This is a genomic window from Ferrimicrobium sp. (genome assembly GCF_027364955.1).
Taxonomy (GTDB): domain Bacteria; phylum Actinomycetota; class Acidimicrobiia; order Acidimicrobiales; family Acidimicrobiaceae; genus Ferrimicrobium.
The window spans coordinates 114,888-172,558 of sequence record NZ_DAHXOI010000003.1 but is presented as its reverse complement, the minus strand read 5'-3'; the positions used below and the strand labels follow the sequence as shown (position 1 = coordinate 172,558).

General features: G+C 58.4%; 55 protein-coding genes (2 of these 55 cut by a window edge). 25 read left to right on the top strand and 30 right to left on the bottom strand.

Going from position 1 to position 57,671, the window contains the following annotated elements:
- From M7Q83_RS03595 to M7Q83_RS03570, 6 genes are all read right to left on the bottom strand, one after another.
- Window positions 1-352, bottom strand: partial view of a hypothetical protein gene (locus M7Q83_RS03595; RefSeq protein ID WP_298335458.1) — the 5' portion only. It extends 308 nt beyond the left edge of the window; the window shows 352 of its 660 coding nt (coding positions 1-352); its start codon is at window positions 350-352; its stop codon lies off the left edge, out of view.
- Entirely contained in the window at window positions 352-2,301 is a 1,950-nt protein-coding gene (locus M7Q83_RS03590) for a cbb3-type cytochrome c oxidase subunit I (protein WP_298335456.1), read from the bottom strand. Before M7Q83_RS03590 ends, M7Q83_RS03595 begins: the two co-directional genes overlap by 1 nt.
- A 13-nt stretch (window positions 2,302-2,314) precedes the next feature.
- Complete coding sequence (locus M7Q83_RS03585; RefSeq protein WP_298335454.1) at window positions 2,315-3,232, bottom strand: cytochrome c oxidase subunit II; 918 nt, start codon at window positions 3,230-3,232, stop codon at window positions 2,315-2,317.
- Window positions 3,232-3,912 (bottom strand): hypothetical protein, encoded by a 681-nt coding sequence (locus M7Q83_RS03580; RefSeq protein WP_298335452.1) that lies wholly within the window; start codon window positions 3,910-3,912, stop codon window positions 3,232-3,234. Before M7Q83_RS03580 ends, M7Q83_RS03585 begins: the two co-directional genes overlap by 1 nt.
- Before the next feature lie 123 nt (window positions 3,913-4,035).
- Window positions 4,036-4,656 (bottom strand): TlpA disulfide reductase family protein, encoded by a 621-nt coding sequence (locus M7Q83_RS03575; RefSeq protein ID WP_298335450.1) that lies wholly within the window; start codon window positions 4,654-4,656, stop codon window positions 4,036-4,038.
- Window positions 4,656-5,561, bottom strand: a complete 906-nt coding sequence (locus M7Q83_RS03570; RefSeq protein WP_298335448.1) for a heme o synthase — start codon at window positions 5,559-5,561, stop codon at window positions 4,656-4,658. Before M7Q83_RS03570 ends, M7Q83_RS03575 begins: the two co-directional genes overlap by 1 nt.
- A gap of 141 nt (window positions 5,562-5,702) precedes the next feature.
- Between M7Q83_RS03570 and M7Q83_RS03565 the strand changes: the two genes are divergently transcribed.
- From M7Q83_RS03565 to nusB, 3 genes are all read left to right on the top strand, one after another.
- Window positions 5,703-6,872 carry a M24 family metallopeptidase gene (locus tag M7Q83_RS03565; RefSeq protein ID WP_298335446.1) on the top strand — a complete coding sequence of 390 codons (1,170 nt, stop codon included), beginning with the start codon at window positions 5,703-5,705 and terminating at the stop codon, window positions 6,870-6,872.
- 89 nt (window positions 6,873-6,961) lie between these two features.
- The gene (efp, locus tag M7Q83_RS03560) at window positions 6,962-7,528 is read left to right on the top strand and encodes an elongation factor P (RefSeq protein WP_298335444.1); all 567 of its coding nucleotides are present in this window, start codon (window positions 6,962-6,964) and stop codon (window positions 7,526-7,528) included.
- Window positions 7,529-7,531: 3 nt separating this feature from the next.
- On the top strand, window positions 7,532-7,969 hold the full coding sequence (gene nusB / locus M7Q83_RS03555) for a transcription antitermination factor NusB (protein ID WP_298335442.1): 438 nt from the start codon (window positions 7,532-7,534) through the stop codon (window positions 7,967-7,969).
- Between the two features lie 103 nt (window positions 7,970-8,072).
- On the opposite strand, the gene M7Q83_RS03550 is transcribed toward nusB, so the two are convergent.
- The 8 genes from M7Q83_RS03550 to M7Q83_RS03515 form a co-directional block, all read right to left on the bottom strand.
- A complete protein-coding gene (locus tag M7Q83_RS03550) occupies window positions 8,073-8,729 on the bottom strand; it encodes a hypothetical protein (RefSeq protein WP_298335440.1) in 657 nt (218 codons plus the stop codon).
- A gap of 172 nt (window positions 8,730-8,901) precedes the next feature.
- Window positions 8,902-9,396, bottom strand: coding sequence for a type II 3-dehydroquinate dehydratase (locus M7Q83_RS03545; protein ID WP_298335438.1), 495 nt, complete (start codon window positions 9,394-9,396; stop codon window positions 8,902-8,904).
- Window positions 9,383-10,492: a 3-dehydroquinate synthase family protein gene (locus tag M7Q83_RS03540; RefSeq protein ID WP_298335436.1), complete on the bottom strand. Its 1,110-nt coding sequence runs from the start codon at window positions 10,490-10,492 to the stop codon at window positions 9,383-9,385. Before M7Q83_RS03540 ends, M7Q83_RS03545 begins: the two co-directional genes overlap by 14 nt.
- Window positions 10,493-10,499: 7 nt before the next feature.
- Window positions 10,500-11,711 (bottom strand): chorismate synthase, encoded by a 1,212-nt coding sequence (gene aroC, locus M7Q83_RS03535; protein ID WP_298335434.1) that lies wholly within the window; start codon window positions 11,709-11,711, stop codon window positions 10,500-10,502.
- 43 nt (window positions 11,712-11,754) lie between these two features.
- Complete coding sequence (locus tag M7Q83_RS03530; protein WP_298335432.1) at window positions 11,755-12,123, bottom strand: hypothetical protein; 369 nt, start codon at window positions 12,121-12,123, stop codon at window positions 11,755-11,757.
- Window positions 12,124-12,135: 12 nt separating this feature from the next.
- Window positions 12,136-12,711 carry a type 4a pilus biogenesis protein PilO gene (gene pilO / locus M7Q83_RS03525; protein WP_298335430.1) on the bottom strand — a complete coding sequence of 192 codons (576 nt, stop codon included), beginning with the start codon at window positions 12,709-12,711 and terminating at the stop codon, window positions 12,136-12,138.
- Entirely contained in the window at window positions 12,708-14,411 is a 1,704-nt protein-coding gene (gene pilM, locus M7Q83_RS03520) for a pilus assembly protein PilM (RefSeq protein WP_298335428.1), read from the bottom strand. The genes pilO and pilM overlap by 4 nt, the downstream gene beginning before the upstream one ends.
- Window positions 14,412-14,483: 72 nt before the next feature.
- Complete coding sequence (locus tag M7Q83_RS03515) at window positions 14,484-15,230, bottom strand: A24 family peptidase (protein ID WP_298335426.1); 747 nt, start codon at window positions 15,228-15,230, stop codon at window positions 14,484-14,486.
- A gap of 187 nt (window positions 15,231-15,417) precedes the next feature.
- Between M7Q83_RS03515 and M7Q83_RS03510 the strand changes: the two genes are divergently transcribed.
- Window positions 15,418-15,954: a type II secretion system protein gene (locus M7Q83_RS03510; RefSeq protein WP_298335423.1), complete on the top strand. Its 537-nt coding sequence runs from the start codon at window positions 15,418-15,420 to the stop codon at window positions 15,952-15,954.
- Window positions 15,955-16,042: 88 nt separating this feature from the next.
- A complete protein-coding gene (locus M7Q83_RS03505) occupies window positions 16,043-16,792 on the top strand; it encodes a tyrosine-protein phosphatase (protein ID WP_298335422.1) in 750 nt (249 codons plus the stop codon).
- A gap of 256 nt (window positions 16,793-17,048) precedes the next feature.
- Here the strand turns inward: M7Q83_RS03505 and M7Q83_RS03500 are convergent, their stop codons facing one another.
- Window positions 17,049-17,537, bottom strand: coding sequence for a MarR family transcriptional regulator (locus M7Q83_RS03500; protein ID WP_298335523.1), 489 nt, complete (start codon window positions 17,535-17,537; stop codon window positions 17,049-17,051).
- Between the two features lie 61 nt (window positions 17,538-17,598).
- On the opposite strand from M7Q83_RS03500, the gene M7Q83_RS03495 reads away from it, so the two are divergent.
- Complete coding sequence (locus M7Q83_RS03495; RefSeq protein ID WP_298335420.1) at window positions 17,599-18,153, top strand: YceI family protein; 555 nt, start codon at window positions 17,599-17,601, stop codon at window positions 18,151-18,153.
- Between the two features lie 439 nt (window positions 18,154-18,592).
- Here M7Q83_RS03495 and M7Q83_RS03490 read toward each other — a convergent pair whose 3' ends face one another.
- On the bottom strand, window positions 18,593-19,210 hold the full coding sequence (locus tag M7Q83_RS03490; RefSeq protein WP_298335418.1) for a NifU family protein: 618 nt from the start codon (window positions 19,208-19,210) through the stop codon (window positions 18,593-18,595).
- A gap of 117 nt (window positions 19,211-19,327) precedes the next feature.
- Between M7Q83_RS03490 and M7Q83_RS03485 the strand changes: the two genes are divergently transcribed.
- From M7Q83_RS03485 to M7Q83_RS03475, 3 genes are read left to right on the top strand one after another with little or no spacing between them, the layout of a single operon-like run.
- Window positions 19,328-20,545: an ATP-grasp domain-containing protein gene (locus M7Q83_RS03485; RefSeq protein ID WP_298335416.1), complete on the top strand. Its 1,218-nt coding sequence runs from the start codon at window positions 19,328-19,330 to the stop codon at window positions 20,543-20,545.
- Window positions 20,546-20,582: 37 nt separating this feature from the next.
- Window positions 20,583-21,944, top strand: a complete 1,362-nt coding sequence (locus M7Q83_RS03480) for a radical SAM protein (RefSeq protein WP_298335414.1) — start codon at window positions 20,583-20,585, stop codon at window positions 21,942-21,944.
- 3 nt (window positions 21,945-21,947) lie between these two features.
- Window positions 21,948-23,798 carry a UvrD-helicase domain-containing protein gene (locus M7Q83_RS03475; protein WP_298335411.1) on the top strand — a complete coding sequence of 617 codons (1,851 nt, stop codon included), beginning with the start codon at window positions 21,948-21,950 and terminating at the stop codon, window positions 23,796-23,798.
- Here M7Q83_RS03475 and M7Q83_RS03470 read toward each other — a convergent pair.
- The 3 genes from M7Q83_RS03470 to M7Q83_RS03460 form a co-directional block, all read right to left on the bottom strand.
- Window positions 23,795-24,562, bottom strand: a complete 768-nt coding sequence (locus M7Q83_RS03470) for an exodeoxyribonuclease III (RefSeq protein WP_298335409.1) — start codon at window positions 24,560-24,562, stop codon at window positions 23,795-23,797. The genes M7Q83_RS03475 and M7Q83_RS03470 overlap by 4 nt on opposite strands.
- Before the next feature lies 1 nt (window position 24,563).
- Window positions 24,564-24,995 (bottom strand): 3-hydroxyacyl-ACP dehydratase FabZ, encoded by a 432-nt coding sequence (gene fabZ, locus M7Q83_RS03465; protein ID WP_298335407.1) that lies wholly within the window; start codon window positions 24,993-24,995, stop codon window positions 24,564-24,566.
- A gap of 292 nt (window positions 24,996-25,287) precedes the next feature.
- Entirely contained in the window at window positions 25,288-25,464 is a 177-nt protein-coding gene (locus tag M7Q83_RS03460; RefSeq protein WP_298335405.1) for a DUF1059 domain-containing protein, read from the bottom strand.
- Between the two features lie 498 nt (window positions 25,465-25,962).
- On the opposite strand from M7Q83_RS03460, the gene M7Q83_RS03455 reads away from it, so the two are divergent.
- Window positions 25,963-26,451, top strand: a complete 489-nt coding sequence (locus M7Q83_RS03455; RefSeq protein WP_298335403.1) for a shikimate kinase — start codon at window positions 25,963-25,965, stop codon at window positions 26,449-26,451.
- Between the two features lie 27 nt (window positions 26,452-26,478).
- Here M7Q83_RS03455 and M7Q83_RS03450 read toward each other — a convergent pair whose 3' ends face one another.
- Entirely contained in the window at window positions 26,479-27,807 is a 1,329-nt protein-coding gene (locus M7Q83_RS03450) for an EAL domain-containing protein (protein WP_298335401.1), read from the bottom strand.
- 102 nt (window positions 27,808-27,909) lie between these two features.
- Between M7Q83_RS03450 and M7Q83_RS03445 the strand changes: the two genes are divergently transcribed.
- Entirely contained in the window at window positions 27,910-31,806 is a 3,897-nt protein-coding gene (locus tag M7Q83_RS03445; protein ID WP_298335399.1) for a multifunctional oxoglutarate decarboxylase/oxoglutarate dehydrogenase thiamine pyrophosphate-binding subunit/dihydrolipoyllysine-residue succinyltransferase subunit, read from the top strand.
- 28 nt (window positions 31,807-31,834) lie between these two features.
- Here M7Q83_RS03445 and M7Q83_RS03440 read toward each other — a convergent pair whose 3' ends face one another.
- Window positions 31,835-32,608, bottom strand: coding sequence for an alpha/beta hydrolase (locus M7Q83_RS03440; RefSeq protein WP_298335397.1), 774 nt, complete (start codon window positions 32,606-32,608; stop codon window positions 31,835-31,837).
- A gap of 104 nt (window positions 32,609-32,712) precedes the next feature.
- On the opposite strand from M7Q83_RS03440, the gene M7Q83_RS03435 reads away from it, so the two are divergent.
- A complete protein-coding gene (locus M7Q83_RS03435; protein ID WP_298335395.1) occupies window positions 32,713-33,348 on the top strand; it encodes an FMN-binding negative transcriptional regulator in 636 nt (211 codons plus the stop codon).
- Here M7Q83_RS03435 and M7Q83_RS03430 read toward each other — a convergent pair.
- From M7Q83_RS03430 to M7Q83_RS03420, 3 genes are all read right to left on the bottom strand, one after another.
- Window positions 33,345-34,292 (bottom strand): TIGR01777 family oxidoreductase, encoded by a 948-nt coding sequence (locus M7Q83_RS03430; RefSeq protein WP_298335393.1) that lies wholly within the window; start codon window positions 34,290-34,292, stop codon window positions 33,345-33,347. The two genes, M7Q83_RS03435 and M7Q83_RS03430, sit on opposite strands and share 4 nt — an antisense overlap.
- Window positions 34,293-34,402: 110 nt before the next feature.
- Window positions 34,403-34,822, bottom strand: a complete 420-nt coding sequence (locus M7Q83_RS03425; RefSeq protein ID WP_298335391.1) for an Hsp20/alpha crystallin family protein — start codon at window positions 34,820-34,822, stop codon at window positions 34,403-34,405.
- A 160-nt stretch (window positions 34,823-34,982) separates the two neighbouring features.
- A complete protein-coding gene (locus M7Q83_RS03420) occupies window positions 34,983-36,329 on the bottom strand; it encodes an AarF/ABC1/UbiB kinase family protein (protein WP_298335389.1) in 1,347 nt (448 codons plus the stop codon).
- 85 nt (window positions 36,330-36,414) lie between these two features.
- Here M7Q83_RS03420 and M7Q83_RS03415 point away from each other — a divergent pair, with 85 nt between their 5' ends.
- The 4 genes from M7Q83_RS03415 (at window position 36,415) to M7Q83_RS03400 (ending at window position 40,361) form a co-directional block, all read left to right on the top strand.
- A complete protein-coding gene (locus tag M7Q83_RS03415; RefSeq protein ID WP_298335387.1) occupies window positions 36,415-37,788 on the top strand; it encodes a tryptophanase in 1,374 nt (457 codons plus the stop codon).
- 34 nt (window positions 37,789-37,822) lie between these two features.
- Window positions 37,823-38,530 (top strand): exonuclease domain-containing protein, encoded by a 708-nt coding sequence (locus M7Q83_RS03410; protein ID WP_298335385.1) that lies wholly within the window; start codon window positions 37,823-37,825, stop codon window positions 38,528-38,530.
- Window positions 38,527-39,516, top strand: a complete 990-nt coding sequence (locus M7Q83_RS03405) for a hypothetical protein (protein WP_298335383.1) — start codon at window positions 38,527-38,529, stop codon at window positions 39,514-39,516. Before M7Q83_RS03410 ends, M7Q83_RS03405 begins: the two co-directional genes overlap by 4 nt.
- 83 nt (window positions 39,517-39,599) lie before the next feature.
- Window positions 39,600-40,361: an SDR family NAD(P)-dependent oxidoreductase gene (locus M7Q83_RS03400; protein ID WP_298335381.1), complete on the top strand. Its 762-nt coding sequence runs from the start codon at window positions 39,600-39,602 to the stop codon at window positions 40,359-40,361.
- A 29-nt stretch (window positions 40,362-40,390) separates the two neighbouring features.
- Here the strand turns inward: M7Q83_RS03400 and M7Q83_RS03395 are convergent, their stop codons facing one another.
- Window positions 40,391-43,486, bottom strand: coding sequence for a SpoIID/LytB domain-containing protein (locus M7Q83_RS03395; RefSeq protein ID WP_298335379.1), 3,096 nt, complete (start codon window positions 43,484-43,486; stop codon window positions 40,391-40,393).
- A gap of 260 nt (window positions 43,487-43,746) precedes the next feature.
- Between M7Q83_RS03395 and M7Q83_RS03390 the strand changes: the two genes are divergently transcribed.
- Genes M7Q83_RS03390 through M7Q83_RS03375 form a run of 4 tightly spaced genes read left to right on the top strand, consistent with a single transcriptional unit; the run spans window position 43,747 to window position 47,949 of the window.
- The gene (locus M7Q83_RS03390; RefSeq protein WP_298335377.1) at window positions 43,747-44,679 is read left to right on the top strand and encodes a hypothetical protein; all 933 of its coding nucleotides are present in this window, start codon (window positions 43,747-43,749) and stop codon (window positions 44,677-44,679) included.
- A complete protein-coding gene (locus M7Q83_RS03385) occupies window positions 44,676-45,734 on the top strand; it encodes a glycosyltransferase (protein ID WP_298335375.1) in 1,059 nt (352 codons plus the stop codon). The genes M7Q83_RS03390 and M7Q83_RS03385 overlap by 4 nt, the downstream gene beginning before the upstream one ends.
- Window positions 45,731-46,816, top strand: a complete 1,086-nt coding sequence (locus M7Q83_RS03380) for a glycosyltransferase (protein WP_298335373.1) — start codon at window positions 45,731-45,733, stop codon at window positions 46,814-46,816. The genes M7Q83_RS03385 and M7Q83_RS03380 overlap by 4 nt, the downstream gene beginning before the upstream one ends.
- Window positions 46,816-47,949 carry a glycosyltransferase family 4 protein gene (locus M7Q83_RS03375; protein ID WP_298335371.1) on the top strand — a complete coding sequence of 378 codons (1,134 nt, stop codon included), beginning with the start codon at window positions 46,816-46,818 and terminating at the stop codon, window positions 47,947-47,949. The genes M7Q83_RS03380 and M7Q83_RS03375 overlap by 1 nt, the downstream gene beginning before the upstream one ends.
- A gap of 248 nt (window positions 47,950-48,197) precedes the next feature.
- Here M7Q83_RS03375 and M7Q83_RS03370 read toward each other — a convergent pair whose 3' ends face one another.
- From M7Q83_RS03370 to M7Q83_RS03355, 4 genes are all read right to left on the bottom strand, one after another.
- Entirely contained in the window at window positions 48,198-49,406 is a 1,209-nt protein-coding gene (locus tag M7Q83_RS03370; RefSeq protein WP_298335369.1) for an IS4 family transposase, read from the bottom strand.
- A 183-nt stretch (window positions 49,407-49,589) separates the two neighbouring features.
- Window positions 49,590-50,603 (bottom strand): TIGR00730 family Rossman fold protein, encoded by a 1,014-nt coding sequence (locus tag M7Q83_RS03365; protein ID WP_298335367.1) that lies wholly within the window; start codon window positions 50,601-50,603, stop codon window positions 49,590-49,592.
- Window positions 50,600-52,906, bottom strand: a complete 2,307-nt coding sequence (gene cofH / locus M7Q83_RS03360) for a 5-amino-6-(D-ribitylamino)uracil--L-tyrosine 4-hydroxyphenyl transferase CofH (RefSeq protein WP_298335365.1) — start codon at window positions 52,904-52,906, stop codon at window positions 50,600-50,602. Before cofH ends, M7Q83_RS03365 begins: the two co-directional genes overlap by 4 nt.
- A 149-nt stretch (window positions 52,907-53,055) precedes the next feature.
- Entirely contained in the window at window positions 53,056-53,790 is a 735-nt protein-coding gene (locus M7Q83_RS03355) for a 6-phosphogluconolactonase (protein ID WP_298335364.1), read from the bottom strand.
- Between the two features lie 175 nt (window positions 53,791-53,965).
- On the opposite strand from M7Q83_RS03355, the gene M7Q83_RS03350 reads away from it, so the two are divergent.
- From M7Q83_RS03350 to M7Q83_RS03335, 4 genes are read left to right on the top strand one after another with little or no spacing between them, the layout of a single operon-like run.
- On the top strand, window positions 53,966-54,262 hold the full coding sequence (locus tag M7Q83_RS03350; protein ID WP_298335362.1) for a phage holin family protein: 297 nt from the start codon (window positions 53,966-53,968) through the stop codon (window positions 54,260-54,262).
- Between the two features lie 2 nt (window positions 54,263-54,264).
- A complete protein-coding gene (locus M7Q83_RS03345) occupies window positions 54,265-54,468 on the top strand; it encodes a hypothetical protein (protein WP_298335360.1) in 204 nt (67 codons plus the stop codon).
- A gap of 10 nt (window positions 54,469-54,478) precedes the next feature.
- Entirely contained in the window at window positions 54,479-54,727 is a 249-nt protein-coding gene (locus M7Q83_RS03340) for a hypothetical protein (RefSeq protein WP_298335358.1), read from the top strand.
- Complete coding sequence (locus tag M7Q83_RS03335; protein ID WP_298335356.1) at window positions 54,724-55,596, top strand: tRNA (adenine-N1)-methyltransferase; 873 nt, start codon at window positions 54,724-54,726, stop codon at window positions 55,594-55,596. The genes M7Q83_RS03340 and M7Q83_RS03335 overlap by 4 nt, the downstream gene beginning before the upstream one ends.
- A 477-nt stretch (window positions 55,597-56,073) precedes the next feature.
- Here M7Q83_RS03335 and M7Q83_RS03330 read toward each other — a convergent pair whose 3' ends face one another.
- Window positions 56,074-56,310: a ferredoxin gene (locus tag M7Q83_RS03330; RefSeq protein ID WP_298335354.1), complete on the bottom strand. Its 237-nt coding sequence runs from the start codon at window positions 56,308-56,310 to the stop codon at window positions 56,074-56,076.
- Between the two features lie 156 nt (window positions 56,311-56,466).
- Between M7Q83_RS03330 and arc the strand changes: the two genes are divergently transcribed.
- On the top strand, window positions 56,467-57,671 hold the 5' portion of the coding sequence (arc, locus tag M7Q83_RS03325) for a proteasome ATPase (RefSeq protein WP_366526367.1). Its footprint extends 544 nt past the window's final position; the window shows 1,205 of its 1,749 coding nt (coding positions 1-1,205); it begins with the start codon at window positions 56,467-56,469; the stop codon falls past the right edge of the window.

The following is a 57,671-nucleotide window of genomic DNA, read 5'->3' as shown; positions in this document are numbered from 1 at the left end:
TGGCGATCACCAGGAACAACGCATTCGCAGCGGTACCGACGATGAAGTCCGTACTAAATCCTCTACGTAGCCGTCGTCCTGCCATCAACTGAAAGGCCGTCCCAACAAGGACCAACAACAGTATCGACAACCCGATGATCTTCGACGCCGTCTGCCCATGCGGATCCCACAACCCATTCGAGTTGAGCGACCGCAGGTAGAAATAGGCGAAGTAGATGCCACCAAAGGTCGCCGCTACCACCGGTATCAAGGTACGCGAAGCAGTCCAGAGCGCACCTAACTGGGCGTCATGGTAGTACTGCTCCTCATCGATGACCGGCTGCGCATCGGCTGATTGCACATCAGTAGCCACTACGCATCACCTCCTGTTACCACCGCAGCCTTGTCACCCACGGGATTCAAGTCAGCCACTGGCGTATCATCACCGGTTCCATAACCGTACGGATCACGGTGCACCACGGGAATCTTCACAAAGTTATCGCGCGGCACTGGGTAACCCACCTGCCACTCGAGACCTCGCGACTCCCACGGGTTAGGACCAGCAGGGGTCCTCGTGACCGCAAGCGACCAGATGAGGTTGAACACGTACAACAAGATACCAAAACCCAGGACATACGAGGAGACCGAGACCCACTGATTGAGGTGCTGCAGACGAATCGCATACTCAAAGACACGTCGCGGCTGACCCAACAGCCCGATCATGAACAACGGCAAGAAGGTGGAGTTAAAGGCCACAAAGATGATCCAGAAACTGACCTTTCCAAGCTTGTCGTTCAATCTGATACCAAAGATCAAGGGGACGTAGTAATAGACGCCCGCAAAGACCGCGAAGATGAGCTGCCCCATAATCGTGAAGTGGAAGTGGGCCATAACAAAGAAGCTTCCGTGGACCAAGGCGTCCACTGGAACGTCAGAGTTGTACACACCAGTTACACCACCCCAGAGGAAGTTCCAGAACACTGCCAAGAGGAAGAGCATTGGAACCTCGAAGCGGATCTTGCCACGCCAGACCGTACCCATCGCCACCAGGTACAAGAACCCAGTAGGAATGGAGATCAGCTCTGTCGTCAACATGAACAACGGACGCATATCCGGGTTCATGCCCGACATGAAGAGGTGGTGCTGCCACACGAAGAAGCTCAATACCGCCACTCCGATGAGACCCGCCGTCGAAGTCTTCAGCGCAAAGACCGGTTTGCGCGCAAAGACGGGAAGTAGCTCAACGGTGAGAGCGAAGCCCGGCAACGCCAGCAGGTAGACCTCGGGGTGTCCAAAGAACCAGAAGAGGTTCTCCCAAAGGAAGGAGCTCCCCCCATGGCCCGCATAGAGCATCGCAGTACGCACGCCTCGGTCAAGACTCATCACATAGAGCCCATCGAAGAGGACCGGTACCGAAAGCAGCATCGTGAAGGCCACCGTAATCATACCCCAGGCAAGGATCGGCATCCGCGACCAGCGCATACCCGGTGCTCGGTAGTTGATGATAGTAGCAGTCATATTGATCGACGCACAGATCATCGACAGGGCCATCAAGGCGAAGGCAACATCATAGTCGCTTTGACCTGGACCTCCTTGAATCGATAGTGGTGCATATCCCGTCCAACCAGACTGGAACCCGCCCTGCCACAGAGCAGAGAGCAGAATGAAGAATGACGGTACCGTGAACCAGAAGGACGAGGCCTCGAGTCGTGGAAACGCCATCTTCTTCGACCCAATCATGAGCGGAATCAGATAGTTACCGAACGGACCCATGATGATCGAGGTCATCATCATCATCATCATGGTGCCATGCTCACCTACGATCTCGATGTAGGTATCCGGTGCCCAGATATGGTTCACCGGTGAGAGCAACTCGGTACGAATACCCAGTGCTAACAACCCTGCAACGAGGAAGTAGAGCAACATGCCGAACAGATACTGCACACCGACGACCTTGTGATCCGTCGAGTAGGTGAAATGCTCCCAAAACGACCGCTTCTCACTCTTTGGAGGATCGATCGGCTCCAGTCCCAGGAGTTTCTGGACCGGATAATTCAGCGCACCAAGCCCTATGAACCACCCGAGACAGCCGATGATGAGCGAGAGGTAGATCGCTACCTCATTGCCAGCACCATCAGCTACAACGGAGTAGTTCGACGCAATGGCGTTACCAAGCCAGTGGCCAAAGGCATAGCCGATCGCCCCACCAATGAGGGCGGTCAGCATATTGCCAGTAAACCAAGGCTTGGCGGCTTTGAGGCCCCGAGCTTCGAGGTCGGTCGGAGAACCCACCCCGGCAGCTGGCGTCATGTCAATTGCCATTTACAAGCTCCTTCTAGTACGTCACCGCATGACCGTTGGGGTCATACGAAGGATAATAACCTCCACCTGCACCGGAGTACGAGGGAGTATACGTGGTCGCAAAAGGCGGCAACAACTTCGTCACCGAAGCGTTCTGTGCCTCCATATTCGACGCCCAGGTGTAGAACGCCGACTTCGATACCACGTGTCCATAGTTATACATTGCTCCATGCCAAATACCACAGAGCTCGTCACAGCGGACCGTGAAACGCCCCTGTTGGCTTGAGGTGGTCGTGTAAGCGACGTTATTGACATCCGGGTTCGCATCGGCCTTGACGCCGAGTTGATAGGCCCAGAAGTCGTGAATCACGTCGAGTGAGGTCACGTCAAACTGGATGGTCGTATTCGCTGGGAGATCGATCGAAGTGGTCTCCATCCCACCGAACTGCGGCCAACGGTACGTAAAGCGCCATTGCTGGGCGATGACCTGCACCACCAACATGTGCTTCGCCGTCGGCTTCCAGATTGGGGAAGGTCCCTCACCAGTACCAACACCGTTTCCGTTGATCAACTCATAGGTGCCGAATCCTGCAAGAAACAGCACCAAGACCGCCGAGCCGACGTACCAAATACCTTGAACCTTGCGGTTTCCACGTAGTGGAATACCGTCCCCACGATCCTCCTTGGTGGCATGGAAGTTGATCAACGACCAAGCTCCGTAGACCCAGACCATCAACAACACCGGAACGACCATCGCAGTTAACACCTTGAAGTCGAACTGCTGGCTGGCAGCCGAAGTCGTCATATCGCCCGGGGGCATATGTGGTCCCCACACGTAGAGCACCAGCGCTACACCGATCAACGACAGAACGAGCCAGATCGCAAAGATACGCCAACCGGCCTTCTTCGCATACTCCTTGCGCTCGTTCATGTCCTCTTGGGTTACCGCCATCAGGCCACCACCTTCCAGAAACCAGCCATATACCCAGTCTCAGCCATCGGACCACCATTCCCATTCAAGAAGCCAGCACCACAGGGAATGAAGCACTGCCAACGATAGTTATGAGGATGGTTGCCGGTGTAGAAGGTAAAGGTCTCGGTGTTGTGCGCGTTTGCCAACGTACACGGCCCCGACTGACAGAAGGTCTTCTCGGTACCGGACAGCCCCCACATGGGGACCGACAGATTCAACGCAGGAGCGACCATGGTATGCGCGACGCCATTGCCTGCCGCCGCATCAAGCACGCTCACCTCCTTGCCGTTGAGAACAGCATCGTTTCCAACCGTACCCGTGATCTTTCCCCAGTATGGATTGCGAAGCGGACCGCCCGAATCATACTCATAGACCGTCACGTGCACATAGGTCTTCTCTGGCACCTGGTAAAGAGTTGTGCGAACCCACTTACCCTGTGCATCCTTTGCATACCAGCCCACCCAGTTTGGGTGAGGCCCTGTTCCAACTGCTCCCTCAACCTGTAACGTCACATCAACCGTATGTGGTTGTGTAGGAGAAGGTGTAAACACAACCGTTGGCGGATAGGTTCGCAGATACCCAAAGATACCAAACAAAATCAATCCAACAGCGACTGCGGCAGAGACAAGAACAATCGAAATTCTTGCACCCTTATTCAACCTTCACCCCCTTTCATAATCCCAATATTCCCATATCCAACCCGACACCCCTCACAAGGGTTGCGACCAAGGACCTCAACGATCCCTTAGCCGGTTCCGGTGATGACTCACCGGAAACTTGCCTCATTCAATCCGCGAAAGCCAATGTGTTAAGACCTGGGAGGTCATCTGGCCCTGTACCACCGCTGCGACCTTGCCGCTCGCCGCCACAAAGACCGTCGTCGGCAACCCTATCAGGAGGTACTTGCCCTGAAGCGACGCGTGGTCGGTGACGACAGGATAGTCCACATGATCCTTGGCAATAAAGGCCTCGGCCTTGGCCGCAGTATCATTCTCATCGATACCAAGGAAGTCGACCTTCTGAGCGAACTCTTTAGCAACGGAAGCTACCATCGGTGTCTCTGCCTGGCACGCCGTACACCAGGAGGCGAAGAAGTTGATGACCAGAGGATGTCCCGCAAAATCCGCAGGAGATACTGAGCCCGAAGCTGGCTTGGCATCAGCCGTCAACTCCGGCAACGAGAAGCTCGGGACGGGTTTGCCGACGAGGGGCGACGTACCAGACCTGGTCTCGGGGAGCGACCCAAGCGAGGCCGAGGCGGTCGTTGAACTGCCCCCAGAGAGCGACGCGGCATAGACTGCATACGCTACCACCACGATCGCTGATACCACCAGCAAGAAGATCCAAACTCGAGGGCCAAAACGGGAGACCCGTGGCTGCTCAAGAGGCTCATGAACCGCCATCAGTGACCCCGAACCGCCACATCAACCGCCATCCCAACAAAGAGCAACGAAAGGTACGTGATCGAATACGAGAACATACGCATCGCAACCTTGGGAGTGAGATCTCGGTAGAGCTTGATCGCATAGCCAATAAAGCCAGCGTTGAGAGCGATCGCTGCAACGGCGTAGACCCATCCGAGATGAGCGACGAATCCGAGTGCGCCGGTGGTCGCGGCTAGCACAAAAGTGTAGATCAAGATATCACGTGCAGAACGCTTTCGTGTCGCCACCGACGGAAGCATCGGCACTCCCGCCGCGCTGTAATCATCGGAGTAACGGAAAGCCAAACCCCAGAAGTGGGGTGGAGTCCAGATGAAGATGACCAAGAACATGAGCCAGGCAGCGAGGGAGAGCGAATCGGTGACCGCAGCCCAACCGACAAGAACGGGGACCGCACCGGCAGCTCCGCCAATCACAATGTTTTGCGAGGTCGAGCGCTTGAGCCACATCGTATAGATAAAGACGTAGAAGAGCGCGGCAGAGAGGGCTAGTGAAGCGGAGAGTACGTTGTCGCCGACGGAGAGCATCGTAAAGGCGACGATCTCTAACGCGATCGCAAAGATCAGGGCTCCGGTCGGCGAAACAGCACCAGTGACGAGCGGTCGGTTCTTGGTTCGCTTCATGAGCGCATCGATATCGCGGTCGTACCACATGTTGACCGCGTTGGCTCCGCCAGCAGCAAGGGTACCGCCAGCCACCGTGATGACGATGGACCAGAGCGAGGGCAGCCCGTGTTTTGCCACCACCATCGCCGGCACCGTCGTAATCAAGAGCAATTCGATGATGCGTGGCTTGGTAAGGCCGACATAGCCTTTGACCGTCTTGGTCCAGTCCCAACTGCCCTCAGACAACGGCAAGGTTCTCATCTAGACCTCATCCTCTTCGCGTTTCAACACACATAGCCCCTGCACACACTTGAAACACTACTGACACACTCGAGGTACCCCATCAGCACGCAGTAGAGTCTCTACCAATAGAGATCAATCTAGCACAGAGGGAGAACCTAGATGACAATGCGATCAAATTATTTGCATACGCAAACCAGCAATTCCCGGGCAATTCACAGGAACCGCTCAGAAGACCTTGGAAACATTGCGGGCACCGCCCGTCTCGCTAAGATCACCCAGATTCTGGATGATTGCCGTGCAGACTTCCTGTTCAGCGACCATTTAGAGCTCATCCACTACCTGACCGGTTTTCGCGGATCCAACGGGACCCTCCTGCTACGACGCCATCCAGCGCCGACGACCTATCTGTGTACAGATGGACGGTACCTCGAACAAGCTGCCCTGCAGGCACAACGACATGGTGCTGATGTTCAGATCGACACCCGTCCGATCCTCGGTCCTGAAGGATTACTTATCACCATTGCAATAGCGGGCCAAATTGCGGTGGATTTGGGGTCTCTTCAACTGACCAACTATCTCGCGCTCGAAAAGTCTGGTCTGGGACTCACCGACATCTCTGCCTCACTCGCGATGATGCGGGCTAAGAAGGAGGATGGCGAGATCGCATCCATCACGCTGGCCGCCGAGGTTGCCGATCGCGCCATCACCAAAACGCTCGCTCACCTAGCCAGCGCCCCCACCGAACTCGAACTCGCCGGCTGGTTTGAGTACTACGTACGTGAATGCGGAGGTGAAGGAGTATCGTTCCCGACCATCGTGGCGTCTGGTCCGCGCACCTCACTCCCCCATGCACAGCCAACTCGCCAGCGGATCGAGGCCCCTACGCCAGTCGTGGTCGACTTCGGAGCGATGGTTGATGGCTATTGCTCGGACTCCACACGCTCCTTCTACCTCGGCGATCCCCCCGATCGTTATCGCCGCGCCTATGAGATCGTCTTAGCAGCTAAGGCCGCCGGTGTCGCCCAGTTGCGACCGGGCAACACCGTCAATGCCGTGGAGGTGGCGACCCGTAGGTATCTACAAGATCACGGAGTCGAAGAGCACCTCCTTCATGGGGTCGGGCATGGGGTTGGTCTTGAGATCCATGAATTTCCTTTCACCTCAACAGCGGTCGATATCGCCGTTGAACCGACGATGTGCATCACGGTCGAGCCTGGACTGTACTACGCCGAAGACTTCGGGATCAGACTTGAAGATCTGTATCTCACCACGTCAACCTCACCCATTGCACTCTCCCACTCCGCAGAGGTGGGGATCAGCCTCGGCTGAATCGGTCATCTGACAGGTAGAATGGGCAAACACGGCAATTCCTGCCGTCAGCCATACGCGTACCAGTCACCCAATACGAGGAGCAATCGATGTCGGTCTCAACCACCACCAACGACTTGAAGAATGGAATGACCCTGGAGATCTCTGACGGTCTGTTTACGGTGATCGAGTTCCAACACGTCAAGCCTGGCAAGGGGGGAGCCTTCGTCCGCACCAAGCTGAAGAATCTCCGCACCGGGGCCGTGATTGATCGCACCTACCGTGCCGACGAGAAGATCGAGCAGGCGATCATCGACAAGCGCGAGATGCAGTACCTTTACAACGATGGGGTCGACTACATCTTCATGGACTCCCAGACCTACGAACAACTCAGCGTTTCAGATGCCGCCCTCGGAACGACCAAGAACTTTCTGGTCGAAAACGCTACCGCAACGATCTCCACCTACGAGGGTGCCATCGTCGGCGTGGAGCTCCCTGCGGCCGTCGAACTCACGATAACAGCGACTGAACCCGGGCTCCAGGGAGACCGAGTCTCTGGCGCTCGCAAGCCAGCGACCTTAGAGACTGGGCACGTAGTGCAGGTTCCGCTCTTCGTAAACCAGGGAGACCGCATCAAAGTTGATACCAGAAGCGGTGAATATCTCACCCGTGCCTAGATCATGACCCAAAACCGCTCACACGCCGATGCCGTTGAGCATTCGCGTGTACTCAGAGAACAAGTGATCAGCATCCTCTATGAGTCCTTGCTCCGCCAGCTGTCCCCGATGGCCGTCCTAGGGGACAAGGCCCGCTCCTATCCCCCTTTTGTGACCGAGCGCATTGCGGCTATCGATCGCGAACAGGTCGTCATCGAAGCAACCATCACTGAGCACCTCTATGACTGGAGCCTCAGTCGACTGAACCCTGTCGACCGCTCGATCCTGACCCTTGGGGTCTGGGAATTACGCTTCAAACCCGAGATCCCGACCTCGGTGGTCATCGCAGAGGCGCTGAGACTCGGTGACCTCCTCTCGACTGAGGACTCACCCAAGTTCCTCAATGGCGTTCTTGGAGCGGTCGCTAGCCAGTACCGCCCTCATCCACCAGCATCACACTAACCCGCTGTCACGCGATACAACGATTGCTGATACTCGGGTCGCCAGTTTCAGCATCATGACCCTCACTCTTGCGGGTTATCGGGATACGAGCACCACCCAAATGCTACAGCTGGGCACGCACAAAGGATGGCATATCCGTCAAGGGATTCAAACTCACCGTCTGGGGCGTAAGGTGCAGCTGGGCCGAGACCTTGCTTAAGTCACTGTTGACGGAATTGAGCAGCATATCCATGTTGTGCACGCGAGTCCGGAGGTTCTGGATCGCCCTCTGATTGTCCGGTTGGGTTAGCAACGTCTCGGAGTCAGCCAGGATGCCAGCCGCACCGGGATAGGCCCAAGCGTAGAGGTTGTGGGCGACCGGGGTCAAGTTGAACTGATTCAGATCATTCGGAGGTGAAAGGGTTGCTAGATTGTACAGGTCCGAGTTCACGGCCAGCGTACAGTAGGCCTCATCCTGTTGAAGGATAGTGTTGGCCACACTCAATTGCTTGGTATCCCCAGCATGGATCCGTGCAAGGGCATGGTACCCATCCTGGAGGGCCACTTGGCAGCCGAGCACGTCGCTGCGCATCGAGACAACAAAACCCTTGAAGTCGGCCTGTTGTTGCACCTTGGTGATTTTGTTAGGGTAGACAATCAACAACTCAACGATGACGGCGACAGCCACTACCAGCACCACCCAGAGCAGACGCCGCTTCCTTCTCTTTGGGGTCTCCGTCGCAAGGGTGTAGTCAGCTCTGTTACGCGGTCTTGACGACACGGCTCTCCTTCTTTATGTCCCACTCATGTCGGCCCGCTATCCGCGTTTACCACCGATACCGCCATTTGGCAAGGATTCGGTGCGACCACGCCATGAGTTAGGGAATCCTTAGACGATACTAATGCCACCGTCGACCCTATCTGGATACAGAAGACCAAGACCCAGCGAATCTTCAGCCGTGACGGCTGTCGCCTCCTTGATCGAGCAGGGCTGCCGCCTGGACCGCCAAGACATAGCCGATCGAGCCAAATCCGGCAATCGATCCACTCGCGACCGCCGAGAGCACAGAGATAGTGCGAAAGTCCTCCCGAGCCGCCGGGTTAGAGATGTGCAGCTCGATGGTGGGAATACGCTTCGCAGCGATAGCATCCGCAATCGCCCAGGAGTAATGGGTGAAGGCGCCCGCATTGAGAACCAGTGCCGCGGTTTCAACACCAAGCCCATGGATCACATCAACGAGCTCTGCCTCGCTGTTGGTTTGATGACTGACAAACCCATAACCTAAGTCTGTGGCCGTCTGCGCTGCTAACTGCGTCAGCTCATCGAGTGTCGTGGTGCCGTAGATCTCGGGTTGTCGCTGACCAAGCAAGTTGAGGTTGGGTCCATGCACCAACACAATGACACGCATTGCGACGCCGCTTTGAGGGCGCGCTTCAGCGGACTGCATCCTTGGCCTCCATCCTTGGGTACTCCTCGAGCGTTCGGCGAATCTGGGACTCGTCGACGTCGTGAACCAGTTCAAGCCCCACTGGACCATCGAGAACGAAGCTGAACCCTCTGTGGTTCTTCTTGTCATGGCGCATATAGCGCAACAGCTCTTCGATTTCGAGTCCGAACGGAAGCCTTGATTCCAAACCGTATGCCGCGACGACACGCTGGTGTTGGAGCACGCGTTCCTCATCAATCCGGCCGAGACGCTCCGCCAGTCTCGCAGCGAAGACCAAACCGACGGCCACCGCCTCACCGTGGGAAATATCGCCATGTGATCCCTGAGCGAGCGAGGCGCCCTCAATGCCGTGCCCGAGCGTGTGCCCATAGTTGAGAAGGCTCCGACGTCCTGCCTCGCGCTCGTCGCCTGCAACGTAGGACTCCTTGAGACGCTGGGCAGCGTAGATCTGATCAGCCAACCCTAAACTTGCGATTGGCTCTGGCGTCAAGAAACTATATTTCGCTAACTCACCAGCTCCGCTCAGCCACTCACGCCTCGGTAGCGTGGTTAAGAAAGTCAGGTCACACAGCAGAGCACTCGGTTGCCAGAACGAACCGTAAAGATTCTTCCCTCCAGCCAGGTTGACCCCCGTCTTGCCGCCAATGGCCGCATCCACCATGCCCAGCAACGTTGTGGAGACGTTCAGGTACTCAATGCCTCTCATATAGGTTGAGGCAACAAAGCCCACGAGGTCGGTAACGACTCCACCGCCAACTGCGACCAGTCCTGACCGGCGATCCAACCCTAACTCCACGAGCCGCTGGGCTAGCTCCGCTGCCACGGATGGCTTCTTGGCCTCTTCGCCACCGGGGATGAACACCCACGTCACATCGGAGTCAAGTGCAAAGCTGCCAGGGATCGCACTCTGGGTGATGAGCACGACTCGAGACCAATGAGCGGGGATGAACTCCCCCAAGGAGTCCCAAGCATGGGCGCCGAGGAGCGCCGGGATCTCCGCACCACCGACGCTCAGGCCGTACGCTCGTGGTGGGCCATGGTCCCCGTCGAGATCAGCGACATTCACAAAGGTCCCCAATGGGCCGAGCTCACGCATCTATGAACTACTCATTCTCGGCCGGCTCTCCAGCGTTAGGCTGAGTCACCGCCGACGGTGCCGTCGTAAGATGATCACCAAACCCCTGCCAATTGCGTACAAACTCCGCCACCGAATCACCGCCAAACTTGCGCGTCGCCTCGTTTGCCAGCACCAGTGCCACCATCGCCTCTGCAACCACTCCCATCGCTGGCACGGCAACCACATCCGTGCGCTCCTTAAAAGACAATGCTGACTCCTTCGTCACGGTGTCAACGGTCTCAAGCACTGGGCGATTCAGTGTCGCTAATGGCTTCATCCACACCTCGGCAACGACAGGAGCCCCATTGGAAATGCCTCCCTCGATGCCGCCCGAAAGCCAGGTGGGGCGCAAATACTGCCCAGTGGCGGGATCGAACTGGATGGCGTCGTGTGCATCGGATCCATGACGTCTGGCAACTTCGATACCAGCACCGATGCTCACGGCCTTGACCGCCTGGATCGACATCAGGGCCCCGGCGAGCTGACTGTCGAGTTTGCGATCCCAATGCACGTGGCTACCGAGACCCACAGGCACCCCGTGAGCGACGACTTCGACCGATCCACCCAACGAGTCGCCAACCTTGGCAGCCGCTTTGATCTCGGCGATCATCCGTCCCTCGACTTCCTTGTCGAGACAGCGCACCTCTGAGTCATCGATGCGATTGAGGTCCGATGGCGACGGGATGCTACTCCTCTCGGACTTGACCTCTCCGATCTGAACCACATGCGAGAGGATCTGGATCCCGATCTGCGCAACCAACGCCTTCGCAAGCGCTCCGGCGACCACACGTGCCGCCGTCTCTCGTGCGGAAGCTCGCTCCAACACGTCCCTAGCATCGTCAAAACCATACTTGAGCATCCCGGCAAGGTCCGCGTGACCCGGGCGCGGCTTGGTCAACTTCTTGGTCGGATATCCCGGCGCAGGGGACATCTCTTCGGTCCATTTGCGCTCCCACTCCGAGTTCTTGATCTCAATCGCGACAGGAGAACCCAACGTGCGACCATGGCGTATCCCCGCCAGCAACACGAGTTCGTCCGCCTCAAAGCGCATTCTCGGGCCGCGGCCATAGCCGAGTCGCCGGCGAGCAAGTTCGGCGCCAACCTGTTCGACGGTGACCTCCAAACCGGCAGGGAGCCCTTCAACGATCACGACCAACGATTGGCCGTGTGATTCACCAGCCGTGAGATACCTAAGCATGGCTAGAGATTAGCAGCCCACCAGCATGATCACCCCGGCGGCATCAGCCACCAGGCAGGGTTGCGGATCCCGGACCAGTCTGGATCATCTTGGGCACAAATGGGTTCTTGACAGTGAAATATTCACTGCTCGGGACCGGTGCGCTGGCCGCGGCGTGGGCCACCACCGGCACTGGGACTGATCGCCCCGTCTCCGACGAGGGGACGCTCGGGCGTTGGGTATCAGCCACCGCGGTGTTAGGTGATGACGGGTGCCCCACCATCACAAAGTAAGCGCCGACACCAAGTCCCACAAAAAGGACGACCCCGACCACCACGAACAGAAGGCGTGGTCGCCGATGCCGTGTCTCCTCTTGCCCAACCTCTGGCACCTGGGGCTCTTCGAGAAGCGATGCGATCTCCATGCTGGTCATCTCTACACCCTCCTAATGGTGGTAATACACGGCGCCGGTAAACGAAAGGTTGATCTTGGGGTTGTTGCTCGCACCGCCAGAGAGCGACGATAATTGGATGGTCGAGATATTGACCAGTTCTCCGAGATGATCGAGACCATGCAAAAAATGCATCAACGCCACAAAAGTACCCGTCGCCTCCGCGCTGAAGGCAACCGAACTGACTCCTGGCACGGTCGCTGAGCTGCCCCCAGTACTCGGTGCAGCCCCTGGCTGCAATGGGGTGATCTGGAGCAATGGCACACCAGCCTTACTGGCCGTTGCATCAGCCTGACTGATGAAGGAGGCGAGAGAGAAGGTGGTGGGCAACGCCAAAGTGAGGGCTTTAAGCTGTGCGCGCAGAAGCGGTGCCTGCTGTTTGTCATCGATCAGGTGCGCAAGCTGCACTCGATCGTTGGCCAGTTGCGATTGATCCACGCCCACCTGGGTCTGCGCAGTGGCGATATGGGCAACCAGTGGCGCGTACAGACCAAAGTACCACCCCACTCCAATCACGATGGCCAGCGCACCAACCAGAATCGTCGTGATCGTCGATCGAGTGAATTTCATGAGGATACCCCCAACTGTCGCAGGTACGACGCACTTCGGTACTGAGCAAAGTTGTTCGAGACGATGGCCGACCCCTGATACGTTGTCATGCCAGCTTGCACCATCTCAGCAGACGGAACGCCGACGCCACAGGACGGAGTGGTATTCCCTGGTGGCGTAAGGGTCGACGAGGAGACCCAGAGGTTCTGAAGGAAGCTGAGTTTACTCATCGAGTCGAGCCAATGGGCGGGAGCAAGTTGCGAACAACCTTCGAGGCTAAAGCTGACACCCAGCCCTGAAGCACCCGCCGTCGAGGTCGTCGGTGCGCCAATACTGAGACTGGTCAGCCACGAGTCCGACGGCGTAGCTCCAGCGATCTGGGCCAGCAGCTGAGGAAAGTCGACCGACGACGCAAGCTGTTGGGTCACCGTCGATCGAGCGGAACGAACTCCTTGGGCAAGGGCACCGTACGTTGCGTACCGAGCCATCTGGCCGCTTAGGACGCCAAGCTGCGTCGTCAACGATGTTTGCGTCTCTTGGACCTGTTGGAGCTGTTGATAGCGCTGGAGGGTCAACAATGCGCCGGCGCCAATCAGCGCCACACCCGCCGCACCCACCAGTATGAGCTGTCGGCGATGCTGACGGCGTGCTCGGACACGCGCAGGTAGGAGATTGACAAACTTCACCCCCTTGTCGTGAGTGCGCGCGCGCATCACTGCGCCAGTCATCTCGACCCAGTTGCTCGATGAATCCTCGACAAGAGCATCGGCTTCGATGAGTCTGAGCACCTGTCGTGGTCCCGGTCGTTCCACCTTCAGGGCGAGTTTGTCACCCAGCTCCACGCCGAGCTGGGTGACCGCCGATGAGCCACCGACCAGCACCAGCCGGTCGATATCGGTGTACCCCCGTTGAATAGCGAAGTAATCGATCGAGGAGGCGACCTCTTGCACAATGGCACGCACACCGTCGGCAACGATACCATCCGCTGTGGCGAACCCATCGAGCTGATGAATCTCCTCAGGTCCTTGGATCGCTATCGCTCTCTTGAGACCCTCAGCAGCCTCGTACGCCACCTCGAGGCGTCGAGCGATCTCTTGGGTGATGAGCTCGCCACCCATCCTGATCGAACGAACGAGTTGTGGCTGATCCCCCACCACCACCTCGATGGTGGTGGTAGTAGCACCGACCACCACCAGGTAATAGCCCTCGCCCTCAGTTCTTGAGAGCTCGCTGACCGCACGCGCCGCCGCCAGCGGGCCAACGTCAACCCAATCGACACGCAAGCCACTGCGTTCGGCAACATCGATCGCTTTAGCGATGGTGGCCTTGGGGGCACCGGCCATGACGACGTTTGGGTTCGACGATCGTGCCTTGGTCGCCGTCTCGTAATCGACCACAAGTTCATCGAGGGGCAATGGCAGCACCTCGGTCATCGCGAACCCAAAGGTCATCTCCAACTCATGCTTATCGGAACTCGGAACATTGAGGCTTCTCACCACCAGATCCGGATCGGTGACGATCAGGCGAGTCGCCTTGGTTCGCGTACCTGCCTCACGAAGAAGGCCTCGAAGCGTCTCCACCACCCTCTCTGGATGCTCGTGAGCCCCATCGGGCAAGACGCGATGGGCAAGCCAAAGCGGCGGTCGCGGACGCCGAGACACCTCGATCTCGCACGCCTTGATGGAGAATGCTCCGATCTCTAAGAGTATGAGTTTTTCCATCCTTGAATCCTCGCTAAACTCCCAAGAGGGCATCGGCCAAAACGACGGCAAAGTTGATCAATTGACCCGCTATTAGTGAAAAATAACAGCACCAAGAGTGGTGAGTGCAAATCCGACGGTCAGAAATGGGCCAAAAGGGAGTTGCGCTCGAAGGTTAGTCCGCTTGGCGAGTATCAAGCCAACCCCCACCACTGATCCAGCAAAAAAACTTGCAAGGACCGCCAGAACGGATGCCCAGACACCAAGCGACGCGATGCCAAGGACCAAGACTGCCGCTAGCTTCGCATCGCCAAGACCCATGCCTCCGCGCGAAACAACGCGTAGGAGAACAAAGAACACGAGGATCGCCATGGCAAGGCCGATGGTGAGGATGAAGGTGCTCCACCGACCAGAGATCCATGCGTTCGCGATGCCAAGTAAGAGGAGAAGGAGTGCCGCTGGATAGGTTAACGCATTTGGAATCCGATAGGTTCTCTGGTCGATCAGAGCGGCCCCAAGCCCAACCAGGAGTGCCAGACCGCAACTCACCTTATCGAGCGTGTCGACGGGAGCGAGTGCCGCAACCACCCCGATCGCTCCCCCCGTAAGCTCCGTAAGGGGATAGCGCCATGGAATGGACACCGAACAGTCGCGGCACCGCCCCCGTAGCCACAGATAGGCAAACACGGGCACGTTATCGCGAGCTCGAATCGGGTGCGCACAGGATGGACACTTCGATCGGTCCATCATCAACGGAAGCCCCGCAGGAATCCGATAGGTCAGTGCCGTCATCGCCGATCCACCGATAAGGCCAAAGACAAGACCGATCACCACACCCATGGTTAGTGCCTTCGGACAGAATCACTGGCGAGTTGAATAGCGCACCACCCGCAGCCGCGCCTCTCACAACGCATAATTCTCACTTTCAGCGTTAATTTCATTCAAGTTTTCCCTTTCAGCACGCCGAAGCAGAGGAGGTACCGGAATTCCGGTGCACGGAGACGTGAAAGCCAGCAAGGAGAAAAGGATGTCTCAGATCTATCGGAAATTAACAAAAAGTGATGAGTCCGGGTTTACACTCATCGAGTTGATGGTGGTCATCCTGATCATGGGCATCCTCGCCGCGATCGCGATCCCCACCTTCCTCGGAGCTCGAACCTCGGCCCAGAATAAGGCTGCAGAGACCGACCTACGCAACCTCTTGACCTCGGAGTCGGTAGCCTTTACCAACAATCAAAGCTACGTGCCTAGTGCGGGGCTGATCCAACTGGATCCGGCTTACACGAAGGCACTGACTGACAACACGATTAGCGTCCTCCTTCCGAGTTCATCCGGCAGCACGTCAGGCTCGAGTTCAAGCACAACACCAGAGACCTCTGTCTGTCTGGCGGAAACAGCCGCATCCGGGACCAGCTTCGCGATCGAAGATGTCGCACTCGGGGCTGGAGCAGGCACCTACTACTACTCGGGAACGAGCCCAATAACATCCTGCGCAGCAACACCCACCATTAGCACCACCGCTGGCTCTGGCTGGCACAGCTCGGCTGCGAGCGCAGGTTGGTAGGCCGATAACACCTGTTGGCTCACCACTTCTGATGAAACCATCAGGCCGACCTCCTCGATCTGAGGGGGTCGGCCTCTAACATGGAACCATGACCACTGACCTACCCAGCCAGTTCCTCCCCTGGGACGGCCTCTATAACCTCCGAGAACTCGGTGGTTATCCAACGGTAGATGGACTCGTCACTCGTAGCGGTCTCCTCTTCAGATCGGAGGCGTTCTTTCGCCTCTCCGATGCGTCGAGAAACCAGTTGTTCGAAAACCTGGATCTCAAAACCGTGATCGATCTCCGATCGAACGAGGAACGCCAAGAACAGGGCTATCTTGAGTCGGCCAAGGGTCGGCGCCTCCTCCATTTACCCCTCATCGATGTCTCCGTCGAATCCGACCTCGACCGCCTAGACCCTGACTACCTTGCCCAGGTGTATCGAGCGATTCTGACAAGTCGACCGGACTCGCTCAGCGAAGCGATGGCGGTCATCTTGAACTCCGATAACTGGCCGCTTCTCTTTCATTGTGCTGCAGGGAAAGATAGGACCGGTATCGTGGCGATGTTAACGTTGTCCATGGCACAGGTTCCAGATGCCCAGATCGCGGCCGACTACGCACTCACCCAGTATGCACTGCGCCGCGTGCTCGACGCAGACGATCCCGACATCGACAGAGCAAGCTGGAAAACTCTCCCCGCAACGGTGGTGGCCTCGACTCCAGAGACTGCCGAGAAGACCCTCGACTTCCTCAACACCAGCTATGGCTCAGTCACTAACTACCTCATCGAACTTGGTCTCAAACCCGACCTTCTCGCCAGGTTTCATGAGACCTTCACGATGCCACCAGCTTGAGCTCACGCACCAGCGAGTCAGCCGGTCAACCTCGGCCGCCAAACGCAACGCAACATCGCAGTACAAGGGTTTCGGCGCAGTACAAGGGCTCCGGTCCTGCAAGAACGATTCGAACTAACGCCACCAGTCTCCCCTCATCCGCTGGTGGAGAACATGGCCAGCGACGCAGCCTTGCAATCACCGAATAGGCGTGGCGACCGGCGTGGCGAAGCGTCGCAGTTGCCCGGCGACCGGCCTCTGCTGCCAAAGCCCTGGGCTACTCCTGTTGACGAAGCTCCTCTTGTCGTGCAACAACTCGATCGAGCATCGCCCCTAGCGAGTCCAATTCCCCCACATTGAGTCGGTTGGTCAACATCTGTGTTAAAACCTCATCATGGGTCGGAACCGACTCCTTGAGCTTTTCTCTGCCTAACTCCGTGAGCACCGCAAAGGTTCCTCGGCGGTCAGTAGGACAGCTACGGCGCAAAACCCAACCCTGAGCGACGAGGGAATCCACTCTTCGCGAAAGCGCACTGCGCGACAACAAGGCGAGTTGTGCAAGTTCAGAGAGACGCAGCTCTCCACCTACAGCGGCCTGCAGATGCAACATGACCTCAAAGTCTGCAAAACTCAACCCATGGCGTTCATTGAGTTCAAGATCGAGCTGCCACAACAGTCGGGCATGGGTGCCAAGCAGCGACCTGAAAGCTTTCAGGGTCACTGCGTGGACTGATGAATTCGCACACTCTCGCATAAATGGTTGCACCCGCAATTATTTCGTCTACAATTGAACTGACAGTCTAACCGACAAGCGAAAGGAAGAAGACATGGCAACTACGTCAGCAAAGGATCTTGGGATCGAGCCAGGGGTGTGGAACCTCGACGCCGCCCATTCGAGCGTAGAGTTCACCGTTCGACATCTCATGGTCTCAAAGGTTCGTGGCCATTTTGAGAAGTTCACCGCGAGTGTCACCATTGATGAGGATGTCACCAAGAGTTCCGTCACCGCTTCGATCGAAGCCGGCTCCATCACGACCCGCGACGAGGCGCGTGATAACCACCTTCGAAGCGCTGACTTCTTCGAGTCCGACAAGTACCCAACCATAGAATTCGCCTCCACCGCAATCCGACCAAACGGGGACGACTGGAAGCTGCTTGGGAACCTCACCATCCGAGGGGTCACCAAGCCCATTGAACTTGACCTCGAGTTCAATGGAACACAAGCCGACCCCTACGGCGGTGTCCGCACTGGCTTTAGTGCTACCGGCGAACTCTCCCGGAAAGACTTTGGTATCGAGTGGAACGCGGCAGTAGACGGTGGTGGTGTCGTCGTTGGAGACAAGATAACCATCAATCTAGAGGCCGAACTCGTCAAGGCCTAATCGCCAACGACGAGCACCACTGATTGAAAACGTACTGCACCCCGCCGATACCGGCGGGGTGTTTTGCATGCACTAGCGTCGTCTTTGCCTCCTCGCGCAACCTTCGTAAATCCAAGCAGCCAAATGACGAAGGTCTGTACGGACCCATCTCCCGCACGGTAGCTAAGATCAAGCGACGCCAAAGAGGAGCACAGGTTCGATTACCGCGATTGTCCTCAGGCGGCCCGCCAATGAATCTCTGTCGCACCGTCGACCGATCGCTGCAGGGAGCCAGATTCGATGCCTCTACAACCTGGGCACCACCACGCTGGCACCTGATCTACCGGTTGCCGCGTTCAAAGAACCCAAGGTGGCATCGTCATGCGCCAGGCTCGGAAAGCCAAACCCGTCTACGACCTCAACCAAACCTGCCTGCGACGCCCTCTTGTTACCTGGGCGCTTACTTCTTGGCAGGCTGATAGTAGGGATTGTTACCAGCGGCATGGTTGGTGACATCAACGACGTCGATAATCTCTGGAACCGCATCCTGAATCGCCGTGGCGATACCTTGTGACAGGGTCATGGCCGCCAAGCCACAACCTTGGCAACCTCCGCCCATCAACACATAGGCACGCTCTTCAACGACCCCCACCAGCTCGGCATAACCACCATGGGCGGCAATCGCTGGATTCACCTGTTCCTCAAGGATGGCGTTGACCCGCAAGGCGAGATCATTGGCGAGCGCGTCCGGACCCAGGTCAGGAAGGTCGGTGGCCTCAGGGGTTGGTGTGTTAGGGTTCGTGATTGCCAGCTCGCCATCGCTACCGACCTCCATGGTTGCTCCTGCGAGTCGTGAGATAGAGTCCCGGGGAATGACCACATTGAGCTCACCAAAACGCAGCTGCAAATCTTCAGGATCAACCTGGGCTAACTCCTGGAAATACACATCGTACATGAACGACGTTCCGTCATTACCAGCGACCTCGACCCAAAGTGCGAGTGTCTCAGACGAGCCCTCGTCGGCCAACGCCTCCAACACCACTCCTACCGCCGCATCTGTTACCCGAAAATCGCTCATCGCTCCCATTCCTCACTTCTTTGAAGTGGTCTCTCCACGACGAAACAGCCAAACACATGAGCGCCGACCCGTCGCGTTGAACGCAATCACTATCGTTCGTAGTACCATTCTAGACACATGCAACACATCGTCCTCGTCGTGCCAGCCGAGAGCTATCGTGCAGATGCCTTTTTACAGGCGGGGGCGCGCACCACACAACGGCTTACCTTGCTCACTGACGCAAGTCTGCCCCTGGGAGATGCAAGTCTTCATGTAAGCACGATGCCACCAGACGCTCAGGAGTTAGCATTACTCGTCGACCGACTCTTCGACCTCGCACCGACGCTCATTATTGGCATCGATGAACCCTCCACCCGCCTCGCTGCGGTCCTCAGTGATCGACTCGGCCTCACCGTCCACCGAGCTCAAGCCGTCGAGCGTGCCGTCGACAAGCTCACCTTACGGAGAGCTCTCGACGAAGCTGAACTCAGCCAACCCAAGCACATCGTGACGACGCTGGAGGCACTTTCGCAGCTCGATACCAAGGCAATCGATGACCTCGTCGCAGATCTCGGGGAACGCTTCATCGCAAAGCCCCCAAGGGAAACAGCATCACGCGGTGTCATCCGGGTCAACAGCGCAACGCTTAACCAGGATCTGGAGATCCTCAATGAGGTCATCGATCCGAGTACGCCGCTGCTCCTCGAAAGCTACGTCGAAGGGCCCGAGTTCGCCGTCGAAGGTATCCTCAACGGTGAGGATCTCGAGGTCCTCATGATCTTTGCCAAACCCGACATCGGCGAAGGCCCCTACTTCTGGGAGTCGACCTACCTGGGACCAGCCAAGCTCACGCCGGCCCAACAGCGCGAACTCACGAGCGCTGTGGAGCGCGGCGCTCGTGCCCTCGGGCTGGCGGACACTCCTGTCCACGCTGAATTGCGTCTCGCCAAGGGGCGTGCAACCATTCTCGAACTCGCCCCTCGATCGATCGGCGGCCGTTGCTCCGCGGCGATTCGCTTCGGCGACGGTCAGCGCCTTGAGGACATCATTTTGCGGCGCGCTCTTGGGGATACGAGCCCCATCAAACGTCGCAACCGGTCGGTAGGCATCTACATGATACCTACACCAACGAGGGGTATATTTCGCGAGGTCATCGGTCTGGATACAGCGCTCGCAACCAGCGGTGTCACAGGCCTCGAGATCACCGTCAACCCAGGGACCAAGGTCTATCCACCGCCGTTGACCGATCGCTACCTCGGCTTTATTTTCGCAGAAGGGCTGAGCCATGCGAGCGTGCAACATGCCCTTTCCGAGGCGAGCGCGCAACTCAAAATCGTGATTGACCCAACCCAGTAGACCCAGCCCAATAGCCCTGCCCCAGTAGACTGATCTCATGTCGGTACTCTTCATCTCCACGTACGAACTCGGCCACCAGCCACAGCTTGCCGCCGAGGTCGCCGCAGAGTTGGGTGAAGGGCGTCTTGAGGTTCTCGACATGTCGAAAGTACCGCTAACGGTCGCCGTGGAGGCCATCAGCCATGCCTCACGCGTGATCCTCACCGCACCAATGCTCACCGGCGCACTCGTCGCCAGAGATCTCCTTGCCTCCCTCGAACCCGATCAGCCAGAACGCCAACTGATCGTCGTTGGGCTCTATGCGACGGTGTTGAGAGAGTCGCTCCAGCATCCACCGATGGCCCTCTGGCTGGACCGGGCGACCGCCGCCGAGCTCGCTACGCTAGTGCAATCCGCTTCCGGCGATGCCCATGCTCAAATCGCAGCCCAATCCGCTAAGGCGACCAATCGGCGAACCTATCGTGTCAATCGAACACCGCTCATGCCACTCGATAGCTATCGCAGTGTCAGTATCGCCGGTCACGACCTTGTGACCGGCTATCTTGAGACCTCGGTTGGCTGTCGACACCGGTGTCTTCACTGCCCGGTGGCTGCCACCTGGAACGGAAGAATTGCCATCAACGATGCGGAGGCGGTCATCACGGATGGCCTCGCGCAGATCGAAGCTGGGGCACAGCATCTCAGCTTTGGTGATCCGGACTTTTTGAACGCCCCCAAGCACTCCTTGAAGGTGCTCGCCACCTTGGCCGAGAAGGCACCATGGGTCACCTTCGACATCACCACCAAAATCGCTGAAATCCTACGCCACCGCGACCTCATCCCAACGTTGGCAGCGAGTCACGTCAACTTTGTCATCTCCGCCGTAGAGAGCCTGAACGATGACGTTCTCAGCCACCTGGACAAGGGCCACACTGGCGCCGATGTGCCAGTGGCGAGAGATCTCCTCTATGCCAACGGCATCGCTCTGCATCCGACCTTTGTGCCATTTACCCCCTGGACCACGATGCGTGACCTCGTTGACATCGTTGACTTCATCGTCGATTCTGACTTGGTTGAGGTGGTTGAACCGATCCAGTACTCGATCGAACTGCTCACGCCAACCAACTCCCTACTGCCAGTCAATGACACGGATTTTGGTCCCTACGACGCCCGAGTCATGGGTTACACCGTCCGCTACCACGATGAGCGCCTACCCTATCTGCGTGATCGACTGTACCAGCTTGCCGCTCAAGCCGGTGAGGATAGCTTTGGCACAACGTTCACTCAAATCTACGCTGCCACCTATGAGGCCAATGGATTGCCCACGCCGAGCGCACCAACCCCACGAGTACGTGCACCAAGCACCGCCATCATGAGCGAACCTTGGTTCTGCTGTGCCGCCCCCGCGCAGCCACGGTAGCCGATGCCAAACCCAGAACAACTCCTTGAGGGTCTGAGCACCGAGCAACGCGAGGCGGTCATGGCTGCTGCGCCGGCGCTCATCGTTGCTGGTGCCGGCTCAGGCAAGACTCGTGTGATCACCCACAGAATCGCCTACCAGATCGCCACGCAAGCGAACCGCAGCTCTCAGACGGTAGCGATCAGCTTTACGAGGGCCGCCGCATGGGAGATCGCACGTCGTCTCTATCGACTCCTCGACGGGCCACCACCAGCCTGTGGCACCTTTCATTCCCATGCCCTTGGGTTGGTTCGTGAGGGTTCAGCGATGCTGGGCAGGCCGCTACCGCATCTCATCGGTGACACAACGACACTCCTGACCGACCTCGGGTTGCGACTCTCCGAGGCTCGCCGTCGTAGCGTCATGTCTGAGATCGACCGTCTTCGCGCGCTCGGCCATGACGCCGAGAGTCTCGAGGCCAACCCAACCCTCATCGAAGTGCCGAACCCTGATGAACTCATCGCTGTCTTCATGGCTCTCGAACGCGCCAAGGCGCGACAGCGCCTCATGGACCTTACCGACGTCCTACGTATCGCCACCGAACTCGTCGCACGCGATGACGGGGTCGGACAAGCCCTCCGCCTCCAGGCTCGCTGGGTCTACATCGATGAGTTCCAAGACGTCAACCCCCTCCAGCTTCGCCTCATTGAGAGATGGATGGGCAATAACCTCTCAGGACTCACCGTCGTCGGAGATCCGAACCAAGCGATCTATGGCTGGAACGGATCGGATCCGGCACTGATGGCGCAGCTTCCGAGCCGCATCCCAGCACTCACCCACCTCACCCTCTCCACCAACTATCGCAGCACCGCCGCACTTGTCGCAGCAGCCTCCCCTGTCGCCAGTGACGATCGGCGAATCAGCATGCTGGCTCACCGTCAGGGGGGTCAGCTCCCCAGCCTTATCGGGACAGACTCGGTGGCCGCGGAGGGGTTACGTGCCGCCAGGGCGGTGGTGGAGCTGGCCCATCGCGGCATCCCCTACTCCTCAATGGCCATCCTCGCGCGAACCATTCGCCAACTATCCCCCATCGAGGAGGCCTTTCGCCGTTTCGATATCCCCCACAGTGTCCTCGGACTGACCCCACTTGCCTCAGCCCCAGAGGTGATCGCACTGATGCGAAGCGCGCGCACCGAACGCCTCCAGATCACAGAGATCTGTGACACGGTTGAAGAGGCGCTCCTCTCCTCAACACCGACTCGTACCCCCAACCTACGCATACTCCTTGAAGTGGCCAACGAGCTCCGAAGGCAGGACCCCAGGTCAGATTATCTTGCCCTCGAAGAGCTGCTGCGCGGACTCCAGATCAAGGGAGTCGATGCAGTGAGCATCACCACCTTCCATCGCGCCAAGGGGCTCCAATGGCACCATGTACACCTGATTGGCATCGGCGAGAAGAGTTATCCTTCCCGCCACGGGCTCTCTTCGAACGCACTCGCTGAAGAGCGACGGCTCCTCTATGTGGCGATGACGAGAGCGACCGACTCGCTCACCATCAGTTGGTCAAAACCCAGTCGCGGACCGTCGACCCTACTCGCCCACCTCGACACCAAGCAGGTTGAGCCCCAGACACAGATCTCCCACTCGCAGGCCCAACCCTCCATCGCAACCCGATTGGATCGTTGGCGCGTCACCGTCGCCAAGGAGCGTCAGTTGTCCTCCTATCTCGTCCTCTCAGACGCCGACGTTCGCAGACTCGCTCGCCTACGCCCCTCCGACAGGGAATCGGTCGCCGCCCTCGTGAGTACCCCGCTCCTGAGGGAGTCGCCCGAACTCATCGATCGTCTGTGGGGAGAGTTCCTTCGGATCCGCTAGTCGTGATCCTCGAACTCCACCACCAGCGGTGCGTGGTCCGATGGTTTGGTCGCAGCGCGCGCTACTCGATCGACCGCCACGGAACGCACTCTCTGCTCCAGTGACTCCGATGCCAGAACCAGATCAATACGCATACCCATGCCACGCCGAAAAGCCCCTTGGCGATAGTCCCACCACGTGAAGCTGGGTTCATCGGAGGGGTGAATCGCCCCGCAATCGACCAACCCAAGATCGAGCAGCCGTTGTAGGGCCATGCGTTCGGGTTCACTCACGTGAGTGGCGCCCTCGAGAGCGGCTGGGTCATAGACATCTGCATCGGTGGGGGCGATGTTGAAATCCCCCGCAATGATCACTGGACCCCGCTGCAGCTCCTCCGCCACACGTTGGCGAAGCAACTCGAGCCACTCCAACTTGTAGACATAGTGGGGGTCATCGAGGGAGCGACCATTGGGAACATAGACCGAGAATACTCTGATACCCCCGACGATTCCGGCGATACAGCGCGCCTCTTCAGCGTCGTCAACGATCCCGAGGCCAAGCTGCTCGACTGGTTCACGGGTAACCAGCGCAACCCCATTCCAAGCCGAAACTCCCCAGTGGGCAACGTGGTAGTCGACCTCTGCGAAGAGATCCTCCGGAAACTCCGCGTCCTTGACCTTGGTCTCTTGCAGGCAAAGGATGTCCGGTTGCTGTGCGAGGAGCCACTGAGCAACCAACTCGCGTCGAGCTCGGAGTGAATTAACGTTCCAGGTTGCGAACCGCATCTTAGGATCCAGCAGGGGCGATAATAAAGAACAGGCCCACCTCCGCACAGAGTTCACCGTCCACCGTGGCGCGACCTTGGCCTTTACCAGCGCGTGCCGACAGGCTCGTCATCTCAATCGTCAGCTCAAGCAGGTCGCCGGGCCGCACCACTCTCCGAAATCGGGCGCGATCGATACCCCCAAAGAGAGGCAGCGATCCTGCATAGCGCTCATCACTGAGCACCACGGCGGCACCAAGCTGAGCAATCGCCTCCACCTGGTACACGCCAGGCAAGACGGGATTACCTGGGAAATGGCCCGCGAGCACCGCGAGGTCATCGGGGATACGGTAGATGCCACGACCCGAGGAACCGGGATCGAGATCGGTGATCTGATCAACAAGTAAGAACGGCGGGCGGTGCGGGATGAACTCCCGAGGATCATAGGACTTCATAACTGATCTTTACCTCTCCCCCCGCCATCACTATCGGTCGTCGCACCTGATCGAGAGGGTTCTGCCTCTACTCAATCGAACGTCCTCACCATGGCACCGAAACTATCGCCAAGACACCCTAGTGGCAACGGCTGTGCTCCCACTCGTCCGCGAGGAAGCCGCAGACGAAGTGAACGGCCTAACGGCGCAGGCGCCGGAGCACAAGCATTGCATGATCACACGCATTGCATGATCACACGTCAACCACCGAAGTGAGTGGGCCAGTTCTTGCGCTGGGTATCCGCGCTAAGTCTTAGCTCACCAGCTGGATATGCTCGCGTACGACTGCCACGAGTTCATCATCGATGGTGGTAATTCCATGGGCCTCAGCCACATGATCGGCGATCAGGGACATCAACTCTCCTTCGTCACTTACCTGCATCGTCCAGTTGCAACCCGCCACTACATCTCCACATGCGAACCGTTTCATCGCGTCGACATCCTCCATCTTGGGAACCAAAAAACCTCGGTCGAGGTCTACCAAAGCTTCGGTACACTTGCCGATTCCCTTAATCGTTTTTCGGCGAAGACACCACGGCGCTCACCAACCAACCAGCCCCATCGTGCCGACAGTAGAGCGTCTTTGATCCATCACCCAACGCGAGCGGAGCGCTAAGAGAGCACAGCCAACCTCGGCACATGAGAGCTCCACGAGGCCCCGCCATACCTAGTGAGGTTGGGATCGTAGCCAAACTGAATTGTCTCAAAGACCAATCGTCCTATGCACGTGGTGTCGCAACCCATGGCTTACAGCAGCAACACCACGTAGCACTACAACGAGGATCGGCCCGACACTAGTTGCAAACGAACACCGTTTGCATACTTGGCGTTAGGCTCCTACATGATGATCCACTGACAGCGGAGAACGATAGCGATTACGAACAACAACGAACCACCAGGATGGCCCCAGATCGTGCTCATTGGCTTCATGGGCGCTGGTAAGAGCACGTTGGGTCGCCTGCTCGCAGACCATCTGGGGACCGCCTTCTACGACAGCGATGCGCTGATCGAAGAGGCGACTAGTCAAAGCATCGCCACCCTCTTTACCACGATGGGGGAACCCAAGTTTCGTGAACTCGAACACCAAGTGATCGCGACCGTGGCTGCCCAGCGCTCCACCGTACTCGCACTGGGAGGGGGTGCGATCATGCATGGCAACACCCAGGACCTTCTCAGGTCAACCTTTGTGGTCTACCTTGAGATCGGTGCAACGACCGCCATCAAACGTATCGGAGCCACCGCCGATCGCCCGCTCGCTCGTGGCGGAGATCTCCAAACCCTACTCGAGACACGGATCGCCACCTATCGGTCGACGGCCTCGCTGACGCTTGATGAACAAGAAGGCGAGTCACCAGCGAACACTCTGGCTCGACTCATCGCTCTCCTCCCCGAGTTCTACCAAGCCCACCTAGCATAACGCACTCCGAGGCCTGAGCGACGCAGATTAGCAGGCACCTTCCATCGCCGAACCTCCCGCCGAGAAGACATCAGCAAGGAAGCTAATAATCCGCTCCATTCGGATGATGCCAACGGGCTCGCGCTGCTCGCCAACGCACACGATGGGATCGAATCGGGTTGCCACCGGACGATTCATCGCCCGAACCGCCACCTCTCGTATCCCCTCCTCTGGGTGGGCTACCATTGGAACGGCCAACACACGCCACCCGCTCAGCTCAGGAACGAGCACGCGAGCAAGCTCAAGATTGCGCCCGACGACACAGATTGCGATCCTCGCACCCGGATCACTAGCAGGGATGGCACTCGTTGTCATGTCCACCGGCGAGGTCGCGCTGGTCTCGACGAGCGTCTCCGTCTTGACCAGAACAGGATCCATCAGCATCGAGAGACAATCAACCCGGGAGCGGCGTGAGTCGTGGTAGGAGCGCAACCATTCCGCGAGGTCGGCTCGCAAGGGCTCTGGCTGCAGTGTTGGGCGACCGATCACCCATCCCTGCACCAATGGCACACCGATCTGTACCACGCGGGCCAACTCCGCTTGGGTCTCAACCCCCTCGGCCAGCAACCAGCCGTCGAGCCGTCCCACAAAATCGCCGAAGGAGGCACACATGAGCGCTTTGACCTCATCGGTATCGATACCGTTCACCAGTTCCCGGTCGAGCTTGACAATATCTGGACGGACCTGCGTGATCATCTGCAGGCCGGCATACCCCGATCCCGCATCATCCATCGCTATGAGCGCACCACGTGCACGCAACCAGGTCAGCGAGTCACGCAGTGCGTCCACATCGAGCACACGGACGTGTTCGGTGAGCTCAACGACGATACCGCTGAGATCCCGATCGAACACCCTCCGCAGGATCGGTTGACCGAGCAGATGTGGGCTAACGTTCACCGTGACAAAGCAGTCGCGAGGCACACGACGACGCTCCTTGAAGGCCCGCGCAAGAATCAGGGCCTCTAATTCGGCGCCGAGCCCGATCGCATCTGCCTCGAGGAAGATCTGATCGGGTGTGATCGTTGCGGGAACGTCAAACCGGGTGAGCATCTCGTAACCCACAACTCTCGGCCCAAAAACATTGGCGATCGATTGGAACCGCATCTCAAAGGAGCGCTGGCCGCTCAAAATTGTGCGGACATACTCGCGCAATTGAAGAACATCCTGTCGCGTGGTTTCGATGCTCTGAACGGTATCCGTACCTTCGATCACACCAAAACGTGGTCTTCCATTACCCATTCCTAGAACTTCGACGTATGGCGTCAAATACTTGACACGTGCCAGGAGCAATCCCAATGAGATCGGAGGTAGACCCAACCGCACCCCCTCGAACCTTGGCCAATTCTCGTCGCCTCACGCCACCGGTCGCAGCTGCAGCGAGTTTTCATCGACCGGCAAAGATGACTAGACTTACAAGGCGTGGCAGATACCTTTGAAACTGACTTTGGACCCAATGACTGGCTTGTCGAGGAGATGCTCGACCATTACCGTGACAACCCTGAATCGGTGCCACCAAGTTGGCAACAATACTTTCAGAGCCGAAACATCGCACCAAGGTTCGCCAACTCGACCGTGACCGATGCTGTTGCCACCGAGGGCCACAACGGCCACGCAGCTGCCGCCAACCACACCAGCCCTACCGAGGCCACATCGGAAACCACCACCACCACCGTAGCGTTTGACGACACCGCCACGAGCCCAGCCGCCACGAGCCCAGCCGCCACGAGCCCAGCCGCCACGAGCCCAGCCGCTACGAGCCCAGCAGGGCCAGTACGCTCGATGCAACCAACGACAAATGGCAACCTCCGCACCTCTTCGCCGACGGATAACACCGCAGCAACGCGGGCCGCAGCTACCCCGGCTCCGTCGTCCGTGGACAAGCCAGTCTCTCCGGAGAGTGTCGACGACGCCACCTTGAGTCCACTCCGCGGAGCCGCCCTCGCCCTCGCGCGCAACATGGATCAATCGCTCACCCTGCCGACTGCAACGAGTGTGCGTGTAGTACCCGCGAAGGCACTCGAAATCAACCGGTCCATCATCAACAACCAACTCAGTCGCGAGGGTCGTACGAAGGTCAGCTTTGGCCACCTGATCACCTGGGCCATCATCAAGTCGCTCGCCAAACACCCCAGGATGAACGCGAGCTTCGTACCCGCAACCGATGGGACCGCGGCCTCGATCCGGACCTTCGAACATGTCAATCTCGGCGTCGCAGTCGATATCGTTCGGCGTGATGGACAGCGAACGCTGATGGTGCCAGTCTTGAAGAACATCGAATCCAAGACCTTCGTTGAGTTCCTCAGCGCCTACGATCAGTTGATCGCCAAGGTCCGCGAGAACCGAGCCACGGTCGACGATTTCCAGGGAGCATCCGTTAGCATCACCAATCCCGGGACGATCGGAACTGAACACTCGATCCCACGATTGATGAATGGGCAGGGTGTCATCATCGGCGTTGGTGCCATTGGCTATCCGGTCGAGTTCGGCGCCGCTGATCCCCGTACCTTGGGCGAGCTTGGAATCTCGAAGACCGTTACCCTCACCTCAACCTACGATCATCGCATCATTCAAGGGGCTGAGTCTGGTCAGTTCCTGGCCGACGTCGCCGCACTCCTTGAGGGTAAGGAGCACTTCTATCAGGACATCTTCTCCTCTCTCGATGTCGCCTATCCACCAGCAGTCTGGTCTCCAGACCATGGATCTCTGACTGGAGACGCATCGGAGCGCGCGGAAAAGCAGATCCATGTGCAGACCCTGATCAACAACTACCGCGTACGCGGTCACCTCCTGGCTCACCTAGATCCACTCAATCTCGTCAAGCCAACGATGAGTCCAGAGTTAGACCCAGAGACCTACGGACTCACCCTCTGGGATCTCAGCCGCGCATTTCTCACCGATGGTCTCGCCGGAACAACCGAGTCAAGCCTTGCAGAGATCCTGCAGCTCCTTCGTGATAGCTACTGTGGCACAATCGGCTACGAGTACATGCATATCCAGAACCCCGAAGAGAAGCATTGGATTCAAAACCGCGTCGAAGGAGTTCGTCCGAACCTCTCCAAGGAGGACCAGCTCCGCATCCTCACCACCCTCAACGATGCCGAGGCGTTTGAGAAGTTCCTCTCTACTCGCTACATTGGACAAAAGCGCTTCGGCCTCGAGGGTGCGGAAAGTGCCATCGTCTTTCTCACTGAGGTCCTCAATCAGGGAGTACGTGCCTCAATCACCTCTGCCATACTGGGCATGGCCCACCGTGGTCGGTTGAACGTCCTGGCGAACATCGTTGGCAAGTCCTATCGCATGATCTTTGAAGAGTTCGAGGGCAACCTGGACCCAACATCGGTCCAGGGATCCGGCGACGTCAAGTATCACAAGGGTTTCGAGGGCACCTACTACACCCCCGACGGCACCGCAGTACCCATCACACTCGCCTCGAATCCCTCGCACCTTGAAGCCGTTGACGGCGTCGTCGAGGGAATGGTGCGTGCCACCCAAGATCTTCGAGGTAATCTCTTCGAGTTCGCCGTCCTCGGGATTCTCGTGCATGGGGATGCCTCCTTTGCCGGGCAGGGAGTGGTTGCCGAGACGCTCAACCTTTCTCAGCTCCCCGGTTATCGAACGGGTGGCACCATTCACCTGGTCATCAATAACCAGGTAGGTTTCACGACCAACCCAAACGAAGCACGATCCTCCGTCTATGCCAGCGACATCGCCAAGATGATCCAGGCCCCGATCATCCACGTCAACGGCGACGACCCCGAAGCGGTGTTGAGAGCTGCCCAGATCGCCATGGACTATCGGGAAGCCTTCCACAAGGACATCGTCGTCGATATGGTCTGCTACCGACGCCATGGGCATAATGAGGGCGACGAGCCCAGCTACACCCAGCCGGTGATGTACCGGGTTATTGACACGCAACCCTCAGTGCGCAAGCTCTACCTTGAACGCCTCGTCCGCTCCAAGGCTATTACCGTGGAGGAGGGTGAACAGGCTCTCGATGCCTATCTCGCTCGACTGCAGCAGGCACTGGTAGAGACTCGAGAGGCGGCACCGCCCAAAGCTACCAACCTGCCGGCACCACCACCCCAAAACGTCGCAGTACAGACCGTCTCGACGGGGGTGATCAAGGAGCGTCTCGACTATGTCGTAGAGATCCTCAACCGTACCCCGGAAGGTTTCACGCTACACCCCAAACTGGCAAAGCAGTTCCAGGCCCGCGCGGAGCTCTATACCGAAGGTGAGGTCGACTGGGCTCTTGGTGAGGCCTTCGCATTCGCAACGATCATGCTCGATGGGCATGATGTGCGTCTCTCCGGCCAAGACTCGCGACGTGGGACCTTCTCGCACCGCCACGCTGCCCTCTATGACTACGAGACCGGTGCCACCTACCAACCTCTCGCCGCGATACGCGATGACACTGGCGCACCAACCGATGGGACCTCGCCTGGCCGCTTCATGATCTATGACTCCTCACTCTCCGAGTACGCAGCCATGGCATTTGAATACGGCTACTCCTTGATCCACCAGAAGGCGCTCACGATCTGGGAGGCACAGTTCGGCGACTTCGCCAACGGTGCCCAGATCGTGATCGACCAGTTCATCGCCGCTGCCCACGACAAGTGGAGACAGGAGTCGGGACTGACCCTGATGTTACCGCATGGGTACGAAGGGCAGGGCCCAGAACACTCCTCGGCCAGGCTTGAGCGTTTCCTCTCCCTGGCAGCGGGGCCGAATATGACCATCGCCAACCCGACCAACGCAGCGCAGCTATTCCACCTGTTGCGAGCCCAGGTCGAGCGAACCAACCAGCGACCGTTGATCATCCTCACGCCAAAGTCCTTGCTGCGAGCCAAGCAATCGCGCAGCCCAGTCGGGGCGTTCACTAGCGGATCCTTCCAACCGCTATTAGATGATCCGCATTGGGTCCAAGACCCCACTGGCCGCTTTGATGTTCGGCGCATCGTTCTCTGTTCGGGCAAGATCGGCTATGAAGCCCTCGCTCAGCGCGACCGCACTACCTCAGTCCCCACCGCCGTTGTGCGCGTGGAACAGCTCTACCCCTGGCCAGAGCGCGAGATCACCGAGTTGATCGAGAGCTACCCATCAGCGACCGAGCTCGTCTGGTTGCAGGAAGAACCAGAGAACATGGGCGCCTGGCCTTTTGCCCATGCGCGACTCCATCGCGCCGGTGCACACCGACTGACACTGGTCCACGTCTCCCGTGTTGCAACTGGATCACCAGCCACCGGATCAGCCGCGATGCACGCCCTCGAACAGAGTGACATCCTCGAGCGAGCCGTCTCCAAGCCGCTGAACTAGCAGGTCGACGGATGAACCCCGTCGGTGCTTAACCATCCTCAATTTTTAACTGCTGGCCCAAGACCTCAGCAAGAGCGTCGGGACTGGTCAGGTGAGCGCCGTGGCGCGAGTTGCGCACGCAATAGGTAGTGGCACATGTAGCTGTTGCGAGCCTGGCCAACCCCAACTGATGATGGCTGGAGGGACGCGAGGAGATTCCAGCAACCACGTCGGTCCGGATAGCATCAAGGTCAAAACGCACCGCTCCATCGACGAGTTGCCCCAGCTCCAGAATAAAGGCTGCTCCCTCGGCCCGTCGCAAAGCTTTGGTACGTTCTGGCAGGAGTTCCCAAGTCGCGTCGGAGATCATCCGTCGCAGGAATCTCTCGGCCACCGCCTGCGACCGTTCGGGAGGGACTCGGCCTAAGGCGGCGTCATGGGGATCGATGTCCCAGCCCTCTCCCCACCAAGCGCCTCCGGGAAGCGGAGACTCGAAGGTCGATACGCCAAGGAGGTTGGGGTGCCCTAACGATGCCAGCCACAGCGCGTAGGTCCCTCCGAGAGAGTGGCCAAAGACGAGCGCCGGCTTGTCATCGAGAATCCCAACAAGATCGGCCAAATGGTCCTCGGCCCCAGCCGGTGCCACAGCGATTGAATGTGCATAGCCCGCCCGATCCCAGATGAGTACCTCAATCGAGGGAAGCAATTTGGCGAGCGCACGAAAAGAGTTACCTCGATCCATCGCACCATGGACGGTAACCACCCGTGGAGCGGACGAGTTCTGATTCAGAATCTCTACGTGGATTGATCGTCTAGGGGGCATATCACCCATCCTATTGGATGGCCTGGGGATCCACCCAAGCATCAGGGATGCAGGTACCAACCAGGACCGCGCCTCGGTCAGGGGAATATGGCTAGAGTGATGGCATGTCGCCAGCAAGAATCTTTTACACCGATGACCAACCGACGCTCCTCGCAATGGCCGAGGAATATCCCTTTGGAGACCTGATCACCGTCGGACCTACGGGGCCAATGACCACCGCCCTGCCCCTACTCGTGATGCGCGAAGGAGAAGAGCTGGTGATCAAGGGTCACCTCACCCGCACCAACCCTCAGTGGCACCAATCACAGCCTGACTTTGAGGCGCTGGCCGTCTTTCGTGCCGAACATGGCTATGTTTCACCAAGATGGTATCGGAGCACGGCCACAAACCAACAGCACGTACCAACCTGGAACTACTCGCGGGTTGAGGCGACTGGCACGGTAGAGTTCTTCGACGATGCCCAAGAACTCCTGGCACTAGTTACCGCACTGACGGCGCGTTTTGAGCCTCCTGCCCCGACTGGTTGGAGCCCCGATCGGAGTCCGCAAGACTATATCCACAACCAGCTCAAGGCCATCGTTGGCTTCACTATCACGGTTAGCGCGCTGCGCGGCATTCGCAAACTCTCTCAAAATAGACCGATCGAAGATCGCGAGGCCGTCATCTCGTCGTTCAGTCAGCTCGGTCAAACTACCCTGGCTACCCGGATGCAGGAGCTCTTGAAGGATCAAGAACGCTAACGGGTCGCGGCGATGAGCCCCTTCATCGCCTCCTCAAGCTGGGTAGAGGAGAACGTAAATCCCGCAGCCTCGAGAACGTTGGGAGTGATCCGCTGGGAGACGAGGGCGAGTTCGCGCGCCATCTCCTTGCCGAGCACGAGTTCCAACGCAGGCGCGGGTACAGTAAAGATCGCCGGACGACCGAGAACTCCGGCGAGCACCTTGGTGAACTCCCGGTTGGTGACCGGGTTCGGAGCGACGAGGTTGACCGGCCCGCGCACCGTCTCGTGGTCGAGGCAGTACTGGATCGCTCGAACCTCATCGGTGAGCGTAATCCAGCTCATGTACTGCTCTCCAGTAGCGAGGCGGCCACCGAGCCCAAGCTTAAAGAGCGGCAAAAGACGTCCGAGCAGCCCACCCTTCGCATCGAGGACCAGCCCGGTCCGCAACAGCACCACCCGTTTGGCGATCGACTCCCCGAGGCGCGCCTCGGACTCCCAGTCAGCGACGACCTTAGCCAGAAAGCCTTTCCCGGGTTCGGACTCCTCTGTCAGCGTCGTGCTACCCCGGTCTCCATAGATGCCCGAAGCCGACGCGAAGAGCAACGTGGCGGGAGGTTGCTCAAGGGTCTTGAGCGCCTCCACGAGCGAGCGAGTCCCATAGACCCGCGACGCGTAGATGCGAGAGCGAACCTGTGCGTCCCAGCGATGCTCGCCAATTGACGCACCTGCCAGGTGGATCAGGGCATCATAACCCTCCAAGGCGCGCAGATCTCCCTCACCACCATCGGGGTCAAAGAAGGGAACAGAAGCTCCATCGTTAGGCTGCATCTGCTGCACGCTGGTGCCCCGTCGTTCGGAGGCGCCCTGTCGCTCGATCGCCGTCACCTCGTGGCCACTCTCGACGAGCGCGCTCGCAAGGGCTGACCCGATCAACCCGTGGCTTCCTGTGAGTCCAATCCGCATCGCGCACATCCTTCGTTATCGCATCTGTCTTCCTCTACAGCAGCACTGATCGACGAAACATTCCTCCGGCCCACCCATTGGCGGGCCGGAGCATTACAAGGACTCTCTCCTTAGCCCGCGATCGCGGTCGTCGCCTGCTGATGATTGACCGCAATCCGTCGCGGCTTCGCCGCCTCGTGAACGGGGATCGATACCGTCAGCACGCCATCGGCGTAATCGGCTACCACGCCCTGCGGATCCAGATCAGACCCGAGATACAACGACCGCTCCAACGAACCGCTAAAGCGCTCGGCCACGACCATCTGCTCGTGATCATCGTGCTTGATCTCGCGGTTGGCACGCACCGTTAACACATTGCGCTCCACCGTTACCTCGAGTCCCTGTGGGTCGATCCCGGGAAGATCGAACTGCACTACGTAGGTATCGTTGACTCGAAATGCATCGACCGGCATTGCCGCCCTGGCATCTCGTTGAACGAGCGACTGAAACATCCGATCGAACTCCCTGTAGGGATCAATACGCATAACCATCATGAACCTCCTTCATCAAGAGCAGCACCACTGCTCACTCCTATCAATGCCGACACCGCAGCATCTATTCCCAAGTATACCAGATTTCCTTAGTCATTCACACTCAAGTTTTACGATAGGCAACAGTTAGGTTTGTTGAGTCATGAAACAATCTTTGACATTACTGCGGGGGATGCCGCTGTAACCACGGTTGTTCCGCCTCGCCGATCGGCGTCGTCGGGGGCGCCGCCACGAATGGCCAGATCTCGCTCGCTATCGCGTGCCAGTTCGCCGTTGCCCCAAGATAGCCAAGCAGTGCATACAGTCCGAGGTTGATACGCTGGAGGACCACGAATGCGCGGGGGACATTCAAGTACTTAGCGACGGGATGGCTATGATCGAAGGTGTGTCGTAACAGAGCACTCGCGTAGGCGCTCGTCACCTCGAATACACGATCATCGGCGACGATGTCATAGAAATCCCGGAAAAAGTCGGCAATCGCATCTGGATCGAGATCGTCCTTGGTGACGAGGCCAACTGCATAGACGATTTTGGCAAAACGCGGCTTATCCCGGTCGAGCACCATCGCCTGAATCATCGACTCAAAGAGTTCAATCTCCGCTTGGGTGAACTCCTTGGTAAATCCGAAGTCCAAGAAGCCAATGCGACCGCCCTCGAGAAAGAGGTAGTTACCAGGGTGGGGATCACCATTGAAGAGTCGGAGCCGATAGAGGCTGCGAAAGACGAACCGAAAGAGCACCTCACCATAGGCATCCCGCACCGACTGCGGTTCGCTCAGTACCTCCTGAAACGACCTGCCATGCAGGTACTGGGTTACCAGCACATGAGGCGAGGAGAGCGCAAAGTTGACACGCGGAACGACGATGAAGGGATGGTCCTGATAGTAATCAGCAAAAGTCTGTGTCCGTCGTGCCTCGTTGGTGTAGTCCAACTCCTCCCCCAACCGCAGGACCAGTTCATCGGCCATCTCACTCGTCGCCATCGACGGAAAGAGCAACTTCAACGCACCCGCTACAAGTCCAGCGTTGTCAAGATCTGCGCCAATCAGCGCGGCGGCATCGGGAAACTGGACCTTGATCGCGATCTCCTCGCCAGAGCGTAGCCGACCGCGGTGTACCTGTCCGATCGAGGCGCTGGCGACGGGAACCGGATCGATCTCCTTGACGAGACGATAGAAGTCAGGAATCTCAGCAAGGATGGTCGCCTCCGCCAGGGTGAACTCCATCGTCGGCGCATCACGCTGGAAACTGGCCAGCGCTGCGCGGAGATCGGGCTCGACCTCAGCATCAAGATACCCCGCCATCTGGGCGAGCTTGGTCATCAGCCCGCGGGTGTTCGCAAACTGTGCCCGAACGTCCGTGGCGGTTGCTATGCGGGCGTTGCGAAGTGCAACCTCACGCCCCGACGCGGGTGTGAGCCGTACCCGTAGGCGGCGTAACGCGTTGCGCGTTGCCAATCCAAGAATCATCGAGGATGAACGATACAGACGACGTACGTTGAAACCCATACCCGTCAGCCTATGCCAGATCAAGAGCGCTGATTCCTCGTGCACCGGGCTTGGAGGAAGAACGAAGGTGACCTAGAATCCTTCCATGGCCTACCAGACGATCATCGAACCATTTCGCATCCACTCGGTCGAACCGATCCCGATGACAACCAGAGAACAACGCCAAGAGGCGATCCGTGTGGCCCACTACAACCTCTTCCAGCTGCCTGCGCGCAACGTAATGATTGACCTACTCACCGACTCAGGAACCGGCGCGATGAGTCGCGACCAATGGGCAGCGATCCAACACGGTGACGAGTCCTATGCCGGATCTCCATCATGGGAGATCTTCGAGAGTGCCGTGGGGGAACTCTTTGGCTTTCCCCACATCATCCCGACCCACCAGGGGCGTGCCGCCGAACGCATCCTCTTCTCGGTACTCGGTGGACCAAACAAAATCGTCCCGGCTAATACCCACTTCGATACCACTCGGGCCAACGTGGAATACACCGGCGCCCAAGCCGTGGATCTCCCCTGCCCCGAGGGACTCGACCCCGAACTTGAGGCACCCTTCAAGGGCAATATCAACCTCGCAGCGCTCGAAGCGCTGCTAACCAAACGGGCCGCTGACATCCCTGCGGTCATCTTGACCGTGACCAACAACTCTGGTGGCGGACAACCGGTCTCCATGGAGAATATCCGCGCCACCAGCACGCTGTGCCGGACCTTTGGGGTCCCTCTCTATTTAGATTCGTGCCGTTTCGCCGAAAACGCCTGGTTCATCCGGCTGCGTGAGCCGGGCTATGCCACCAAGTCCGTCACCGAGATCGTACGAGAGATGTACTCCTACGCTGACGGCATGACCATGAGCGCGAAGAAGGATCCGATGGCTAATATTGGAGGCTGGCTCGCCACCAACGACCCTGGCATCGCTGATCGGGCACGAACGATGCTCATCCTCACCGAAGGCTTCCCGACCTATGGCGGCCTTGCTGGCAGGGATTTAGAGGCCATCGCCCAGGGACTACGTGAAGCGGTATCCCACGACTATCTTCACTACCGCATCGCATCCACCGCTTACCTCGGCGATGCCTTGGAAGAGATGGACTTCCCTGTCGTGAGGCCAAGTGGCGGCCACGCGATCTATCTCGATGCCCGACGTCTGCTCCCTCATATCCCGGCTCTTGCGTATCCAGGACAAGCCCTGGCGATCGCGCTCTATGAACTCGGTGGAGTCCGTGGCTGCGAGATCGGCTCGGTCATGTTTGGGCGTGCTCCTGATGGCAGCGAGCACCCTAGCGCCCTTGAGCTGGTACGCCTCGCTATTCCGAGGCGCACCTATACCCAAAGCCACATCGACTATGTCGTAGAGGTGTGTGCCGAAGTGCTCAATATTGCCTCCAGCCTAAGGGGGTACCGCATCACCCAAGAGCCACCTGCACTCAGGCACTTCAGTGCCCAGTTTGCGCCGCTGGACTAACGCGAGCAACCCAACCATCCAGGCACGAAAGGACATGATGCTCGAAACCACCAATCTTCTTGGCTTTGATCTCGAAACCACCGGTCTCTCGCTTACCGACGATGAGCCGGTCTCCTATGCGCTCTCCTGGTGGAGCCCGGATGGCATCCGCGACGACTATAGCCTTGTGGCACCGACACGACCCATCGCACCGGAGGCCACCGCAAAGCACGGCATCTCAGATGAGCAGGCTGCGCGCGAGGGTCAGCCCCTAGCGGAGGCCCTGAGACATATCGGCAACGATCTCGTCAAAGCAGGTCGCCAAGGCTGGCTACTGATTGGAATGAACGTCTCCTTCGACCTAGGCATCATCGACGCCCAACTCCATCGGCACTTCGGGAAGGGGCTTTATAACGTCGGCTGGCAAGGCCCAGTGCTCGACATCTACGTCATCGACCGCGTCTTTAGTGCCCCCCGGCGCGGTTCACGACAGCTCGACGCCCTCTGCGAGTTCTATGGAGTTGAGCTCAACAACGCCCATAATGCCCTCGGTGATGCCCACGCCACCGTCGAGGTAGCGCGCCGTCAACTCGACGCCTACCCTCGCATCGTTGCGATGGATGGCCCAAGCCTCATGGCTCTCCAGGAGCGTGAACACATCAAATGGCTCCGCAACTTGAATGACTACCGTCGCGAGCACCAGGGTGAGCCCATCACCATCCCCAAGGGATGGCCCATCGACACCACCCTTCGATCATCATGAGCCGCCTGTCCACCGACTGGCGGGAGGGTCGTTGGCTGCGAGGCCTGTGCGTCCTCATCGCCGTTACCATCATGGCGAGCGTCGTGACCATCTTCCACCAACAGACCATGGTCGTTCCCGAGGTCGGTGCCGTCTCGACCGGTCTGATCTTCTTCCGTATCGACGAATGGCGCCGGGGACCTATCCCCTTCTACCTCGTGATCTGCGGGGCAGCCTTTCTCGGTGTGGAGGTCGCTCGCTACCTCTCCCTGGATCTGATCGCTCAGATCGTCATCACCTTGGCTGTCATCCTTGGGGCCGTTTTGTTTTTCCGTGTCCCTGCCTATCCTGCGCTCTCAGCGGGTCTCCTTCCCGTCTATCTCCATCTCATCTCGCCCCTCTACGTCCTGGCAGTCATCATTTTCATGGGGCTACCAACACTCTTCGTCGTCATCACCGAGCGACCAGGCCTAGGTCCTTCATCGCCGATCCCCGTCAACCTCCGATCGACGATCATCATTGTCGGCTCCCTGGGCGTGATGGTGCTAACCGTCTGGATCGCGCGTTCTCCGCTAGCCGTCTTGCCACCTCTCTTTGTTGCAACCGTCGAAAATGCGAACGCCCCCAAGGCGCGAGCAGCCCGCCAACTCACCTGGACTGCGCTGGCGATCCTTGGGGCCATCGAGTTGACCATCCTCCTCTTTGTCAATCTCAACTCCAACTTCGTGGTGCTCATCACGCTGGCTTTTGCCCTCGTTGTCATCACAAAACTTGGGATCGAGAGTCCACCCATCCTCGCACTCGCGATCATCCCGCTTGTCTTTAGCCACGCCACCGACCTCCGCATCAGCTATCTGATCGTGATCGGCGTTGCGCTATCACAGATCGCCCCACCACTAGTCGCGAGCGCAACCGACGGGCTCTTGTCGCTCGTGCGCCCACATCACGGCATCGAGGATGCGTACGACGGCGCAGAGGCCAACTTCGACTGGGATAACGGTGCCTAGCTGGCCTTTTGTCATCCCGCCCTCTCCCTGCTACGAGGTGGGAACTCTCGCTTTCGCCGATCCACGCCTCACGAGGGACGTTGATGCTCGATAGTCGCGGCCTGCCCCAACACGTGCTTGTGATCGGGGGAGGATCCGAGATCGCACGTGCCCTGCTAGGACGACTAGGAGCCGTATCACTGCGCTCGGTCCTCCTCCTTGGACCACACCCTCAATCGATGGCACAGACCACTACCGAACTCCTTGCGGCCTACCCAGAGCTCGTTATCGAAACACAACACCTTGACCTTGCCGACACAGCGACCCTCGATCACCGCATCAGCGAAGCACTAGCGAGTATTCAATCCCTCGATGCCGTCATCATGGCCGCCGGTTGGCTTGGCATGCAGTCAGAGGACGAGCGGGATCCCGATCGGGTGGCCCACTCCATCACCGTGAACTTCACCGGACCAGCGACGGCATTGACCCATTGCGCCAATCAGCTACAGACGCAAGGGTACGGGCTCATCATCGTGCTATCATCGGTGGCGGGCGAACAGGTACGACGCTCAAATTACCTCTACGGCGCTGCCAAGGCAGGCCTTGACGGATTTGCTCTCGGTCTCGCTGATCGCCTCCACCCAGCGGTGCGGGTCTTGGTCGTCCGACCAGGGTTTGTCGGCACTGTGATGACCAACGGTCGGACAAGACCTCCGCTGAGTACCACACCGGGACGTGTGGCCGATGACATCGTCCGGGGCGTCACCCAACACGCAACCATCGTGTGGAGTCCCCGCATCCTGCGACCGATCATGATGATCTATCGCCACCTTCCGCGCGTCCTGGTCAGGCGTATCCCGTACTAGCAGAGGGATCGACGTGCAACACACTCGGGTCAGCTGACCGCCGTACCACCGATAATCGGCGCCCCATGACCTGTCGTCGTTGAACCGAGTGCGGGAGCGCTCGGGCCTCCGGCAAAACCGACCACCTGGCCATTCGAGAGGATGATACTATAGCCAGTACCGTTAGGGCCACGAATGATAGCCACCGCCAAAGGGTTAGCCTGTACCGAACCCGCCGAGGGTGCATCACCAAAGCCATAGGTCGCCCCATCGGCGGTCAACAAGGTGTACCCACCTCCGGTTGGCGAGGCGACGATACCGACGAACTTGGCTCGCACTGTCGTTGTCTGGCTCATATCTCCATAGTCATGGGCTGCCCCAAAGGAGAGGACGGTACCATTGGCCTCGAGGAGCCAGTACCCGTTGCCGTTCGGGGTTGAGGCGATGCCGACGACTGGCGCGGCGAGTGGATGAGCACCGGTGAGGCCGGTAAAACCCTTGGAGTAGGCCGATCCCTGATAGGTTGCATTACCAAAGTCAAAGACGCCACCATCGGCGGCGACCAACCAGTAGCCATCACCGTTCGTCGTCGAGGCGATGCCAACGATAGGAGCGTTCAAGGGACGCGAACCCGAGAGACCGGTGATGCCGTAGGTGTAGGTACTGCCATAGAAATGTGCATCGCCAAAGTCAAAGACGCCACCATCGGCTGCGACCAACCAGTAACCCTTCCCATCGGGAGTTGCGGCCACACCGACCACTGGAGCGTTCAAGGGACGCGAACCCGAGAGACCGGTGATGCCGTAGGTGTAGGTACTGCCGAGGTCAGTCGCCCCATCCTCGGCTGCAGTGCCACCGTCCGCGGAAGCGACGATAATGCCAGAGCTGGCGGTGTTGCCCTGGTTGATGACTGGCGGTGTTCCTGGGGATGGATCACCCAATATCGCGGCGGAGATCACTGGCGCCCCATGACCTGTCGTCGTTGGACCGAGTGCGGGAGCGCTCGGGCCCCCGGCAAAACCGACCACCTGGCCATTCGAGAGGATGATACTATAGCCAGTACCGTTAGGTGCCGTGACGATCGATACCGCCTTGACTGCCTGGTCACCCAAATTCAACGATCCATACGAGGAGGCGTCCCCAAAACCATAGACGGCACCGTTGGCCCCGAGCAGCCAATACCCTTGACCATCCGCTGTTGAAGCGATGCCGACGATGTTGGCTGGCTGGCCCAGTTGGCCATAGTTGCCCGCATCCCCAAAGGAGAGGACGGTACCATTGGCCTCGAGGAGCCAGTACCCGTTGCCGTTCGGGGTTGAGGCGATGCCGACGACTGGCGCGGCGAGTGGATGAGCACCGGTGAGGCCGGTAAAACCCTTGGAGTAGGCCGATCCCTGATAGGTTGCATTACCAAAGTCAAAGACGCCACCATCGGCGGCGACCAACCAGTAGCCATCACCGTTCGTCGTCGAGGCGATGCCAACGATAGGAGCGTTCAAGGGACGCGAACCCGAGAGACCGGTGATGCCGTAGGTGTAGGTACTGCCATAGAAATGTGCATCGCCAAAGTCAAAGACGCCACCATCGGCTGCGACCAACCAGTAACCCTTCCCATCGGGAGTTGCGGCCACACCGACCACTGGAGCGTTCAAGGGACGCGAACCCGAGAGACCGGTGATGCCGTAGGTGTAGGTACTGCCGAGGTCAGTCGCCCCATCCTCGGCTGCAGTGCCACCGTCCGCGGAAGCGACGATAATGCCAGAGCTGGCGGTCGACCCCGAGGGTTGAGCGGGCGCAGTACTATTACCATCGTTGTTGATCGCAATCGGACCACTCACGCTAAACCAATCCGAGTCCAGACCGAGCATGGAGGCAAACTCTGCACCTGAGACAGTGGAAGAGCCACTGGAACCAACAACCTGGATCGACACGACGCGGCCGCCGTCAGTACCCTCACCCGTGCGTTGCAGGACATTCAAACCTTGCACGGTACCCACATTCGCGAAGGCCTGTTGGAGCGAGGAGAGTCCAACCGTCTGACTCCAAGGGTCCCATGGATCACAGATCGAGGCGTAACAGCCGGCATCATAAGGATCGGGAACAGCCGGAAAATCGCCTCCTGCGGTGTAGCCCCCGTCGGAGGCGGAGTACTGGGTAAAAGCAGGGGCACCAGAGGACTGCTCAAGGATTTGGCCTGCGGTGTCTGTCTGCGCTGCATCGATCAGTGCGCGAGCCTGACTGGTCTGCCCGGTGTTGAAACCTCCATAGACCTGGCAGTAGTCGGAGTCACAGATCTGGGCAAAACTATAGGAGTTGCCTACGGCAAGCGCATAGGTCCGTGCCTCCACCGCCTGTGCCTCGAGCGCCTGGAAACCCCAGGCCTGGCCCTGGGGACCAGCACTGCCAAGTGTCCCCCACACCACCGGCATCTCGTTCCCGATGACTCCTCGGACATAGGATTCGAGGCCAAGGGTGTTCGTCAAGACCTGCTGTCCTTGCCCGTTCTCAGTCACTCCGAGCGTACCTCGCACGTACTCAACAGTGCCGCCAGGCTGGCACCACCCGAGCGCTTGGCTCTGGGTCTCATTGACCATCGAACCTAATGGCTCCAGGTTGACTGGGCTTATCGTCAACGATCCGGTCGTGGAGGTCAGTGGTGTCCATGAGGTCGGGGTCGAACAGCCACTCGACCCCACCCCTTGACTGACCGAGATCGTACCACCGGTATCGGTTACCTGTACCGGGGTATTTGCAGCCACCGTAATGTTATTGACGACAAGACCCTCGGCATCTACCACCGTTGCCGGCTGTCCCGTCCCCTGGGTGAGCCAAACGGTGAGGAGTCGGTCATAGGTACTGGCCAGCGTAGCACCGCCATAAAAATGCGCAAGGATCTCCTGGTAGGTGAGATGACCTTGGCTGGCATAACCGGCTTCACCAAATTGACTCGCCCCATTACCTGATCCAACCCCATAGCCAGTAAAGGTCAGACTCGCGCTGCTGGCATAACTCGTCGCCGGGAAGAGCACCGCCGCCGGCACGATACCGACCAGTGCCCCAGCGGCAAGCATCGCACTCGTTCGTCCTGATGGCAGCACAAACGCTGATCGCTTCGAATGGAGCCCACGCCGCATCAGTCGCACCACGGCGATCTGCTCAACGCAGCTACTGTTCTCATGCCTTCAGTCATCGGAACACCCAGACCCCAACTTGACTCTGCCGACTCGCACCTATTCGCGAGGCCAGCCAACAATTCGTCAACCTCTCCACCATAGCAGCGAACGTGGGCTACACATTACTAAGGGTGAGATCACTCCCACAAATCAGAAGTGCTCAGTTCACGCCCTTAGCGGGTTGAGGCTAGCGCAACTAAGATCGACCGAACAAGGATAACGGGAGGTCACACGTGGAGGATCTGAGAGAGCGCCTTGAGCGCGAGATGGTCAAGCTGCGCCGTAGCGGCGTCATCCCTCCATCGCTGGAGGCCAGAATGGGTGAAGTCATGAACGAACTCAAGCCTCGACTGCGCTTTGACTCGATCAAGGATCGTCTCTTCAACCTTGAGGCGACCTCCTACATCGACACCGCCGTACCGACGAGTTCGCAAAAACCTGGCGTGACCTATCTCAAGCGGACCATTAAGGCGGGTATCGGTTGGTACCTCACCTACCTCACGCAACAGATCAACAACTTCACTTTCGAGACGGTAGGGCTCTTGAACGCCCTTGAGCTTCGCCTCTCAGAACAGGAGGAGCGTCTGGACCGGATCGCCCCCCACCTCTCGCTGGGCCACAGCTTCGGTCAGTTCCCAGCGAATTTCCTCACCCAAGAGACGGTCCTCGACCAACTAGCGCAGTGCTCGTTCGAGCGACCAATCCTGGTGGCCGCTGCCGACGAGGATCTGCTGCTCGCAACGCTCACGAGCAAAACTCCGGACCTCGCCTACGGCCAGATTGAGGACCCGGTACTCGCTGATCGAGCAGCGGCCGAGGGGCTCGATGTGAGAAACAGCTCTCTGCTCTGGCACCTCGAACACTGCGGCAAGGATTCGCTTGGTGGGGTTGTCCTGCGCGGCGTTGAACTCGAATGCTCACCCATCTGGTTCAAGCGTGCCGTACTCGCCGAGATAGAACGGGTACTCGCCCCCGGAGCACCTGGGCTCCTCATCCACCACGAACCCACGATCCTTGCCAGCTCGCGAGAACTCAACGCGATGGCGGCCCTTCGAGGAGGACCGATTACGACACCGGCCTGGGCTGTCCTCGCTCACGAGGCTGGCTTTCGCGCAACCACGCAGACGATCGACGTCGACACCCTCGTCACGAGGCTCGATCGGTGAGCGCCGTCTTTCAACTCATCCCCTCCTTTGCGAACTACGATGCGATCGGGACCCATACGCGCCAGCTCGATGCGTTGCTACGCGACTTCGGGTATGAGACGGCCATCTACGCCGACGAGTGTGACGAATCCCTCGCTGCCTACGCCTCACCTTTTGCTGAGTTACGCCATCGACCACCAAAGGGAGTCTGGTACCTCTACCAGGCCAGCACGAACTCCCGCATCGCTGATTGGCTCCGCGATCGACCAAGAGTCCTCGTGAACTATCACAATGTCACCCCCCACGCATTGGCCAAACCCTTCGAACCCGAGATTGCGCGCGTACTCTGGCAGGCGCGCCGCGAGATCGGTGGCCTCGCCCAAACGACCCAACGGGCCTTCACGGTCTCTCATTACAACGCGGTTGATCTTTTCGAACTCGGCTTTCTTCATCCCTTGGTGGCGCCTCCGCTGCTGGCGCTCCCCCAACACCGCCAAGCGATGGCGCATGAACCCGTCCGGACTCCATCCAACTGGCTCTTTGTCGGGCGCATCTTCCCCAACAAGCATCAACTCTTCCTGATCGAGGCCTTTGCCCTCTATCGTCAACTCTTTGAGCAGGAGGCGACACTCACCCTGGTCGGATCAACCGCCTCAGCGACCTATCTCGAGGCCATGAAAGCAAAGATCGCGCGCCACCACCTCGAGCACTCCGTTCGACTTCTCTCGGGACTGAGCCCAGCAGCGCTAGCGTCCGAGTACCGCCAAGCCAGCCTCTTTACCAGCGCCTCGCTCCACGAGGGCTTTGGCTTCCCCTTTATCGAGGCCTTTGCCCACCAGATCCCAGTACTCGCCCTCGCGACCTCTGCCGTGTCCGAGACGCTCTCCTCCGCCGGCTGGCTCCTCTCCAAGGAGGACCCTCTCTCCTACGCGGTCGCGGCGCACACCCTTGCCCACGACATCGGGCTCCGTGACCAGCTCATCGAGCGCGGGCTGTCGAGGCTACGCACCTTTGACCCGGCCACGCTGCGAATCCAGTACCAACGCCTCATCGAGCAACTGGTAGGTGCTCCATGACCATCCATCAGTTCGTCCCGGTGCTGCTCCCGCATGACGCCGTTGGCAACTGCGCCCGCGAACTGCAGCGTCGGCTCCTCCTCACGGATCCCAACAGCCACATCTATGTGGAGGATGTGCGGCGATCCGATCTCGATCATGCGACTCCGGTCAAGGAGATGCACCTGCGATCAGGGGATGTGTTGATCTATCACTACGCAAACTTCTCCGCGCTCGCCCCCTCGCTCCTTGCTCAGGGGCAAACCCTGCTCTACTATCACAACATCACGCCCGAGCAGTACTTCACCGCATGGGACCCTGACACCGCCATCGCACAGCGGCGTGCACGACAGCAGCTAGAGCGCCTCGTCCATCAGGCGATGGGCTGTCTCTCGGTGTCCGCCTTTAACGCCACGGAGCTCAGACACTACGGAACAGAGGCGGTCGCCACCGTTGGTCTCTTCGCCCATTACGATGACCTCAAAAATGAGGAGCCAACTGAGCGCCTCGGCCGGCTCCTTCGCAGTTGGGAACACCGGGACTCCCCAGAGGACTGGCTCTTTGTCGGGCGGTTAGTGCCCAACAAGGCCCAGGAGGACCTGCTCAGCTCCTTTGCCCTCTATCGAGAACTCACCGGGGAAGATAGTTCCCTCACACTCGTTGGGCGTCCTTTTCACCCGGACTACCTCCTCGGTCTTCGGCAGCGAGCCATCGACCTTCGTATCAGTCATCGGGTGCACTTCCTCACCGGTGGCCTGCGCGCCCGCTCCCTCGGGGATCACTACCGCGCCGCTCGCATCTTCGTCTCCGCCTCACTCCACGAGGGTTTTGGTGCACCCCTTCTGGAGGCGATGTCACTCGGCCTGCCCGTGGTCGCCGTCGACTCATCAGCCGTTCCAGAGACCGTTGGCGATGCCGGTTTCATCGTGCCTCCCCATGATCCGCTCGCAACGGCGACAGCTGCCAAACTCGCTGGCGAGGAACCCTTGCGTCGTGAGCTTCTCGATCGTGGCGCTCGGCGAGTCAAACGCTTCGACAACGACGCTGTCTGGGGCCGGATGACGGCGGCACTCCGCGAACTCACCGGCATCGAGGTGGCCTGATGCATCTCGTCTTTGTCACCCCACGCTATGGCCGCGACATCGTCGGCGGCGCCGAGATGGCGGTGCGCTCCTACGCGACCCGCATCGCTGGCCGTGGCCACCGCGTGGAGGTGATCACCTCGACCGCGACGACCTTAGTGTGGGACGATACACTGCGGGCCGAAACGGTCGTCGAGGACGGGGTGATTGTCCACCGTCTTCGGCCATGCCAGCCTCGCCTCGCAAACTTCTCCACCATCTACGCCAACGCACTCGCCACCGGACGACACCCGCACGCCGTCAGCGCTAACCAGTTCTTGGAGGACCAAGGCCCGCTCCTCGATGGGTTCGAAGCACTCCTCGATCGGCTCGACCCTGATCGGGTGATCAGCTATCCCCTCCTTTACTGGCCGAACCTCCAAGCTCTGCGTTGGAAACCCGCCCGATCCGTGCTCCACCCTGCCGCGCACCCAGAGCCGATCCTCTCGAGTTCAATCTATTCCGAACTCGTGCCCCGCGCACGTCGGATTGTCTTCCAAACACGCTCCGAACAGGATCTCCTCAATCGACTCTTTTTGATTGGCGCCTCTCGCCAGCTCGTGCTGCCCCTAGGACTCGATGAACCAACCCCCGACACCGGCCCCTCCCTATCGTTACCCGCAACGCCCTATCTTCTCGCACTTGGGCGTGTACAGGCCGACAAAGGCAGCCGGCTACTCACTGAGCTCTATCGCCAGACACAGCCCACGTTGCGACTCATCATGGCCGGCCCCCTCGTTGACCCCTTGCAGCCTACACCCAACGTCGAGGCGCTCGGCGTCGTCTCGAAGGCCCACCGTGACGCCTTGCTGGCCAACGCATCCGCCGTCGTCATCGCCTCACGCTATGAGTCCTTCTCCCTCGTCGCCATCGAGGCGATGGGGGCAGGCATCCCCCTCATCGTCAACGGCCATAACCCGGTTCTCCTGGAGCAGATCGAACACTCAGGTGGCGGGATTGCATTTCGCACGGCGCCTGAACTGCTCAGCGCTATCGAGCTCATTGCGACCGATAGAACCCTCGCACAGACGCTCGGCCAACATGGAAAACACTATGCCACCACGCACCTGGGCTGGGAGCCGATCATCGACCGCTACCTTGCCTTCCTCGCCTAGCGTGTGCCAAGAGCTGGCACGCCACCAGGAGCGTGCGCGCCTTTAGCCCAATACCGTTAACTTAGGGACCCGCCGCGATGACATAGATGAGATCCTTGACGGGCATCGAGGGTTGAGGCCAGTTGGAGTGGTTGGGATACTTGGTGGGATAGGGACTCATACGCTTTCGAACGACACGGGGATTGGAGCGCAAGCGTCGCTTTGGTAGTACCTGCTCAAGTATCTGACAGGTCGCACGCCTGAAGGCTTCAGCGAGGACCTCTGGGGGAAAAACCCGGACTCATGAGCGCGCTGGTGCGAGCCGTCCGGAGAGATCCAAGAAACGAGAGCGATAACGGGTCACCCCTAGAGGATGCAGAGACGTCATACATGAGCTCTCTGATGCCAACGTGCAGGGCTAACATCCCCCAGATCTCCTGGTAGACAAGCTCTGGGGACTGAGACCGGAGTACCCTTCGTGCCTCGAACTGATGAGTCTTTAGTTCATCAAAGGCCGATTCGATCTCCCAACGCTTTGCATAGAGTGCGGCCAGCTCATGAGCGGGTGCGATCTCGGGATCAGTGATCGAGCAAAAGAGCCGGTAGAACAGATCAGGGTCCTCACCTTCGGTGATGTGATACTCGATGACCCTCACCATCATTGGATGTCTCTTGGCCCTGTCCTTGTGGTGATAGACGTTGCCGAGGTAGGAACCATCCTCGAGTTCGGCGACTGTTTCAATACGATAGTTGACCTTTGCTCGCCACAAGACTTGGGCACCGGTGCTAGCTACTTGCTGCCAGAGATCATAGGAGAAGAACCCACGATCACCAAGGCAGAGCATCCCTGGTTTGAGCTGATCGATCACACCTTGGGCCAATACCTGCTCAGCAGTACTATAGGGACCAACGTCGGCCGCAAAGATCGTATGGGTACCACACTCTAGGAGACCGACGATTCTTGCCTTGGCATAGGCGGCCTCCCCAAGGGGAGTGGTGGGCTTTGAGAAATGAGCGAGGTTCTCGGCAGAATCAGCGACGCTCAGGCTCGTTCCATCGATCGCAACAAGGCGGAACCCCCGATAGAAGGCACCCGCATCGCCAGGTACTGCCAGAGGCTTTGCAACTGCCTCGTAGAGTCGCTTCATGGGTTCAGCCCCCAAGCGTAGGCGAGCCTTAAAGATCGCCACCTTCGAGGGAACACTCCAAGAGGACCTGAACTGATCTGCCCAACGGAGTCCTTCGCTTAAGTGACGCATGACCTCCTCGTAGGAGTCCTGGGGATAGAGCGAGAGGGCCAGGATGTAATAGATCATCACCCGTGATGGAAGGAGTCGGATGCGCTGTTGGACTTTACCCGTTGAACTGAGTATCGAATCAATGAGCTCTCTCGAGAAAGTACGGGTAAGAACCCCGATCGAGAGATGATCGGTCAGTCGTGAATCCTCTGGCTGTTTTCTCCACCCGGGTCTTGGCATCGGTACCTCCCAGGACCCAGCATAGCATAGAAATGATACTAAGTTAACGGTATTGGCTTAGAAGGTGAGTTGCTAACGGCTATCAGGGGATTCCTATTCTTTGTCATCCTTGGGGAAGAGAATGGGGTGTGTGGGTTCTCTCAATCGATGTCGGTGAGCTGATCGCCATCGCTGAGGGAGCCGTTAAACCTCGTTGAGGCGATCGATCATCATGCGTAGGCGCCCGAGGGAGTGCTGGTCGAAATCCAAGGCTAAGCGCTTGAGACGGAGACGATCATTTTCGCGTATCTCCCATGCGGTTGGTTCAATAATTTCGATGGTACCAGAACGCAGGATGTCGGAAAAGTCGTGATTGAGTGCATTCAGCAACGGTGCTGGTGGCAGCCGTTCGAGTCTGAGAATGAGCCGTTTACCAACGATACGAGCGGAGTCGTAGTTGTGATAGAACGTGGTCACCTCCGTAACGGCCTCTTCGACGCTCCAGCATCGGCGATACAGATTTAAGTCGGCAGCCGAGACGAGCCCCTGGGGCTCAAGCACGTCTGCAAGAAACGCTAACAGTGGACCAAAGTAATCGCCGCCACCGGGTTCAAGGAGGACAAGTGGGGAGAGTTGGGCTTTGCCCGTCTGTAACAGGGTAAGCAATTCGAAGGTTTCATCGAGGGTGCCGAGCCCACCCGGCATGGATACGAACGCCGAAGACTCTTTGATCATGAGGACTTTGCGGGTGAAAAAGTACTTCATCTCGATCAGATGGCCGGACGCATCGAGGCCTGGTGCCGCCTCTTGCTCATGCGGCAATCGTATATTGACACCGAAGGCGTGCGTTGGTCCAGCGCCGGAGGTGGCGGCGTCCATAATGCCGGGTCCACCGCCAGTGATTACCAACCAGTCACGCTGGGCAAAGGCGGCACCGAGGTCATGAGCGAGCACATAACGTGGGTCGCCAGGTTGGATCCTGGCAGATCCAAATACTGTCACTTTGCGGTGGTTACGGTAGGGGGCAAAGGTGGTAAAGGCCTCACGAAGTTCTCTGATCGCCGAGGTGATCATCTTGAGGTCGAGCCGGTCCATATCGGCAACCAACGTCGTCTCCAGCTCGTTGACGAGTGCGAGTTTGAGATCACGGTTCGGATTTTTGAGGTCGACGGCGCGCTGCTGGGGCGGTTGGTACGCCGGATTCTCTCGTTCGGTCACCGGGACACCTGTTGAACCTGCTCGATACCACGACTGGTCTGCATGCGTGTAGGTACCGGCTCGTAAAAGGTAGTGCGCTGGACGAGCGTGCGACCCGCGGCATGCGCGACAGCTTCGAACTCTTCAGGAGTCAGTGAGGTGCCATGCGTTGCACCGGCAGCGTGGGAGATACTTTCTTCCATGAGGGTTCCACCGAGATCGTTGGCTCCACAGCCAAGCAGGAATGCCGCTCCTTGCACTCCCAGTTTGACCCAACTGACCTGGATGTTGTCGATGACGCCATGGTAGGCAATTCTTCCCAAGGCATGGACGAGCACTGTCTCGCGTAGGGTCGGGCCTCGCCGAGCTTTGCCGAGGCGGTAGATCGGGGTTGCCATGTGGACAAATGGCAGTGGAACAAATTCTGTGAAACCGTGGGTTTGGCGTCCAAGGGTTCGAGTGACGTCGAGATGTTCGATCACCGCACCTATCTCCTCGATACTGCCGAACATGATGGTCACATTGGAGCGTAAGCCGACCTCGTGTGCGGTGCGATGCACCTCTAGCCACTCGGCAGTGGTGAGCTTGTCAGGACACAGGGTGGCTCGCACAGGATCGTAGAGAATCTCCGCTGCCGTCCCCGGCAGGCTCTTGAGGCCCGCATCCCTGAGGGCGCGCAGGTAATCCCGAAGCTCCACTCCGAGCCTTTGTGCACCGGTGAACACCTCAAGGGCTGAAAATCCGTGGAGATGAATGGTAGGGAAGTGAGTGTGGATAGCGCGGGCAACATTGAGATAATATTCACCGTCGAAGGTCGGATGAATGCCTCCTTGCAGACAGACCTCAGTTGCTCCGTGTTCTTGGGCATCTCCGACCTTGGCGAGGATCTCCTCCAGGCTCAGCAGATAGGGGGTCCCGCGCAGGTTGAGAGAGAGCGGCCCTTTTGAGAAGGCGCAGAACCGGCACTTGAAGGTGCAGATATTTGTGTAGTTGATGTTCCGGTTCGCCACGTAGGTCACCGTGTCACCCACGGTCTTTCGCCGCAGGTCATCTGCGAGCTCTATCACCCCCATGACGTCAAAACCCTTTGCGGAGCCGGCCATGGTGAGCAGTTCAACTGGTGCTTCATGGCCTGCATCGAGTTCATCGCGTAACTCCTGCAGCCAACCTGGTGGTGGAGTGCCTGTGGGCCGACCGGGGAAGACCCGGCTCGGCAGGGTTGATGGTTCGCCAGAGAACCAGAGGTGCTCTCGGGCGTAGCCAAGCTGGTCACGGTGGTAGTTAATGGTTGGAAGTAGCCCGTCATCGATCCACCGAGCAGGCTCCTGTAGATAGGTAGGATAGATCGGCAGACGCGGCACCAACGCAAATCCCTGGCGTTCAAGTGCGGTCGTCAAGTCGTCGATGGCAGGCCATGGCTTTTCGGGATTCACGTGATCTGGTGTGACGCGGGAGATACCACCGAGGTCATTAATGCCTGCGCCTAGGAGTTCACTGGGATCCTCCGAAAGATTGGGCGGTGCCTGCAGATTGACTGTTTCTGGGAGTAGCAGTCGAGCTAATGCGATGGACCGTAGGTATTCTTCACGAGATGGTGGAGGTACCCGGGCCATCTGTGTTGCCGGCTTTGGCACAAAGTTTTGAATGATGACCTCTTGAATGTTGCCGTAGTTCTCAGCGATTTTGCGGATTTCGTCGAGTCCTCGAAGCCGGTCCTCCTCTGAGTCTCCGATACCGATCAGCAGGCCAGTCGTCATCGCAATGCCTAGCGACCCTGCGTCGCGCAGTGTTTGGAGCCTCCGGTCGGGCGCTTTGTCTGGTGCAAGCCGGTGACACGCAAGGGTATCGTTGATCGACTCCACCATAATTCCCATTGAAGCCGAGACTGGGCGCAGGTGGGCGAGCTCTTCGGTTGATAACGTACCTGCGTTGATATGAGGCAGGAGTCCTTCCTCGATCGCACGCGCTGCTGCGATGGAAAGGTATTCGACCGTCGATTCGAAGCCGAGGGCAGCGAGTTCTGCCTTTGCACGAGGATAGCGTTCCTCTGGCCGTTCTCCAAGTGTGAAGAGCGCTTCGATCGCTCCATACTCACGAGCGGTACGAGCAAGTTCGCTGACCTCGGCGGTGGTCATGTACGCTCGCTGGAGACGAGCAGGAGCCTTCGCGAAAGTGCAGTAGCCGCAGCTGTCGCGGCACAACATGGTGAATGGAAAGAACGCCTTCGGCGAATAAGTGATCAGCGTGCCAAAGATTTGGTTGCGAACGTTGCTCGCTTCTGCGAGTAGCTTTTCGGTGGACCAACGGGTGGGATTTATCTCCATGACAACCACCTTAGCCCCTAGAGGTGCGAGGCTGGAAGTTGATGCATTGCGAGAGGGATGGACGCCTTGCGCTAGGGTTCATCCCCTGGTGGCTGCCTCGAGCACAGATCTGTTGGTGCTAGTGCCCCCGAGCGCGCGACGCAGCGTGGTTAGGTTGTTAACCCGCTGGCAGCGGCTGGATCGAGCAGCAAGAGAGTGTTGGTGCGATCGAGCGAGTGGATGGGAAGACCGTCTCCATTGATGGCGCGTTCAACGATAGCGGCCTTCTCCGGTCCGGTTGCGACGATGATCCGGAAGGCAAACCGATTGAGGGCGGGGAATGTGAGGGTGATCCGTTCGATCGGATTGGTATTCGATGGATCTCGGTTGGCCGTCACGAGTGTGTGGCAGTTGCCAAGAGCCTCGGAGTTGGGAAAGAGTGAGGCGGTGTGACCATCGGACCCTAGCCCAAGGTGGACCACTGACCAGGGCTGATACTCGCTGAGTAAGAACTCGTAGCGCTTTGCATACCCTTTCGCCAGTGCCGTTCTCGCATCTCGTGTCGCCGTGTCGGGTGAATCACAATCGGAGAGGAGCTGTTTTTCGGTGGGGGTGTGGCATTGGATCATGGGCAACTTCATGTAATCAAGGCCTTCCAGCCCATTCGATATGTGTAGCCAGTTCGACCGATCGTCATCGGCGGGGACGAGTCGCTCATCCACTTGGCCGATCGCGAGTGGGTCTCCATTACGGGCGCTGAGTGACTCCTTCAGCGGTTCGAGGAGCTCCATAATGGTGTGGCCGCCCGATAGTAATAAGAGTCCCTCTTGGGTGAGATGCTCGTTGATACGGGTACCGAAGAGCCCCGGTACATCCTCGGTGATCTCATAGTGGAATTGTGTCACAGTACTCCTTTCTGTCCGCAGAGCTTGCGACGTTCCTCTTTGCTACTCGATTCTAGCCCGTTCTCCCCGTCCGCTGGAGAGAGAGTTTCGAACGCGAAGATGAGGTTGGGGAGTGATGGCGCTGCTATTCTGGTGTGGGCCAACAGATTTTTGATGCGATGGGGAGGCTTTTGACGTGAGTCAACGAGATGATTTGAAGTCAGCAGTCTCAACGTCGCTACAGTATGTAAAGCAAGAGACGATTGACCCTGCCAAGCGACTCGGTGGCCTTCTCGTCTGGGGTGTGATTGCCTCGATCCTCACAGCTTTTGGGTTCGTTCTCGTGGCGTTGGGCTTGCTTCGATTGCTCCAGGATGAGACTGGTACCACCTTCCAGGGTCATCTGGACTGGCTCCCTTACCTCATTACGCTGGTGGTCGTTGTCGTTGTGCTTGCACTGACACTGAAGCGAATCGGAAAGCGAGGAAAGTGACGATGGCGGATAAGATTCGTCTGAGCGATGTTGAGGACTCCTTCCGCGGTGTGCAAAAGGCAGCGAACGGTTCCCTGAATGCATTGCGTCCAGCGTTTCCAGGTTTCGTAGGTATCGCCGCTGGGTTGCTGGTGTTTGTCGCCTTCGTGGTCGGCTATCGTCGGGGCCGAAATAAAACATCGGTCATCGAGATTACGCGCCTGTAAGGAGAAAAACTTGGCAAGACGAGGAGATGTTCTAGCGTCGCTTCGACCCTCTGTTCTGATGGTTCGGGCTCTGCGAAGAGTTTTTGAGTACTCCCGTAATCGATGGGTGGTGGCTGGAGGCTTTGCTGTCTATGTCCTACTGAGCCTTACGAAGGGTCGGCTCAGTCGTCGCTTTCTTGCGCCGCATCAAAAGGCGACCTTGCGCCTTGATGAAGGGGTATCATACCTGATCAGCGCGAAACAGCGTTCGAGGACGTGAGCTCTCTCTCGCAAGTTTTCCAGGAGGGATCATTTGTGTTGGTCGTCGACCCAAAGGATCGGCGACTGTTGTTGCGTTTGGAGGCTGGAGCTAGCGCCAATACACATCGCGGGCTGCTTACCCACGACAGTATCATCGGAGTCGCCTCTGGTTCAACGGTGTTGACAGGTTCGGGTTCTACCTTCGTGGTGTACGCACCCTCCTTTACCGATATCGTCCTGGAGATGCCAAGAGGTGCGCAGATCATCTACCCCAAGGACATTGCAGCCATGCTTGGCGAGCTGTCACTGCAGCCGGGTCTACGCATACTCGAGGCAGGGTTTGGATCTGGGGCATTGACGATGGGGCTGCTGCGCTATGGGGCCAGGGTAGTGACGGTTGAGAAACGAGAGGACTTCGCCAACCGTGGGCGTAAAAATGTGGAAAGCTTCCTCCCACCAGAACTCAGTACGAACCTTACGGTGGTGCATGGCGATGTGCTCGAGGTGGCGTTAGACGGTGTCTTTGACCGCGTGGTACTCGACCTTCTCGATCCATGGACAGTGATTCCTCGGGTGCGTCCGTTGCTGAGCAATGATGGCAGGGTCGTCATCTACGTCACGAATATCAATCAGGTGCAAGAGGTAGTACGAGCGGTGCGTTCCAACGCACTGATCGTCGACTCGGTCAAGGAGATTCTTGAACGGAGTTGGGTCGTCAACGGCGATGTAGTACGACCAGAGCAAAAGATGGTGGGGCATACCGGTTTCATCATTAGTGCCAAAACCACCCAGCCACTCGCTGCGAAGTACCGAGCTAGCGAAGGTCCAGCTGAAGACCCATGCGTGGCGGAATCGCCTTCGCAGGAAAGAGCTGTAGGTCCGCTATGAACTGGCTCTTATTGGCGCCATAGCGTGCTAGTAGGGGGCTGCCGTTTGAGGCGAGCCTCGTCGTTTGGGACCGTCATGGAGCCATAAGACGTTGGTCCGTGCCGAGCCGGGCTTGGCGTACATACAGTGGTCTCAGGTTCGTGTGATTTCAGAGGATGCCGGGCCTCGATGTGTGTCATGGATTTGTGTTGCGCAGAGACCGACCAAAGCACGTGGCTACGCCACCGGTTCACTAAATCACCCGATCAACAAAGAGCGTTTGCACTCACCCAACTCGTCGTAGGCTCGCGCCGCAAGGATGATGGCCTACGCAGTGATCGTCACATCGACCGCGTCGAGCCTGACCAGCCTCAGCATTGCTCGCAGAGTGTGGTTGGCGCCCCGTAGTCTTGCACCCTAAAGCTTGCACCCTAAAGGAGGCCACGGCACTGAAGACTGGGCGATCGAACTCCGCAGAAGAGAATCGTGATGAGTAGCTCAGTCGTTTTCGACGAAGATACACTCTCCCGGGCATTCCTCACTTGCTTCCGTGACAGCATCCTCAAGATCAGCAGGCACCGGCGCCATCTGGGCAGCCCCACCAGGATTATTTAAGACCTCTTGGCCTTCTTTCACATAAGCCAAACCGTCATCGAGCAGGGTGAAAACCGGCGGACAGATCTCTTCACAGAGGCCATCACCGGTGCAAAGATCCTGGTCAATCCAGACTTTCATCGAGGTCCTTTCCATTTTGATTACTATCGTGGGACTCAGCGCACCGTGGTATGTCTCGGGTTATCTTGCGATGAGGAACTCAAACAAGTCTAGTCGCCGGCGAGGTGTTCTAATTTCGCCATCACTCGGGTAGCGTGAAGAAAGGAAGGAGGCATGATGGTCGATCGCAAGGATTCCCATGATGAGCAGTTGACCGCACAAGAGCGACAGACGGTTGATGCGCTCCAGGTTGAAGTGCAGGAGCTACGACGTCGGGTCAATGATGCACCTTCGCGGGAACGCGCGTTGGAGGAGAAGCTGCTTGAGGTGTCGGGTGCACTAGCGCAGCTGCAGGCCAAGAATGAGAAGTTGACTTTCACCCTGCAGCAGGCGAGAGAACACATCGCCAATCTCCGCGAGGAGGTGGAGAAGCTAACCCAACCGCCAGCTGCCTATGGGGTGTTCATCGGCACCAATGATGATGAAACGGTGGACATTATCTCATCGGGGCGCAAGATGAAGGTGGCCGTCCACCCTGATATCGTCCTAGCGGACCTGCGACATGGGCAGGAGGTGACCCTCAATGAGTCCTTCGCTGTGATTGGTGTTCGTGATCCGGACCGCAGTGGCGAGGTCGCTATGGTCAAAGATGTCTTGGAGGATGGGGAACGGGTCGTCGTCGTTGGCCGCGGTGACGATGAGCGTGTGGCACTCTTGAGTGGGGTTCTGCGCAACACAAGAGTACGAGTTGGCGATAGCGTGATGGTAGATCCGCGATCGTCGATGGTGCTCGAACTGCTACCAAAGCCTGAGGTGGAGGAGCTCGCCCTCGAGGAGGTGCCTGACATCAGCTACTCCGATATCGGTGGACTCGACCATCAAATTGAGGAGATTCAGGACGCTGTTGAGCTACCGTTTCTCTATCGCGAACTGTTTTCGAACTATCGGCTCCCGGCCCCGAAGGGTATTCTGTTGTATGGCCCTCCTGGCTGTGGTAAGACGTTGATCGCTAAGGCGGTGGCCAATTCGCTGGCCAAGAAGATCGAGCAAACCTCTGGTCGGAGCGTAAAGAGCTACTTTCTCAATGTCAAGGGTCCCGAGCTATTGAACAAATACGTGGGCGAGACCGAACGCCAAATCCGGTTGATCTTCCAACGTGCCCGCGAGAAGGCGGAAGAGGGCATGCCGGTCATCGTCTTCTTCGACGAAATGGACTCGCTGTTCCGGACGCGAGGGAGTGGAATCAGTTCGGACATGGAGTCCACGGTGGTACCGCAGCTGTTGGCGGAGATCGATGGCGTTGAGACGCTTCGAAATGTGATTGTGATAGGGGCATCGAATCGTGAGGACCTGATCGATCCAGCAATTCTTCGACCCGGTCG

Coding starts and splice junctions, on each gene's coding strand:
- M7Q83_RS03400 (WP_298335381.1), top strand. CDS start 39,600: ATGCTCGATAGTCGCGGCCTGCCCCAACACGTGCTTGTGATCGGGGGA.
- M7Q83_RS03540 (WP_298335436.1), bottom strand. CDS start 10,492: ATGCGTGAGCTCGGCCCATTGGGGACCTTTGTGAATGTCGCTGATCTC.
- M7Q83_RS03430 (WP_298335393.1), bottom strand. CDS start 34,292: ATGCGGATTGGACTCACAGGAAGCCACGGGTTGATCGGGTCAGCCCTT.
- M7Q83_RS03345 (WP_298335360.1), top strand. CDS start 54,265: ATGGCGGATAAGATTCGTCTGAGCGATGTTGAGGACTCCTTCCGCGGT.
- M7Q83_RS03510 (WP_298335423.1), top strand. CDS start 15,418: ATGTCTCAGATCTATCGGAAATTAACAAAAAGTGATGAGTCCGGGTTT.
- M7Q83_RS03455 (WP_298335403.1), top strand. CDS start 25,963: ATGGGCGCTGGTAAGAGCACGTTGGGTCGCCTGCTCGCAGACCATCTG.
- M7Q83_RS03565 (WP_298335446.1), top strand. CDS start 5,703: ATGACAATGCGATCAAATTATTTGCATACGCAAACCAGCAATTCCCGG.
- M7Q83_RS03590 (WP_298335456.1), bottom strand. CDS start 2,301: ATGGCAATTGACATGACGCCAGCTGCCGGGGTGGGTTCTCCGACCGAC.
- M7Q83_RS03435 (WP_298335395.1), top strand. CDS start 32,713: ATGTCGCCAGCAAGAATCTTTTACACCGATGACCAACCGACGCTCCTC.
- M7Q83_RS03490 (WP_298335418.1), bottom strand. CDS start 19,210: ATGAGCGATTTTCGGGTAACAGATGCGGCGGTAGGAGTGGTGTTGGAG.
- M7Q83_RS03405 (WP_298335383.1), top strand. CDS start 38,527: ATGAGCCGCCTGTCCACCGACTGGCGGGAGGGTCGTTGGCTGCGAGGC.
- M7Q83_RS03505 (WP_298335422.1), top strand. CDS start 16,043: ATGACCACTGACCTACCCAGCCAGTTCCTCCCCTGGGACGGCCTCTAT.
- M7Q83_RS03570 (WP_298335448.1), bottom strand. CDS start 5,561: ATGAGAACCTTGCCGTTGTCTGAGGGCAGTTGGGACTGGACCAAGACG.
- M7Q83_RS03375 (WP_298335371.1), top strand. CDS start 46,816: ATGCATCTCGTCTTTGTCACCCCACGCTATGGCCGCGACATCGTCGGC.
- M7Q83_RS03485 (WP_298335416.1), top strand. CDS start 19,328: ATGCAACACATCGTCCTCGTCGTGCCAGCCGAGAGCTATCGTGCAGAT.
- M7Q83_RS03515 (WP_298335426.1), bottom strand. CDS start 15,230: ATGGGTGTGGTGATCGGTCTTGTCTTTGGCCTTATCGGTGGATCGGCG.
- M7Q83_RS03530 (WP_298335432.1), bottom strand. CDS start 12,123: ATGACCAGCATGGAGATCGCATCGCTTCTCGAAGAGCCCCAGGTGCCA.
- M7Q83_RS03410 (WP_298335385.1), top strand. CDS start 37,823: ATGATGCTCGAAACCACCAATCTTCTTGGCTTTGATCTCGAAACCACC.
- M7Q83_RS03475 (WP_298335411.1), top strand. CDS start 21,948: ATGCCAAACCCAGAACAACTCCTTGAGGGTCTGAGCACCGAGCAACGC.
- M7Q83_RS03440 (WP_298335397.1), bottom strand. CDS start 32,608: ATGCCCCCTAGACGATCAATCCACGTAGAGATTCTGAATCAGAACTCG.
- M7Q83_RS03420 (WP_298335389.1), bottom strand. CDS start 36,329: ATGGGTTTCAACGTACGTCGTCTGTATCGTTCATCCTCGATGATTCTT.
- M7Q83_RS03415 (WP_298335387.1), top strand. CDS start 36,415: ATGGCCTACCAGACGATCATCGAACCATTTCGCATCCACTCGGTCGAA.
- M7Q83_RS03585 (WP_298335454.1), bottom strand. CDS start 3,232: ATGGCGGTAACCCAAGAGGACATGAACGAGCGCAAGGAGTATGCGAAG.
- M7Q83_RS03330 (WP_298335354.1), bottom strand. CDS start 56,310: ATGAAAGTCTGGATTGACCAGGATCTTTGCACCGGTGATGGCCTCTGT.
- aroC (WP_298335434.1), bottom strand. CDS start 11,711: ATGCTTAGGTATCTCACGGCTGGTGAATCACACGGCCAATCGTTGGTC.
- nusB (WP_298335442.1), top strand. CDS start 7,532: ATGACCCAAAACCGCTCACACGCCGATGCCGTTGAGCATTCGCGTGTA.
- pilM (WP_298335428.1), bottom strand. CDS start 14,411: ATGGAAAAACTCATACTCTTAGAGATCGGAGCATTCTCCATCAAGGCG.
- M7Q83_RS03545 (WP_298335438.1), bottom strand. CDS start 9,396: ATGCAGTCCGCTGAAGCGCGCCCTCAAAGCGGCGTCGCAATGCGTGTC.
- efp (WP_298335444.1), top strand. CDS start 6,962: ATGTCGGTCTCAACCACCACCAACGACTTGAAGAATGGAATGACCCTG.
- M7Q83_RS03480 (WP_298335414.1), top strand. CDS start 20,583: ATGTCGGTACTCTTCATCTCCACGTACGAACTCGGCCACCAGCCACAG.
- M7Q83_RS03470 (WP_298335409.1), bottom strand. CDS start 24,562: ATGCGGTTCGCAACCTGGAACGTTAATTCACTCCGAGCTCGACGCGAG.
- pilO (WP_298335430.1), bottom strand. CDS start 12,711: ATGAAATTCACTCGATCGACGATCACGACGATTCTGGTTGGTGCGCTG.
- M7Q83_RS03460 (WP_298335405.1), bottom strand. CDS start 25,464: ATGAAACGGTTCGCATGTGGAGATGTAGTGGCGGGTTGCAACTGGACG.
- M7Q83_RS03425 (WP_298335391.1), bottom strand. CDS start 34,822: ATGGTTATGCGTATTGATCCCTACAGGGAGTTCGATCGGATGTTTCAG.
- M7Q83_RS03380 (WP_298335373.1), top strand. CDS start 45,731: ATGACCATCCATCAGTTCGTCCCGGTGCTGCTCCCGCATGACGCCGTT.
- M7Q83_RS03370 (WP_298335369.1), bottom strand. CDS start 49,406: ATGCCAAGACCCGGGTGGAGAAAACAGCCAGAGGATTCACGACTGACC.
- M7Q83_RS03575 (WP_298335450.1), bottom strand. CDS start 4,656: ATGGCGGTTCATGAGCCTCTTGAGCAGCCACGGGTCTCCCGTTTTGGC.
- fabZ (WP_298335407.1), bottom strand. CDS start 24,995: ATGAAGTCCTATGATCCTCGGGAGTTCATCCCGCACCGCCCGCCGTTC.
- cofH (WP_298335365.1), bottom strand. CDS start 52,906: ATGGAGATAAATCCCACCCGTTGGTCCACCGAAAAGCTACTCGCAGAA.
- M7Q83_RS03495 (WP_298335420.1), top strand. CDS start 17,599: ATGGCAACTACGTCAGCAAAGGATCTTGGGATCGAGCCAGGGGTGTGG.